The 57,305-nt window shown below is 73.1% G+C and carries 50 protein-coding genes (1 of these 50 running past the window's edge); 15 read left to right on the top strand and 35 right to left on the bottom strand.

Going from position 1 to position 57,305, the window contains the following annotated elements:
- Window positions 1-141 precede the first annotated feature (141 nt).
- Entirely contained in the window at window positions 142-804 is a 663-nt protein-coding gene (locus tag EV190_RS20985) for an HAD family hydrolase (protein WP_133743322.1), read from the bottom strand.
- Window positions 801-4,268 (bottom strand): methionine synthase, encoded by a 3,468-nt coding sequence (metH, locus tag EV190_RS20990; RefSeq protein ID WP_133743323.1) that lies wholly within the window; start codon window positions 4,266-4,268, stop codon window positions 801-803. Before metH ends, EV190_RS20985 begins: the two co-directional genes overlap by 4 nt.
- Before the next feature lie 352 nt (window positions 4,269-4,620).
- Here metH and EV190_RS20995 point away from each other — a divergent pair, with 352 nt between their 5' ends.
- A complete protein-coding gene (locus EV190_RS20995) occupies window positions 4,621-5,466 on the top strand; it encodes a PAC2 family protein (RefSeq protein WP_133743324.1) in 846 nt (281 codons plus the stop codon).
- A gap of 159 nt (window positions 5,467-5,625) precedes the next feature.
- On the opposite strand, the gene EV190_RS21000 is transcribed toward EV190_RS20995, so the two are convergent.
- From EV190_RS21000 to EV190_RS21030, 6 genes are all read right to left on the bottom strand, one after another.
- Window positions 5,626-6,048, bottom strand: coding sequence for an ABATE domain-containing protein (locus tag EV190_RS21000; protein ID WP_133743325.1), 423 nt, complete (start codon window positions 6,046-6,048; stop codon window positions 5,626-5,628).
- 219 nt (window positions 6,049-6,267) lie between these two features.
- Entirely contained in the window at window positions 6,268-8,976 is a 2,709-nt protein-coding gene (locus EV190_RS23800; RefSeq protein WP_208113277.1) for a hypothetical protein, read from the bottom strand.
- Window positions 8,973-10,775 (bottom strand): HSP90 family protein, encoded by a 1,803-nt coding sequence (locus tag EV190_RS21015; RefSeq protein WP_133743327.1) that lies wholly within the window; start codon window positions 10,773-10,775, stop codon window positions 8,973-8,975. The genes EV190_RS23800 and EV190_RS21015 overlap by 4 nt, the downstream gene beginning before the upstream one ends.
- Before the next feature lie 128 nt (window positions 10,776-10,903).
- Window positions 10,904-12,130, bottom strand: a complete 1,227-nt coding sequence (mshC, locus tag EV190_RS21020) for a cysteine--1-D-myo-inosityl 2-amino-2-deoxy-alpha-D-glucopyranoside ligase (RefSeq protein ID WP_133743328.1) — start codon at window positions 12,128-12,130, stop codon at window positions 10,904-10,906.
- Window positions 12,131-12,237: 107 nt separating this feature from the next.
- Complete coding sequence (locus EV190_RS21025; RefSeq protein WP_133743329.1) at window positions 12,238-12,417, bottom strand: hypothetical protein; 180 nt, start codon at window positions 12,415-12,417, stop codon at window positions 12,238-12,240.
- Window positions 12,418-12,514: 97 nt separating this feature from the next.
- Window positions 12,515-13,342, bottom strand: coding sequence for an NRDE family protein (locus EV190_RS21030; RefSeq protein WP_133743330.1), 828 nt, complete (start codon window positions 13,340-13,342; stop codon window positions 12,515-12,517).
- Window positions 13,343-13,561: 219 nt separating this feature from the next.
- Here EV190_RS21030 and EV190_RS21035 point away from each other — a divergent pair, with 219 nt between their 5' ends.
- Window positions 13,562-16,006, top strand: coding sequence for an HAD-IC family P-type ATPase (locus tag EV190_RS21035; RefSeq protein ID WP_133743331.1), 2,445 nt, complete (start codon window positions 13,562-13,564; stop codon window positions 16,004-16,006).
- A 504-nt stretch (window positions 16,007-16,510) separates the two neighbouring features.
- Here the strand turns inward: EV190_RS21035 and EV190_RS21040 are convergent.
- The 4 genes from EV190_RS21040 to EV190_RS21055 all read right to left on the bottom strand — a co-directional run bounded on the left by EV190_RS21040 (window position 16,511) and on the right by EV190_RS21055 (window position 19,643).
- Entirely contained in the window at window positions 16,511-17,257 is a 747-nt protein-coding gene (locus EV190_RS21040; protein WP_133743332.1) for an SCO1664 family protein, read from the bottom strand.
- A 25-nt stretch (window positions 17,258-17,282) separates the two neighbouring features.
- Window positions 17,283-17,864 (bottom strand): DUF3090 domain-containing protein, encoded by a 582-nt coding sequence (locus EV190_RS21045; protein ID WP_133743333.1) that lies wholly within the window; start codon window positions 17,862-17,864, stop codon window positions 17,283-17,285.
- A gap of 69 nt (window positions 17,865-17,933) precedes the next feature.
- Window positions 17,934-18,701 (bottom strand): MSMEG_4193 family putative phosphomutase, encoded by a 768-nt coding sequence (locus EV190_RS21050; protein ID WP_133743334.1) that lies wholly within the window; start codon window positions 18,699-18,701, stop codon window positions 17,934-17,936.
- 63 nt (window positions 18,702-18,764) lie between these two features.
- Window positions 18,765-19,643: an undecaprenyl-diphosphate phosphatase gene (locus EV190_RS21055; protein WP_133743335.1), complete on the bottom strand. Its 879-nt coding sequence runs from the start codon at window positions 19,641-19,643 to the stop codon at window positions 18,765-18,767.
- Window positions 19,644-19,909: 266 nt separating this feature from the next.
- On the opposite strand from EV190_RS21055, the gene EV190_RS21060 reads away from it, so the two are divergent.
- Entirely contained in the window at window positions 19,910-20,872 is a 963-nt protein-coding gene (locus tag EV190_RS21060; protein ID WP_133743336.1) for an aldo/keto reductase, read from the top strand.
- A 174-nt stretch (window positions 20,873-21,046) separates the two neighbouring features.
- Window positions 21,047-22,798 (top strand): AAA family ATPase, encoded by a 1,752-nt coding sequence (locus tag EV190_RS21065; RefSeq protein WP_133743337.1) that lies wholly within the window; start codon window positions 21,047-21,049, stop codon window positions 22,796-22,798.
- Between the two features lie 17 nt (window positions 22,799-22,815).
- Here the strand turns inward: EV190_RS21065 and EV190_RS21070 are convergent, their stop codons facing one another.
- From EV190_RS21070 to fabG, 3 genes are all read right to left on the bottom strand, one after another.
- Window positions 22,816-23,580, bottom strand: coding sequence for an SDR family NAD(P)-dependent oxidoreductase (locus EV190_RS21070; protein ID WP_133743338.1), 765 nt, complete (start codon window positions 23,578-23,580; stop codon window positions 22,816-22,818).
- Between the two features lie 67 nt (window positions 23,581-23,647).
- A complete protein-coding gene (fabI, locus tag EV190_RS21075; protein ID WP_133743339.1) occupies window positions 23,648-24,412 on the bottom strand; it encodes an enoyl-ACP reductase FabI in 765 nt (254 codons plus the stop codon).
- Between the two features lie 42 nt (window positions 24,413-24,454).
- Window positions 24,455-25,159, bottom strand: coding sequence for a 3-oxoacyl-[acyl-carrier-protein] reductase (fabG, locus tag EV190_RS21080; RefSeq protein ID WP_133743340.1), 705 nt, complete (start codon window positions 25,157-25,159; stop codon window positions 24,455-24,457).
- 158 nt (window positions 25,160-25,317) lie between these two features.
- Between fabG and EV190_RS21085 the strand changes: the two genes are divergently transcribed.
- A complete protein-coding gene (locus EV190_RS21085) occupies window positions 25,318-25,659 on the top strand; it encodes a hypothetical protein (protein WP_133743341.1) in 342 nt (113 codons plus the stop codon).
- 18 nt (window positions 25,660-25,677) lie between these two features.
- On the opposite strand, the gene EV190_RS21090 is transcribed toward EV190_RS21085, so the two are convergent.
- The 3 genes from EV190_RS21090 to EV190_RS21100 all read right to left on the bottom strand — a co-directional run bounded on the left by EV190_RS21090 (window position 25,678) and on the right by EV190_RS21100 (window position 28,841).
- Window positions 25,678-26,697, bottom strand: coding sequence for a phosphotransferase family protein (locus EV190_RS21090; RefSeq protein ID WP_133743342.1), 1,020 nt, complete (start codon window positions 26,695-26,697; stop codon window positions 25,678-25,680).
- 237 nt (window positions 26,698-26,934) lie between these two features.
- Window positions 26,935-27,582: a response regulator gene (locus tag EV190_RS21095; RefSeq protein WP_133743343.1), complete on the bottom strand. Its 648-nt coding sequence runs from the start codon at window positions 27,580-27,582 to the stop codon at window positions 26,935-26,937.
- On the bottom strand, window positions 27,579-28,841 hold the full coding sequence (locus EV190_RS21100) for a sensor histidine kinase (protein ID WP_133743344.1): 1,263 nt from the start codon (window positions 28,839-28,841) through the stop codon (window positions 27,579-27,581). Before EV190_RS21100 ends, EV190_RS21095 begins: the two co-directional genes overlap by 4 nt.
- A gap of 229 nt (window positions 28,842-29,070) precedes the next feature.
- Between EV190_RS21100 and EV190_RS21105 the strand changes: the two genes are divergently transcribed.
- From EV190_RS21105 to EV190_RS24220, 3 genes are all read left to right on the top strand, one after another.
- Window positions 29,071-29,838 (top strand): ABC transporter ATP-binding protein, encoded by a 768-nt coding sequence (locus EV190_RS21105; RefSeq protein ID WP_133743345.1) that lies wholly within the window; start codon window positions 29,071-29,073, stop codon window positions 29,836-29,838.
- Window positions 29,839-32,373, top strand: a complete 2,535-nt coding sequence (locus EV190_RS21110) for an ABC transporter permease (protein ID WP_133743346.1) — start codon at window positions 29,839-29,841, stop codon at window positions 32,371-32,373.
- A 177-nt stretch (window positions 32,374-32,550) separates the two neighbouring features.
- Window positions 32,551-33,954: an FAD/NAD(P)-binding protein gene (locus tag EV190_RS24220; RefSeq protein ID WP_133743347.1), complete on the top strand. Its 1,404-nt coding sequence runs from the start codon at window positions 32,551-32,553 to the stop codon at window positions 33,952-33,954.
- A 93-nt stretch (window positions 33,955-34,047) separates the two neighbouring features.
- Here EV190_RS24220 and EV190_RS21120 read toward each other — a convergent pair whose 3' ends face one another.
- The 4 genes from EV190_RS21120 to EV190_RS21130 form a co-directional block, all read right to left on the bottom strand.
- Window positions 34,048-34,821 carry a polyprenol monophosphomannose synthase gene (locus tag EV190_RS21120; protein WP_133743348.1) on the bottom strand — a complete coding sequence of 258 codons (774 nt, stop codon included), beginning with the start codon at window positions 34,819-34,821 and terminating at the stop codon, window positions 34,048-34,050.
- Between the two features lie 88 nt (window positions 34,822-34,909).
- Complete coding sequence (locus tag EV190_RS21125) at window positions 34,910-35,710, bottom strand: DeoR/GlpR family DNA-binding transcription regulator (RefSeq protein ID WP_133743349.1); 801 nt, start codon at window positions 35,708-35,710, stop codon at window positions 34,910-34,912.
- 61 nt (window positions 35,711-35,771) lie between these two features.
- Window positions 35,772-35,942, bottom strand: coding sequence for a hypothetical protein (locus EV190_RS23570; RefSeq protein WP_166655521.1), 171 nt, complete (start codon window positions 35,940-35,942; stop codon window positions 35,772-35,774).
- Window positions 35,943-36,165: 223 nt separating this feature from the next.
- Window positions 36,166-36,924 (bottom strand): DeoR/GlpR family DNA-binding transcription regulator, encoded by a 759-nt coding sequence (locus EV190_RS21130; RefSeq protein WP_133743350.1) that lies wholly within the window; start codon window positions 36,922-36,924, stop codon window positions 36,166-36,168.
- Window positions 36,925-37,054: 130 nt separating this feature from the next.
- On the opposite strand from EV190_RS21130, the gene EV190_RS21135 reads away from it, so the two are divergent.
- From EV190_RS21135 to EV190_RS21150, 4 genes are all read left to right on the top strand, one after another.
- Window positions 37,055-37,795, top strand: a complete 741-nt coding sequence (locus tag EV190_RS21135; RefSeq protein WP_133743351.1) for a 4'-phosphopantetheinyl transferase family protein — start codon at window positions 37,055-37,057, stop codon at window positions 37,793-37,795.
- Between the two features lie 258 nt (window positions 37,796-38,053).
- On the top strand, window positions 38,054-40,078 hold the full coding sequence (locus EV190_RS21140; RefSeq protein WP_133743352.1) for a prolyl oligopeptidase family serine peptidase: 2,025 nt from the start codon (window positions 38,054-38,056) through the stop codon (window positions 40,076-40,078).
- Between the two features lie 272 nt (window positions 40,079-40,350).
- The gene (locus tag EV190_RS21145; RefSeq protein ID WP_133743353.1) at window positions 40,351-41,541 is read left to right on the top strand and encodes a JmjC domain-containing protein; all 1,191 of its coding nucleotides are present in this window, start codon (window positions 40,351-40,353) and stop codon (window positions 41,539-41,541) included.
- A 139-nt stretch (window positions 41,542-41,680) separates the two neighbouring features.
- Window positions 41,681-42,547, top strand: a complete 867-nt coding sequence (locus tag EV190_RS21150; protein WP_133743354.1) for a (2Fe-2S)-binding protein — start codon at window positions 41,681-41,683, stop codon at window positions 42,545-42,547.
- 5 nt (window positions 42,548-42,552) lie between these two features.
- Here the strand turns inward: EV190_RS21150 and EV190_RS21155 are convergent, their stop codons facing one another.
- From EV190_RS21155 to EV190_RS21165, 3 genes are all read right to left on the bottom strand, one after another.
- Window positions 42,553-42,831, bottom strand: coding sequence for a hypothetical protein (locus EV190_RS21155; protein ID WP_133743355.1), 279 nt, complete (start codon window positions 42,829-42,831; stop codon window positions 42,553-42,555).
- Between the two features lie 176 nt (window positions 42,832-43,007).
- Window positions 43,008-43,409 (bottom strand): aspartate 1-decarboxylase, encoded by a 402-nt coding sequence (gene panD / locus EV190_RS21160; RefSeq protein WP_394345545.1) that lies wholly within the window; start codon window positions 43,407-43,409, stop codon window positions 43,008-43,010.
- Between the two features lie 193 nt (window positions 43,410-43,602).
- A complete protein-coding gene (locus EV190_RS21165) occupies window positions 43,603-44,781 on the bottom strand; it encodes an AI-2E family transporter (RefSeq protein ID WP_133743357.1) in 1,179 nt (392 codons plus the stop codon).
- A 201-nt stretch (window positions 44,782-44,982) separates the two neighbouring features.
- Here EV190_RS21165 and EV190_RS21170 point away from each other — a divergent pair, with 201 nt between their 5' ends.
- Window positions 44,983-45,387, top strand: coding sequence for an SSI family serine proteinase inhibitor (locus tag EV190_RS21170; RefSeq protein WP_166655522.1), 405 nt, complete (start codon window positions 44,983-44,985; stop codon window positions 45,385-45,387).
- Between the two features lie 28 nt (window positions 45,388-45,415).
- Here EV190_RS21170 and EV190_RS21175 read toward each other — a convergent pair whose 3' ends face one another.
- The 3 genes from EV190_RS21175 to EV190_RS21185 form a co-directional block, all read right to left on the bottom strand.
- A complete protein-coding gene (locus EV190_RS21175) occupies window positions 45,416-46,159 on the bottom strand; it encodes a TIGR03943 family putative permease subunit (protein WP_133743359.1) in 744 nt (247 codons plus the stop codon).
- Window positions 46,156-47,229 carry a permease gene (locus tag EV190_RS21180; RefSeq protein WP_133743360.1) on the bottom strand — a complete coding sequence of 358 codons (1,074 nt, stop codon included), beginning with the start codon at window positions 47,227-47,229 and terminating at the stop codon, window positions 46,156-46,158. Before EV190_RS21180 ends, EV190_RS21175 begins: the two co-directional genes overlap by 4 nt.
- A 111-nt stretch (window positions 47,230-47,340) precedes the next feature.
- Entirely contained in the window at window positions 47,341-48,354 is a 1,014-nt protein-coding gene (locus EV190_RS21185; protein WP_133743361.1) for an NADP-dependent oxidoreductase, read from the bottom strand.
- A 124-nt stretch (window positions 48,355-48,478) separates the two neighbouring features.
- On the opposite strand from EV190_RS21185, the gene EV190_RS21190 reads away from it, so the two are divergent.
- Window positions 48,479-48,766, top strand: a complete 288-nt coding sequence (locus EV190_RS21190; protein ID WP_133743362.1) for an HGxxPAAW family protein — start codon at window positions 48,479-48,481, stop codon at window positions 48,764-48,766.
- Window positions 48,767-48,812: 46 nt separating this feature from the next.
- On the opposite strand, the gene EV190_RS21195 is transcribed toward EV190_RS21190, so the two are convergent.
- The 6 genes from EV190_RS21195 to EV190_RS21220 all read right to left on the bottom strand — a co-directional run bounded on the left by EV190_RS21195 (window position 48,813) and on the right by EV190_RS21220 (window position 55,790).
- Window positions 48,813-50,405, bottom strand: coding sequence for a DEAD/DEAH box helicase (locus EV190_RS21195; protein ID WP_133743363.1), 1,593 nt, complete (start codon window positions 50,403-50,405; stop codon window positions 48,813-48,815).
- 444 nt (window positions 50,406-50,849) lie between these two features.
- Window positions 50,850-51,662, bottom strand: a complete 813-nt coding sequence (locus EV190_RS21200) for an enoyl-CoA hydratase/isomerase family protein (protein ID WP_133743368.1) — start codon at window positions 51,660-51,662, stop codon at window positions 50,850-50,852.
- A 95-nt stretch (window positions 51,663-51,757) separates the two neighbouring features.
- Window positions 51,758-51,976: a helix-turn-helix domain-containing protein gene (locus tag EV190_RS21205; protein WP_133743369.1), complete on the bottom strand. Its 219-nt coding sequence runs from the start codon at window positions 51,974-51,976 to the stop codon at window positions 51,758-51,760.
- Between the two features lie 152 nt (window positions 51,977-52,128).
- Window positions 52,129-53,727, bottom strand: coding sequence for an ABC-F family ATP-binding cassette domain-containing protein (locus tag EV190_RS21210; protein WP_133743364.1), 1,599 nt, complete (start codon window positions 53,725-53,727; stop codon window positions 52,129-52,131).
- Window positions 53,728-53,943: 216 nt separating this feature from the next.
- A complete protein-coding gene (locus tag EV190_RS21215; protein ID WP_243742712.1) occupies window positions 53,944-55,224 on the bottom strand; it encodes an AI-2E family transporter in 1,281 nt (426 codons plus the stop codon).
- A 158-nt stretch (window positions 55,225-55,382) separates the two neighbouring features.
- Window positions 55,383-55,790, bottom strand: coding sequence for a YccF domain-containing protein (locus EV190_RS21220; RefSeq protein WP_133743365.1), 408 nt, complete (start codon window positions 55,788-55,790; stop codon window positions 55,383-55,385).
- Window positions 55,791-56,470: 680 nt separating this feature from the next.
- Between EV190_RS21220 and EV190_RS21225 the strand changes: the two genes are divergently transcribed.
- A complete protein-coding gene (locus EV190_RS21225; RefSeq protein ID WP_267887221.1) occupies window positions 56,471-56,770 on the top strand; it encodes a WhiB family transcriptional regulator in 300 nt (99 codons plus the stop codon).
- Between the two features lie 161 nt (window positions 56,771-56,931).
- On the opposite strand, the gene EV190_RS21230 is transcribed toward EV190_RS21225, so the two are convergent.
- A protein-coding gene (locus tag EV190_RS21230) for a phosphoribosyltransferase family protein (RefSeq protein ID WP_133743366.1) crosses the window boundary here: on the bottom strand, window positions 56,932-57,305 show its 3' portion. The gene runs 919 nt beyond the window's last position; 374 of the gene's 1,293 nt are visible here — the last part of the coding sequence; the start codon falls outside the window, past its right edge; the stop codon is at window positions 56,932-56,934.

The raw sequence follows: 57,305 nt of genomic DNA on the forward strand, positions 1-57,305 counted from the left end.
ACCCGGTACGACAAGACCTCTCAGTCCTACAGAGCAGCCGTCACCCTCGCCTCACTCCTGATGTGGGCATGACGTTTGAAGACACGCCCTAGGGAGCCGCGGGCCGGGAGGGCCCGGGCCGCCGCGCGGCCGGCGGAGAACTCAGCGGGCCGGAACCGCGCGGCGCAGCCAGGCCGCGTCGATGTCCTCCAGGGAGCCGATCACGTGGCGGCGCTCGGCCTCGGGGATCGACGCCACGTGCGGCACCGCGATGACGACGCACCCCGCCGCCTGCGCCGAGGCGACCCCGGTGGGAGAGTCCTCCACGGCCGCGCAGCGGCCCGGGTCGACGCCCAGCATCCGCGCGGCCTTGAGGTAGGGCTCGGGGTGCGGCTTGTTGTACGCCACCTCGTCCCCGGCGACCGAGACGGTGAAGTAGTGCTCGCCGATCCCCGCCAGGGAGAGGGGGATCAGCGGCCGGTTGGTGGAGGTGACCAGGGCCATCGGGATGCCGGCCGCCTCCACCCCGGTGAGCAGTTCCTTGGCCCCCGGCCGCACCGGCGCGCCCTGCTCCAGGCGGCGGGCGATGGCCGCGTACAGCATCGCGATGACCTCGTCGACCGTGGCGCCGACACCCGTGCGCTCGATCATGTAGGCGGCCACCATCGGCGCGGCTCCGCCGAGGCAGCGCATCTGGTCGGCGGCGCTCCACACCCCGCCGAGCTCCGCCATGACCTCCGCTTCGCTTCCCGCCCACATCTGCTCTGTGTCGATCAGGGTGCCGTCCATGTCGAACAGCACGGCCTGCAGGTTCTCAGAGGTCATACGTTGAAGTATTTCGCCTCGGGGTGATGAACGACTATCGCGTCGGTGGCCTGTTCGGGAACAAGCTGGAACTCCTCGGACAACGTCACCCCGACACGCTCGGGTCTGAGCAGCCCCACGATCTTGGCCCTGTCCTCCAGGTCCGGGCAGGCGCCGTAGCCCAGGGAGAACCGCGCGCCCCGGTAGCCCAGCTTGAAGAACGCCTCGATCTCCGCGGGGTCCTCCCCGGCGTAGCCGAGCTCGGCGCGCACCCGGGTGTGCCAGTACTCCGCGAGTGCCTCGGTGAGCTGCACGCTCAGTCCGTGCAGCTCCAGGTAGTCGCGGTAGGCGTTCTTCTCGAACAGCTCCGCGGTGGCCCGGCTGATCGCCGACCCCACGGTGACCACCTGGAAGGCCACCGTGTCCAGCTCCCCCGACTCCTTGGGCCGGAAGTAGTCGGCCAGGCACAGGTGGTGGTCCCGGCGCTGGCGCGGGAACGTGAAGCGGGTGCGCTCGGAGCCGTCCTCCGCCAGCACCACGAGGTCGTCGCCCTCGCTGTAGCAGGGGTAGTAGCCGTACACGACGGCCGCCTCCAGCCACCCCTCGGTCTGGATGCGGTCCAGCCACATCCGCAGCCGGGGGCGGCCCTCGGTCTCGACCAGCTCCTCGTAGCTCGGCCCGTTGCCGCGTGCTCCCTTCAGGCCCCACTGGCCCATGAAGGTGGCGCGCTCGTCGAGGAAGGCGGTGTAGTCCGCCAGCGGGACGCCCTTGCTGATCCGGTCGCCCCAGAACGGCGGGACCGGGACCGGGTTCGTGGTGGACACGTCGCTGCGGGCGGGCATCTGCTCGGGTTCGGTGACGGTGAGCCTGGCACCGGTCTTGACCCGGCGCTGGCGCAGCGGCGGCAGTTCGGCGCCCTCGACTCCGCGCTTGACGGCCATGAAGGCGTCCATCAGGCGCAGCCCGTCGAAGGCGTCGCGGGCGTAGCGCACCTGGCCCTTGAAGATCCCCGCCAGGTCCTGCTCGACGTAGGAGCGGGTCAGGGCCGCCCCTCCCAGCAGGACCGGGTACTGCTCGGAGATGCCGCGCGTGTTCATCTCCTCGAGGTTCTCGCGCATGACGACCGTGGACTTGACCAGCAGGCCGGACATTCCGATGACGTCGGCGCGGTGCTCCTGGGCGGCGTCCAGGATGGCCTTCACCGGCTGCTTGATACCGATGTTGACCACGTCGTAGCCGTTGTTGGACAGGATGATGTCCACGAGGTTCTTGCCGATGTCGTGCACGTCGCCCTTGACCGTGGCCAGGACGATGCGGCCCTTGCCGTCGGCGTCGCTCTTCTCCATGTGCGGTTCGAGGTGGGCCACGGCGGTCTTCATCACCTCGGCCGACTTCAGCACGAACGGGAGCTGCATCTGACCGGAGCCGAACAGCTCGCCCACGACCTTCATCCCCGACAGCAGGGTGTCGTTGACGATGGCCAGCGCCGGGCGCTCGGTCAGCGCCTCGTCCAGGTCCGCCTCGATGCCCACCGTCTCGCCGTCGATGATGCGGCGCTCCAGGCGCTCCCACAGCGGCAGCGCGGCCAGCTCCTCGGCGCGCGACGCCTTGAGCGCCTGGGCGTCCACGCCCTCGAAGAGCTCCAGGAACCTCTGCAGCGGGTCGTAGCCGTCGGCGCGGCGGTCGTAGACCAGGTCCAGGGCGACCTCGCGCTGCTCCTCGGGGATCCGGTTCATCGGCAGGATCTTGGAGGCGTGCACGATCGCCGAGTCCAGCCCGGCTTCGACGCACTCGTTGAGGAACACCGAGTTCAGCACGATGCGCGCGGCCGGGTTGAGGCCGAAGGAGACGTTGGACAGCCCCAGGGTGGTCTGCACCTCGGGACGGCGCCGCTTCAGCTCGCGGATGGCCTCGATGGTCTCCAGCGCGTCGCGGCGGGACTCGTCCTGGCCGGTGGCGATGGTGAAGGTCAGGCAGTCGATGATGATGTCGGCCTCGCGCACACCGTAGTCGCCGGTGAGCTCGGTGATCAGCCGCTCGGCGACCTCCACCTTCTTCCGGGCGGTGCGCGCCTGCCCCTGCTCGTCGATGGTCAGCGCGATCAGGGCGGCGCCGTGCTCGACCGCGAGCGAGGCGACCCTGGCGAACCGGGACTCGGGGCCGTCGCCGTCCTCGTAGTTGACGGAGTTGAGCACCGCCCGCCCGCCGACCTTCTCGAGGCCCGCCCGCAGCACCTCGACCTCGGTGGAGTCCAGCACCAGCGGCAGGGTGGAGGCGGTGGCCAGGCGCCCGGCCAGCTCGTCCATGTCGCGCGCGCCGTCGCGGCCCACGTAGTCCACGCACAGGTCGAGCAGGTGCGCGCCGTCGCGGATCTGGTCGCGGGCGATCTCCACGCAGTCGTCGTAGCGCTCCTCGAGCATGGCCTCGCGGAACAGCTTGGAGCCGTTGGCGTTGGTGCGTTCGCCGATCGCCAGGTAGCTGGAGTCCTGGCGGAACGGCACGCTCTGGTACAGCGACGCGGCGGCGGCCTCCCGCAGCGGCCGGCGTTCGCCGATCGCGCGGCCGGCCACGCGCTCCACGACCTGGCGCAGGTGCTCGGGCGTGGTGCCGCAGCAGCCGCCGACCAGCGAGAGGCCGAACTCCCCGGTGAAGTTCTCGTGCGCGTCGGCGAGCTCGCCCGGGGTCAGCGGGTACACCGCGCCGTTGGCGCCCAGTTCGGGCAGGCCCGCGTTGGGCATGGCGGAGATGGGCACCCCGGCGTGCTGGGAGAGGTAGCGCAGGTGCTCGCTCATCTCGGCGGGGCCGGTGGCGCAGTTCAGGCCGATGACGTCGATGCCCAGCGGCTCCAGCGCGGTCAGCGCCGCACCGATCTCCGAGCCCAGCAGCATGGTGCCGGTGGTCTCGATGGTCACCTGGGCGATGATCGGCACGTCGAGGCCTGCCGCGCGGGCGGCCCGGCGCGAGCCGACCACGGCGGCCTTGACCTGGAGCAGGTCCTGGCAGGTCTCCACGATGACGGCGTCCGAGCCGCCCTCGATGAGGCCTCTGGCGGCCTGCTCGTAGTAGTCGCGCAGCAGGGCGTAGGGGGCGTGGCCCAGCGAGGGCAGCTTGGTGCCCGGCCCCAGCGAGCCCAGCACGTAGCGGGGGTGGTCGGCGGTGCCGTACTCGTCGGCGACCTCGCGGGCCAGGCGGGCTCCGGCCTCGGCCAGCTCGAAGGTGCGCTCGGGGATCCCGTACTCGGCCAGCGCCGCGTAGTTCGCGCCGAAGGTGTTGGTCTCCACGCAGTCCACGCCGACGTCGAAGTAGGCGGCGTGCGTGGCCCGTACCACGTCGGGCCGGGTGACGTTGAGGACCTCGTTACACCCCTCGTGCCCTTGGAAGTCGTCCAGTCCCAGGTCGTGGGACTGGAGCATGGTTCCCATCGCACCGTCGGCGACGATGACGCGGGAAGCGAGGGCGGCACGGAAGGAGAGTCGAGAGCTCATGAACCTTTTGCTTCGCTGTCGGCGGCGGCGCGGCCCCGCCCCTGGGCGGGTGGCGCGCTGAGAAGAAGGTCGTCGGGGTCGGCGTCGCCCGGATGGCACCGCCGGTGTGCTCTCGACGATATCGCACGGGGTCCTCTCGGCCTCGTGACGCCTTCCCCGCTGTGGAAGAACACGGCGGCGTCCGGTGTTGTCCCTGGAGCGGGCGACCGCCCGCGCTCCGCCGGAAGCGAACGCCGGTTCCCTTTTCTCCCCCTGCACCGACGGGCTCGTTGGACATAAGGTGGGAGCGACCGGTGGTGTCGAGGGTCGACGACGCCGACACCCGGACCCCGATGACTTAAGGAGGCGGCCTGTGCCTGAGCTCGACAGCGTTTCGGAGCTGGTCGAGCCCGTGATGGTGGCCGCGTTCGAGGGCTGGAACGACGCCGGTGAGGCGGCCAGCGCCGCGATCGAGCATCTGGCCGCTATCTGGGGCTCAACAGAGCTGGTGTCCCTGGATTCGGAGGACTACTACGACTTCCAGGTGACCCGCCCCCGGGTCAAGTCGGTGGAGGGCTCCAGCGAGGCCATCCGCTGGCCCGGCGTGAAGGTGTCGCTGGCCCGGCCCCCGGGCGGACGGGACGTCGTGCTGGTGCAGGGCTCGGAGCCCAGCATGCGGTGGCGCGGCTTCGCGGGCGACCTGCTGTCCGTGGCCCGGGAGCTGGGCGTGCGCCGCGTCGTGCTGCTGGGAGCGCTTCTGGCCGACGTTCCGCACACGCGTCCGGTCCCGGTCACCAGCGTGTTCTCGCATCCGGAGCTGGGCAGGGCCATGGCCCTGGAACCGACCACGTACGACGGCCCGACCGGGATCGTCGGCGTGCTGCACGAGGCGTTCTCCGCCGCGGGCGTGGAGACCTTCTCGCTGTGGGCGGCCGTTCCGCACTACGTCGCCCAGCCGCCCAGCCCCAAGGCCACGCTGGCCCTGGTGCGCCGCCTCGAGGACACCCTGGACCTGCCGGTCCGCCTGGGCGACCTGCCCGAGGACTCGCGCGCCTGGGAGCGCGGGGTCGACGAGCTCTCCGCGCAGGACTCCGACATCGCCGGGTACGTACGCAGCCTGGAGGAGGCCAAGGACGCCGCCGAGCTGCCCGAGGCCAGCGGCGAGGCCATCGCCCGCGAGTTCGAGCGCTATCTCAGACGGCGGGGCAGCGGCTCCTGACCGGCCCCGGTTCGAGGGGCCGGCCGGGAGGCCCTCCTCGGCCGAGGACCGCCGGAGAAGGCCGCGCGGCATCCGCGCGGCCCTGAACCGCGGTCGGTCGAGGAGGGAATTCCGGTCGGCCCGCCGTCTTCCGTCCGGGCGACGGCTCAGGGCCCGCGGTCAGACCGGCTCGATCTCACGCCACTCGCCGGTGGCCAGTACCGCGGCCCAGGCCCCGGCGACGCGGGCCATGCCCCGGCGGACCTCGTCGACCACGGCCGGGGCCAGTGGGGACAGCGCCGCCTCGCTGGGGGCCAGGCGCACGGTCACCCGAAGCCCGTCCAGGACCCGCTGGGCCCGCGCGACCGCCTCGGCGTCGGCGGACTCCCCCGCTGCCAGGCGCAGTTGGGCGCGCAGTCCGTCGCGCAGGGTGACGGCCTCGTCGAAGTCGGCCAGGGTGATGGGGATCGCGCCTTCGGTGACCAGGCGCTGCCCGCGCAGGAACCGGGCCAGGTCCGCCCGGTCGGCGAGGTCGTCCCCGGTGGTGACGAAGGCGTGGATGAGCGCCGCCGCAGCGCTCTTCTTGGTGTCGGGGGTTGTCATGTGACTATGACACCACGGAACGCCACCGGTCATTGACGTTTCCCGCGCCCGACCGCGGCCACCTGCGGCCCCTCACCCGAAATCCCCAAAAAAGGGGATGAGAAGGCGAGCGGGATCAGGCCGGCTGGACCGGCGGTCCGCTGCCGCGGCCGTTCCCGACGCGGGAACGGCCGCGGCAGCGGGCTCTTCTCCGGAGAGGCCCGGTGCCGGCCCGGTCCGTCAGCCGGCGCTCTCCCGGATCGCGGTGAGCAGCCTCTCGGCCTGCTGGGCGGCATCGTCGTCGCCCGCCGCGCGGAACAGGCCGATCGCGGCCTCCGCCTCGCTCTCGGCCTCGGCGGTCGGCGCGGTCCCCCACAGAACGCGTGCCCGGTCGAAGCGCATCGTGCCGCGCCTGAAGTGCGCCTGCTCCTCGGGGACGGACAGGCCGGGGTCGGCCACCGCCCGGTCCAGCCACTGCTCGGCCAGCCGCGAGGCGGCCAGGGCCGCCTCGGTCTCACCCGCCCACTTGAGCATCATGGCGCGGCGCTGGTGCTGGCCCGCCGCCTGGAACGGCTCGTCCAGCCCCTCCCAGATCGTCGCGGCGGCTCCGTGGCGCTCGGCGGACTCGGCGTCCCGGTCGAGCCGGTCGAGCAGCTGGGCGACCTCGTCGTGCAGGTGCGCGACGGTGGCGGCGTCGCGGTCGGGGTCCTGCATCGCGATGAGCTCGTCCCAGCGGGTGACGGCATCGGCGAGTTCCCCGAGACCGGTGAGGGACCGGGCCAGGACCTCGCGCAGCACCATCCTGTCGAGGGTGTCGAGGCCCGCCTCGTCCTCCATCGCCAGGGCCTCCTCGGCGACCTCGGCCGCCTCCAGGTAGCGCTCGCCGCCCTGGTAGGCGCGGGCCAGCGGGCGCCGCGCGTGCGCGGCCGCCCCCGTGTCGCCCAGCGCGGTGAGCAGCGCCACGGCCTCGGCCAGCGGCGCCACCGCCCGTTCGTGGTCCTGATCGTCGCAGAGCCAGTGGCCGTACATGAGCAGCGCGCCGGCGCGCATGCCGTCGGGGATTCCGGCGTCGTCCTGCGCCGCCGCCTCGGCCAGGGCGCCTCCGGCGGCCTCCCACTCCTCGGGGCCGAGCCCGCGCAGGAGGACGCCGTGCCGCATGGCCGTATCGGTGATCAGCAACGGGTTCCGGGCCTCGCGGGCGGCCTCCCGGGCCTGGACCAGAGCGGTGTCCTGGACCTCCGCCCCGGCCCCGGAGCGCTCGAGGGCGAACGCGCGCGTTCCCAGGAGCCAGGCGCGCGTCCCCTCGGCGAGCCCCTCCAGGAGCAGCGCCTCGTCCAGGAGCTCCAGCGCCCGCGCGGAGTCCCCGACCGCCAGGAGGGCCCGGGCGAACCTCAGCCGCGCCTCGGCCCGCTCCCGTTCCACGCCGTGCCGGTCCAGGAGGGCCACGGCCTCCTCCAGGAGTGGCAGCCCCGACGCGTCTCCGGTCGAGAGCAGGGCCGCGCCGACCCGGCTCAGCACCCTCTGGCGGTCGGTCTCCCGGCCCGCGGCCGCGTGGCGGTCGGCGGCGGCCCGCCAGTGCTCGACGGCGCCGGCGACATCGTCGTCGTCGCCGCGCATCCGCCCCTCGACCTCGCTCCGGCGGGCCAGCGCCTCGTCGGAGGCGTCCGCGACGCCGGCGAGCTCGTCGAAGCGGCGCCACGCCGCGCGGGCCCGCTCCCAGCGCTCCTCCCGCCACAGCCTCCACGCCTGCTCCGCCAATCGCTCCCGGTCCTCTTCGAGCGGCTCGGCCTCGGGTGCGACGGCCGCGGCCGCGGGCACGGCGGGGCGGGGCTCGTGGGCGGCCAGCGGCAGGGCGTCCACGACCGGTTCGACGGCCAACCGGTCGCGCAACCGGTCGCTCTGGGCGGTGGTGCCGTTGCGGGCGTCGAACCGGGCGGCGATCGCGCGGGCCTGGGCGCGCAGCGTGTCGCGCAGCTCGGTGACGCCGACCTCGGTATCGGGCCGGTCGCCGTGGCCGGGGCGACGCACCGAGACGTCGTCGTGTCCGGTGGCCGCCAGCCGGTCCAGCAGCAGCGCGGCCGACGCGGCGAACACCATGGCGGAGTCCGGCGAGGGGGCCGAGTCCAGGGCGCCCAGATGCCGTTCCAGGATCTGAAGCCCGCGCGCGTGGTTACCGGTCATGGCGCAGAAGTCCAGGTGGGTGGCGATGCTCTGGAGGTAGTGGACGTCCTCGCGGCGGTGCACGCGGTAGCTGCGGCGGTGCGCGTCGACGGCCGCGTCGTGGCGGCCGGTGCGCAGGAACGGGATGATCAGCGTGGTGAGGATCGACTGCGGCTGCTCCTTGCATCGCAGCCTCCCCGACAGGACCGGCTCGGCCAGGGCGACCGCGGCCTCGTTCCGCCCCCGCCAGGCCAGGTGGTCGGCCATTCTGGAGGGGACGCACCCCTCGCAGTCGGAGCTGTCGTCGCGCGGGGCGGTGCGCCACAGCTCGAACTGGGCGTCGGCCTCGGCCACGTCCCCCAGGTGCCTGGCGACCCGGCAGCGCAGCCCGTACACGGCGTGCAGGCTGTACCCGCCCTCGCGGTAGCGGCGTTCCATGTCGGCCAGGACCGCGCGGGTGCGCTCCAGGGGGATCTCGGGGAAGTCGGTCAGCGAGCTCACGACCCACTTGAACTGCCAGAGCAGCTGCCGGTTGGCGTCGGGGCCGTAGCGCGCCGGATCGGAGTCGAAGGCGCTCAGGCAGCGCGAGAAGGTGGTGAACGCCTTGGCCGGCTCGCCGCCGTACTCGTAGGCCCCGGTGAGACCCATGCGCAGCCAGAACAGGTCCTGGTCGTCTGCGCCGTCGCCGGCGGCCAGGTTCAGCGCCTTCTCCAGCGCCAGGGTCTTGGCCCGCCCGTAGGGCAGGCCGTCGGCGTCCGCGGCGAGGCCGCGCCAGTCGCGCTCGCTCACGCGCCCTCCTCGGGGTCGGTGGGGGTTGCCCAGTCCAGCAGACCGAGGAAGGACCGGTTGAGCGCAGCGGTGTCGGCCGGGCGCAGGGGGTGCCGGCCGTGGAGCAGGGCCTGGCCGTAGAGCGCCTGGACCGCGAGCTCCACCAGGTGGGGGTCTGTCAGGGTGGTGACGCGCCTGGTCAGCGGGTTGGTGTGGTTGAGGACCAGCCGGGGCCGGTCCGCGGCCAGCGCGGGTTCCAGAGCGCCCAGCACGTCGGCCCACAGCGGGTCCGCCTCGGCCCTGGACTCGGCGAGCTCCGCGTGGTGCTCGGCCGCCCGGCTGGTCAGGTACAGCGCGGGCAACGAGGCCGGGGCGTAGCGGCGCAGCACCACGGTGCAGCCGAGTCTGTCGAGGGCGCTCTCCGCCGCGCGCAGGAAGCCGCGCAGCCGCAGCTCGGTCTCCGAGTCGAGCACTCCGAAGCGGGTGGTGAGCTCGCCCGGGTCGAGGGGGCGCAGCGCGGCGGCGGAGTCCAGGTCGCCGAGGCGGGCGATGATGTCGGCGTCGTAGACGTAGCCGCCGTTGACCAGGCCCACCCCCTGGGCCGCCGAGACCGCCGAGAGGCGGCGGAACTCGTCGACGTCCCGGGTGTAGCGGGCCTCGGGGTGCCGGCGGCCGAACTCGGCCAGGGTCATCGCCCCGGAGCTGGTCTCGAACTCCAGCCACCGGTGCACCAGCTCCAGCATGGCGTCGTCGTGCACGGCCAGGGCCTTGACCCCGACGTTGTGCAGCCGCAGGAACTCGCGCAGGGCGGCGGGGTCGGTCTCGGCCAGGCCCACGAGCCAGTCGCGCAGCCGGTCGCCGAGGGTGTCGCGCACGTGGCCGAGGAGGTCGTCCTCGTACAGGGACTCCCGGCTGGCGGTGGGCCGGAGCTCGTCGGCGTCCACCACGCACCGGACGAAGAACGCCCAGTCGGGCAGGAGGTCGGCGACGTTGTCGGCGAGCAGCATGCGCTTGAGATAGACCCGGTGGGTGGCGCGCACCGTCGGGTTGGCGGGGGTGGGCAGCACGAACGCCACTCCGCGCAGGCCCGCCTCGGGCACGTCCAGGTCGATCACGTCCAGCGGGGTGAAGCCGAACAGCTCGCGGCAGTAGCCGTCCAGCGCGGCTCGGCGGCGCGCGGGGGTGGGGTGCGCCCCGGCCCACGGCGGCCCCTGGCCGGTGATCGGGGTGGGGCCGACGGTGAGGGTGACGGGCAGCAGCGAGCCGTAGTGCCGGGCGAGCTCCGTGACCGTGCGCGCGCCGAACCACTCCTCGGCGTCGGGGCGGGGCCGGAGCGTGACGGTGGTGCCGATCTCGTCGCGCTCGCGCCCGGCCCGCTCCACCCGGTAGCGGCCGTCCGCGTAGCCCACCCAGCGCACGCTGGGGCCGCCCTCCGCCGATCGGGTGAGCACCTCGATCTCGTCGGCCACGAGGAACCCCGAGAGCAGTCCGATGCCGAACTGGCCGAGGAACTCGTGCCGGGCGTAGCCCAGCTCGTCGCGCTTGCCCGAGCGTCCGATGGTCGCCAGCAGCTCGTGCACCTGCTCCTCGGTCAGACCGACGCCGCTGTCGTGCACCCGCAGCGTCCCGTCCCGCGTGTGCTCGGGGGCCTCCACGCGCACCTCCGCGGGCGCGGCGGGATCGCCCGCGCGGCGCGCGGTGACGGCGTCGACCCCGTTCTGCAGCAGTTCACGCAGATACACCCGCGGGCTGGAATACAGATGCCGGCTCAGCAGGTCGACCACACCCCGCAGGTCGACCTGGAACGCGCGTTCGGCCACGGTCCGTCCCTCCTCGCCGCGTCGGGTCCCGCGCCCAGTGCGTGGAATGCGGCAGGTGGCACGGTAACGCACTTCCACGACAATCCGGAGAAGTTCTCCACAGCCCCCGGGCCGGGGTCACGGACCGCTCAGAGTTCGACGCCCAGGAGGGTGTCGACGATGTCGCGCATGAGAGCCGGGGCGTCGGCGCGGCCCGTCCCCGCGGCCAGGGCGGCCTCGACCCACTCGTCCACGGCGGCCAACGCCGCGACGGAGTCCAGGTCGTCGGCGAGCGCGGCGCGCACCCGGGCCAGCAGCGGCACGGCGTCGGGGGCGGCTCCCAGCGCGGCGGCGGCCCGCCAGCGGGCCAGGCGCTCCCGGGCGGCGCGCAGCGAGTCGTCGGTCCACTCCCACGCGGTGCGGTAGTGGTGCTCCAGCAGGGCCAGCCGGATCTCCATCGGGTCCACGCCCTGGGCGCGCAGCCGGGAGACGAACACGAGGTTGCCGCGCGACTTGGACATCTTCTCGCCGTCCAGCCCCACCATGGCCACGTGCGCGTAGTTCTGCGCGTGGGGGTGGGTGCCGGTCGCGCACCGGGCCTCGGCCGCGCCCATCTCGTGGTGCGGGAAGACCAGGTCGTCGCCGCCGCCGTTGAGGTCGAAGCCCATTCCGAGCTCGCGCAGCGAGATGGCGCTGCACTCCACGTGCCAGCCGGGGCGCCCTCGTCCCAGCGGGGTGTCCCAGGCGGGCTCGCCGGGGCGTTCGGCGCGCCACAGCAGCCAGTCCAGCGGGTCCTTCTTGCCGGGGCGGCCGGGGTCGCCGCCGCGCTCGCCGAACAGCTCCAGCATGGCCGCCCGGTCCAGGTTGGACACCTCGCCGAACCGGGACGAGGCCGCGACCGAGAAGTAGACGTCGCCGTCCAGGTCGTAGGCGGCGCCCGCCTCGCGCAGGCGTCCGACGAACTCGGCGATGACGTCGATGGACTCCACGACGCCGACGAAGGCGCGGGGCGGCAGGATCCGCAGCGCCTCCATGTCCTCGCGGAACACCTGGATCTCGTGTTCGGCGAGGGCGCGCCAGTCCTGGCCGGTGGCCTCGGCCCGCTCGAGCAGCGGGTCGTCGACGTCAGTGGTGTTCTGCACGTAGTCCACGGCGTGGCCCGCGTCCCGCCACACCCGGTTGACCAGGTCGAAGGTGAGGTAGGTGAAGGCGTGGCCCAGGTGGGCGGCGTCGTAGGGGGTGATCCCGCAGACGTACATCCGCGCGGTGTCGCCCGGAGTCGTGGTCCGCAGGGAGCCGGTGACGGTGTCGTGGACGCTGAGCGGCCCGCCGTTGTCCGGCAGGGCGACGATTTCGGGCGCAGGCCAAGAACGCATGGTCCAGAGACTATCCGCCGATGTGGGCGTTATCGGCCCCCGGGGTCCTCTGACCGGGGAGAGGAATCCCCTACCACGGAACGGGAATCGGCTGGTGGCGCGCCGTGTCACACCGGATCGCGAGGCCGCGGCGGACGGGCGATGAGGCGCATGCTCACGACGACCGCCACCAGGCACAGCCCCGAAAGCAGCCGGTTGCCGTGTCCCCAGTGCCACAACACGGCCCCCAGCGCCACCACGTACAGCAGCCAGTAGGCGGCGCTCTCCCACGGATGCGGTTTGACCACGTCGAACTCGAACCCCTTTCGACCGTGGAAGACCGCTGCGGTCCTGTCTCAAAGAAACAGACGTGCACGGTCGGCCGGGGGTTTACCCGGGGCGGCCTCAGCGGACCATGCGCCAGGCGCCGGGGTCCCCCGGGGCGTCGGTGAAGGCGTAGCGCAGGGTGGGTCCGGCGACGGCCAGCAGGGTGACCGAACCGGTCGCCCAGACCCGGCCGTCTGCGAGCTCGATCCGGGCGGCCAGCGCCGACGGGTCGTCCCGGCCCGTCCCGGTGCCCGCGGTGCGCGATCCGCCCTCCCCCGCCGCGTCCAGCAGGTCCACCCATCCGCCCCAGATCCGGCCGGGCGCGTCGGCGCCGCGCAGCGTGGCCTCGTCGGGAACGGGCCGGGCGCGCTCGAACAGCGGGCGGTTCCGGACCGCCCGCGGGTCGCCCCGGTCCAGGCCGGTGTTGACGACGACGTTGACGCCCTCGTCCAGCCCGCGCTCGACCAGCGCCCCGCCGTCCCAGCTGAGCAGCACGGCCTCGGCCGCGTCCGCCACGACCAGGTGGAAGGGGTCGAAGGCGCGCAGTCCGGCCTCGTCCAGGCCGAGTCCTCCGGTGGCCGCGGCGCGCAGCGGGAGCTCTCCCCTGCTGCGGCGCGCCGTCCCCCTCGGCACCGTGGAGTCGAACACGGGGCGCCGCCCGGAGGCGGGCAGGGCGTCCAGGCGCCCATTGAGCACCGCCGCCACGCGGGGCCCGGACGCGCCGTCGGCCGCGGCCGCCAGCCAGGTCCCGCCCGCCAGCGCGTCGCGCCCGCCGACCAGCCCCGGCCACCGCGGCCAGTGCGCGGCGGGCGGGTCGAAGGGGCGGTCGGTCATCTCGTCGCGCAGTGCCGCGATGACCAGCGGCACGGGGGACGAGGGGTCGAACCCGACGATCGCGGTGCACATCCGTCTGCTCCTTCGACTCACCCGATGGTGGTGCCGGTACGATCGCGCGGTCTCCGCGGGGTCCCCTAAGGTGTGCTTCGGATCATTTCGGACGCGCGTCCCGAACGCGGCGCCCGCTCCCGAAAGCGTCCGAACCGCGCAGCGGGCCCCGGCCGCGCGCACCGGCCCCTCGATTGTCGCAGCGGGCCCTTTTCCGGCGTTCGACGGGATGGAGATCGGATGGTCCAGCAGGGTGGGCGGGCTCCGGCCGCCGTGGAGGAGGTCCAGGCCCCGGTCGGCCTGACGTCGGCGCAGGCCGCCGAGCGCCTGGCCCGCGGATTGGGCAACGACGTGCCGGTGCGGGCGAGCCGGACGGTCGGCCAGATCGTGCGGGCCAACGTGTTCACCCGGATCAACGCGATGGTGGCGGTGCTGTTCGCGGTCATCGCGGTCATCGGCCCCCTCCAGGACGGCCTGTTCGCGATGGTCATCGTGTTCAACGCGCTGATCGGCGTCGTTCAGGAGCTGCGCGCCAAGAAGACCCTGGACGAGCTGGCGATCGTGAACGCCGCCCGCCCCCGGGTCCTGCGCGACGGCGTGGTCGCGGAGTTGGCCGCCCAGGAGGTGGTGCTGGACGACGTGCTGGAGTTCGCGTCCGGCGAGCAGGCCGTGGTGGACGGCGTGGTGGTGTCCTCGGCGGGGCTCGAGGTGGACGAGTCGCTGCTGACCGGCGAGGCCGACCCCGTTCACAAGCGGCCCGGCGATGCGGTCATGTCGGGGAGTTTCGCGGTGGCCGGGACCGGGCGGTTCCGGGCGACCAGGGTCGGCCGCGACTCCTACGCCGTCCGCCTGGCCGAGGAGGCCGCGAAGTTCTCCCTGGTGCGCTCGGAGCTGCGCTCGGGGGTGGACAGGATCCTGAAGTTCATCACCTGGATGATGTTCCCCGTCGGCGCCCTGCTGATCTACAGCCAGCTGTTCCTCGACGCCCAGGTGACCGATTCGGTGTCCGCCGGCGGAACCGTCTCGGGGCCGCTGGCCGACGCGCTGCGCGGGACGGTGGCGGCGCTGGTCTCGATGATCCCCGAGGGACTGGTGCTCCTGATCAGCATCGCCTTCGCCGTGGGCGTGGTGCGCCTGGGTCGGCGGCGCTGCCTGGTCCAGGAGCTGCCCGCCATCGAGGGCCTGGCACGGGTGGACCTGGTCTGCACCGACAAGACCGGCACGCTCACCGAGGACGGCATGCGCGTGGCCGAGGTCCGCCTGCTGGGCGGCGCGGCCGAAGGCGAGCGCGCCGAGGCCGCGGACGCGCTGGCGGCCCTCGCGGCGGCGGACCCCCAACCCAACGCGAGCATGGCCGCCGTCGCCGGGAGCGGCGGCCCGGCCCCCGACTGGCCGGTGACCGCGGTGGCGCCGTTCTCCTCGGCGCGCGGGTGGAGCGGCGCGAGTTTCGACACCCCCCGCGGCGAGCGGCACTGGGTGCTGGGCGCGCCCGACGTCCTGGCCGAGCCGGGCGGCCCCGCGGCCGCCGAGGCCGAACGCGCGGGGGCCTCGGGCCTGCGGGTGCTGCTGCTGGGCCGGGTGGGGCTCCGCGTGGACGCCGAGGGCGCCGCGCGCGCGGTGGAGCCGGTGGCGCTGGTGGTCCTGGAGCAGCGCGTCCGCGAGGACGCGGCGGACACCCTGCGCTACTTCGAGCGCCAGGACGTCGCGGTCAAGGTGGTCTCCGGCGACAACGCCGCCTCGGTCGGGGCGGTCGCCCGCGGGCTCGGCCTGGAGCGGGCCGACGCGCCCGTGGACGCCCGCGAACTGCCTTCGGAGGCCGACCGGGCCGAGGCGTTCGCCGACGAGGTGGAGCGCGCCACCGTGTTCGGCCGGGTCTCCCCCGAGCGCAAGCGCGCCATGGTCCGGTCCCTGCGCGGGCGCGGGCACACCGTGGCGATGACCGGCGACGGCGTCAACGACGTGCTGGCCCTCAAGGACGCCGACATCGGCGTGGCGATGGGCTCGGGCAGCCCGGCCGCGCGCTCGGTCGCCCAGATCGTGCTCCTGGACAACCGGTTCGCGACCCTGCCGCACGTGGTGGCCGAGGGGCGCCGCGTCATCGGCAACATCGAACGGGTCGCCAACCTGTTCCTCACCAAGACCGTCTACTCGATGACCATGGCCAGCATCGTGAGCGTCATGGCGGTGGCGTACCCCTTCTTCCCCCGGCACGCCACCCTCGTCAACGCCGTCACCTTCGGCATCCCGTCGTTCTTCCTGGCGCTGGCCCCCAACAACGAGCGCGCCCGGCCCGGCTTCGTCCGGCGCACCCTGCGCCTGGCCGTGCCGGCCGGGCTGATCAGCGGGATCGCGGCCATGACCACCTACCTGCTGGTGCTGGACGGGGCGAGTACGCCCACCCTCGCCGACCGCACGGCCGTGGTGGTCACGCTGTGCGCCACCACGCTATGGGTGCTGCTGCTGGTGGCCAAACCGTACGTGTGGTGGAAGGTCGCCCTGGTCGGCGCCATGGTGGCGCTGCTGCTGACCGCCATGCTCACCCCCGTCGGCCAGGCGTTCTTCGCGCTGGACGTGAGCGAGCCGGCCGCGATCACGGCCGCCCTGGCGGTGGCCGGCGCCGCGGCCGCCCTCATCACGGCCGTGCGCATCGTGGACGACCGCTTCCTGGACCGCGGGAAGGACTAGGGAGTTGCCGGCGCGGGGGTGATTCGGCGTCGGGAATCCGCCGATCGGATCGTCGAGGTGCTCTCGTGTGCGACGCGGTGACGGGGCGGCGACGACGGGCGGGGGCCGGGGCCGCGCTCATGATGTCCGTTGCGTGGGGGTTCCGTTGACGGTCTTGGGCTTTCTGCCCGTTTCGGGGCCGGGAAGGGCGGAAAGCCCGTGATCATTCCGAGTGGGGGCGGAACCGGCCCTCGAATGTCCGGTGATCTTGCCGTTTCCCCCCGAAATCAAGGTTCTCGGGGGGAAACAGCAAGATCACCAACGGAAACCACGCGAAACGGACATCGTGGGCGCGGCCCCGACCCGCACCCGCCGTCGCTGCCTGCCGTCACCTCGCGATCCGCGTGGCATGAGGCCGAAAGGCCCCCGAAACACCGGCACGCCGAATCACCCCCGCGCCGGAGCTTCCCTGGGCAGCCCCCGGCGCGGTGGCCGCGTGGCGGACCGCCCGCGAAGCGGGCGGGGTCAGATCGGCGGCCACGGGACCGAGGGCCAGTCCGGCGAGGGGTACGGGTGCACCCCGTGCTCGCACAGGATCTCCACCCGGCGGCGGGTCGCGTAGCACTCGGGGCCGGTCAGGTGCCCGGCCAACGCGCGGGACAGCTCGCTGGCCGGATCGGCCAGCACGGCCCGGAGCCCGGTGAGGCGCTCCAGCGCCTCACCGGGCAGCTCCTGGCCGGCCCACTGCCACAGAACCGTGCGCAGCTTGTACTCCTCGGCGAAGGACACCCCGTGGTCGCAGCCGTAGAGGTGGCCGCCGGGAGCGGGGAGCAGGTGCCCGATCTTGCGGTCGGAGTTGTTGATGACCGCGTCGAACACCGACATCCGGCGCAGCCCCTCGTGGCGCGGGTCCCGGGCCAGTGCGATCAGGTCCACCGCGGGGTCGGGGTCGATCCACAGCTGCACCATGCCCGGCCCGAAGGGACCGTCGCGGTGCACCGTGGGCGGCACGACGGACCAGCCCAGCGCCTCGGACACCGCGTGCGCGGCGACCTCGCGTCCGGCCAGGGTCCCGTCGGGGAAGTCCCACAGCGGACGCTCCCCCGCGATCGGCTTGTACACGCAGGTGGCGGTCCGCTCGGACCCGGTGATCTCGCAGTACAGGGTCGCGTTGGAGGCGTCGGTGAGGCGCCCGACGACCGTGATCTCCCCTGAGCGCAGCAGCTCCAGGTCGTCGTCCGCGGTGCGGCGCCCGAGCGGCGACGCGGTCATGGGACCCCCGTTCCGTTGTCTCCGGCTACTCCAGCCCGACGGGCTTGTACCCATTCTGGCGCGGGCAGACGTGTCCGTCCGGGTCCAGGGGCGCGCCGCACAGAGGGCAGTTGGGGCGGCCGGCGGCCACCACGCGCAGGGCCCGGTCGGCGAAGGCGCGCGCGCCCGCCGGGGTCAGGTGCACCCGGAGCACGTCGTGCTCGGCCTCCTCCGCCTCGGCGAAGGCCTGGACCTGCTCCTCCGCGGAGGGTTCGGCTCCCGGTTCGACCTCGCGGATCTGCTGGGCCTCGATGACGACGCGGCGGGTGTCGGAGTCCCAGGCCAGAGCCATCGTGCCGACCCGGAAGTCCTCCTCGATCGGCTGTTGGAGGGGGGCGTCGTCGCCCTGCTCGCTCTCGTTCAGGTCCGGGTCGTCGCCGAAGCGCCGCCGCACCTCCTCCAGGAGTTCGCCGACCCGTTCGGCCAGCGCGGCCACCTGCGCCTTCTCCAGGGAGACGCTGGTGACCCGGCCGGCACCCGCCGCCTGCAGGAAGAAGGTCCGCTCCCCGGGGCGGCCGACGGTCCCGGCCACGAAGCGTTCTGGGGGGTCGTACTGGAACAGTGGCATCGGTAAGGACTCCGGAGCTGTTTCTCGGTGGCCGCGCCAGGCGGCGGCCAGGCGTCGGGATCTGTTCTATCAGCCTTCGCCCGCGCCACCGCCGACCACGGCGTCGGCCGAGGCCGCCACGGGGGGCGCCAGGCCCGCCGTCGAACCGCCCAGGTCGTTCACCCGCACCAGGAACGGTCGCAGCGGCGTGTAGCGCACGACGCTCAGCGAGCAGGGGTCGACCAGGATGCGCTGGAACTGGTCGAGGTGCGCGCCCAGGGCGTCGGCCAGGATCGTCTTGATGATGTCCCCGTGGCTGCACACCAGGTAGACGGGGGCGGCGTGCTCCGCGAGCAGCCGCGCGTTGTGGTCGCGCACCGCGGACACCGCCCGCTGGGCGCTCTCGGCCAGGCTCTCCCCGCCGGGGAAGCGCGCGGCGCTGGGGTGGTTCTGCACGGTCGGCCACAGGGGGTCGCGGGCGAGTTCGCCGAGGGTGCGGCCCGTCCATTCCCCGTAGTCGCACTCCTCGAAGCGGTCGTCCACGGTCAGGGGCGGCGGCGCCTGGGACGCCGAGGCTATGGCCCGGGCGGTCTCGACGCAGCGCTCCAACGGACTGGAGACGATGGCGTCCAGGCGCGTCCCGGCCAGGCGCGCGCCCAGCGCCGCGGCCTGTTCCCGGCCCCGCTCGTCCAGGTGGAAACCGGGCGCCCGGCCCGAGAGGGTGCTGCCGGTGGCGGAGGTGAGGCCGTGCCGCACCAGCAGCAGGGTCGCCGTGCCGCCGTGCGGGGAGCGGTCCTCCCCGGCTTCTCCGGGCCGGGGCGCGGGATCGGCGCGGTCGCCGTCGGGTGAGGTCTCCATGCCCGCACCCTAGTGCACACCCCGGCGGACCCGCCCGCCGGCGGGCGGACGGGTCCGGGGGCACTACTCCACTGTCCGGCTCACCGCCGCGGTCGTGGCCCCGCCCTCGGCCTCGGCACCGGCCTCGGGGTCGAGAACGTTGAAGCTGACCAGGAGGAGGATGAGGATGCCCAGGGCGATGCGGTAGTAGACGAACGGCATGAAGCTGTTGGTGGAGATGAAGCGCATGAACCAGGCGATGACGGCGTAGCCGACGGCGAAGGCGACCACGGTGCCCACGATGGTGGCCGCGACGCCCGCGTACTGGTCGCCGCCGATGTCCTTGAGCTTGTACACGCCGGAGCCGAACACCGCGGGCATGGCGAGCAGGAAGGCGTAGCGGGCGGCGGCCTCGCGCTTGAAGCCCATCAGCATCCCGCCGGTGACGGTGGCGCCGGAACGGGAGACCCCCGGGATCAGGGCGAGCATCTGGAAGAGGCCGTAGATGACGCCGCGCTGGACGTTGAGGTCGCTGAGCTCGCGGTGCTTGCGCGAGTAGCGGTCGACCACGCCCAGCAGGACGCCGAAGACGATGAGGGTCAGCGCGATGAGCCGGAGGTCCCGGAAGGGCTCGCTGATCTGCTCCTCGAACAGCAGTCCGGCGACGACGATCGGGATGCTGCCGAGGATGACGTACCAGCCCATCCGGGCGTCGATGTGTCCGCGCAGCTCCTTGTTCCCCAGGGAGCGGGTCCACGTCGAGAGGATGTTCCACACGTCCTTGCGGAAGTAGATCAGCACCGCGAGCTCGGTGCCGACCTGGCTGACCGCGGTGAACGCCGCTCCGGGGTCGGGCCAGCCGGAGAAGGCCGCGACGATGCGCAGGTGGCCGCTGGAGGAGATCGGCAGAAACTCGGTCAGTCCCTGGACAAGTCCAAGGATGATGGCCTCGATGATGGACACGGCGGATTCGACTCCTGGATGAAAGGCTCGAACGAGGGGTCACACGCGAGAACCGCGTGGAAAGAGGGGGAGACCCCGGAAGCCTACCCGGATATGCGCATGTTCCGGGAGCCCCTGCCCCGGCCGGGGAGGGTGTCGGCCGGACGCCCCGGGCCGTCGCCCCTCCCGCCGGGGAGCGTCCGACGGACCCGTGCGCGGGGCGTCCCGCGCCGCCGTACCGCACGTCGCGATGTGCCCCGACACCGCGAGGCGGTACTCTCCGCGCCATGGAACAGCGACAGGTGGGCGGGTCGGGCCTGTGGGTCTCCCGGATCGCCCTGGGCACGATGACCTGGGGTAAGGACGTCGAGGAGGAAGAGGCGGCCGATCTGCTCGCGGCGTTTGCGGACGCGGGCGGGACCCTTGTCGACACCGCCGATATCTACCAGGGCGGCCAGGGCGAGCGCATCCTGGGACGGCTGCTGCCGACCGTGGTGCGCCGTGACGATGTGATCATCGCCACCAAGGCCGGTCACTCGCTCGACCGGCACCGACGGTGCGACACCTCCCGGCGGCACCTGCTCACCGCGCTCGACGCCTCGTTGCGGCGGATGCAGACCGACCACGTCGACCTGTGGCAGCTGCACGTGCACGACCCCGACACCCCCGTCGAGGAGACCCTGGCCGCGGTGGACGCCGCCGTCACCGCCGGCAAGGTCCGCTACGCGGGGGTGGGCGAGCTCTCCGCGTGGCAGCTGGCCAAGTACGCCACCTGGCAGCACGCGGGCCGCCACACGGGCCGCACGCCGATCGTGTCCGCCGGGACGGAGTACTCGCTGCTGAACCGCCGGTGCGAACGCGACCTGCTGCCGGCCGCCGCGGACTGCGGGGCGAGCCTGATCGCGTGGTCCCCGCTGGGGCGGGGGGTGCTGACCGGGAAGTACCGCAACGGCGTGCCCAGCGACTCCCGGGGCGCGCTCTCGCACATGGCGCCCTACGTGGAGCCCTATTTCGACGACCGCAGCCGGCGGGTCGTGGAGTCGGTGTGCACGGCCGCCGAGGGCCTGGGGGTGTCACCGCTGGCGGTGGCGCTGAGCTGGGTCCGCGACCAGCCCCGGGTCGCCGCGGCGTCGGTCGGCCCGCGCACCGTCGCCCAGCTCTCCGAGATCCTGGCCGCGGAGAACGTGGCGCTGCCCCGCGAGATCCGCGAGGCCCTGAACGACGCCTCGGCCGCGAGAGCCGGTTCGTAGGGTCTTCTCGGTGATCTTGACCTTTTCGGGGTCTCAACCGCTTCCGAGACCCCGAAAAGGTCAAGATCACCGAGAAGAACGGACATCAGATCCCCGGCCGCTAAGCTCACGAGTCGGGGTGCGTCCTGCCGGGCCCCCGCCGTTGCCGACACCCCCAACCAGTGAGGTCCAGCCGTGGTCGATCCGTCATCGCCGTCCCCGCCCTCCGTACCGGGCGACGCCGTCGAGCGGACCCGGCACGTTCTGGCGCGGATGCGCGCGCCCGAGCGGCTCGCCGAACCGCTGGTCGGGGCCCTCGGACCGGGCGCGGCCGAGGAGCTCTCCGAGGACCCGTGGCGGCTGCTGGCACTGGGCTCGGTCACCCCGACCCAGGCCGACTTCTGCGCGCGGGCCCTGCTGGCCGGGGCCGCGCTCCCGACCGACCCCCGCCGGGTGCGCGCCCTGGTGGCGCACCTGCTGCAGCGCGCCGCGCGGGACGGGCACACCGCCATCGACCGGGACCGGATGGAGGGCGCGCTGTCCCGCCTGGGCGTGCGCTCGGCGGAGTCGGCGCTGGAGGCCGTGTCCGAGGACGGGCGGGTGCTGCTCTCCGAGGTCGTCCCGGACACCGATGACGACGAGTTCGGCGACGAGGCGCCCGAGATGCCCGACGCCGAGCTGTTCTTCGCCCTGGCCTCGCTCGGCGCCGCCGAGCAGCGCCTGGGCGAGGGACTGGCGCGGCTGGTCGGCGGCGAACCCGTCATGGACTCGGCGACCGCAGCCGAGACCGTGCAGGCCGCGGCCCTGGCGCTGGACCGCGAACTCGTGCCCGAGACCGCCTCCGCCCTGGTCACGGTGGCGCTGCGCGGGGTGAGCGTGCTGGTGCACGGCCCCGGCTCGGCCGGGACGATCGCCGAGGCGGTGCGCTACGCCGCCGCGATCGCCGAGGAGAGCCAGGTGGGCCTGGTGGTCGCGGCCCCCACCGCGTCGGGGGCCGCCGCTCTGAACCGGCGGCTGGACGGCGTCGTCCGCGTGCGCACGGTCGCGGAGCTGCTGGCCGGGTCCGAGGCGCCCGCCGCGGGCCTGGTGGTGGTCGTCGACGCGATGGCGCTGGACACCGAGACCGCCGCCGCCCTGGTCGACAGGTGCGGCACCGACACCCACCTGGCCCTGGTCGCCGACCCGGCGCAGCTTCCCTCCGCGGGCCCCGGCCAGGTGGTGGCCGACCTGATCACCTCCGGGGTCGCGGCCGTCGCGGTCCTGCCGGGCGACCCCGCCCCCGGCCCGCAGGTGCTGCTGGCCGCCGAGGTCGGCGACGGCGAGCTGGCCGACGACGTGCGCGCCCCGGGGCGCGAGGTCGTGCTGGTCCCGGCAGCCTCGGAGGGCGAGGCGGCGTACCGCGCTCTGCAGCTGGTCACCGACTCGATCCCGCGCACCTTCGACCTGACGTCCGACCAGGTGCAGGTCATCACCTCCGGCCGCGGCGGGGAGGCGGGCTCGACGGCCCTCAGCGCCGCCTGCAAGGCCCGCCTCAACCCGGGCCCCGGCGCGGTGCTCGGCCTGGACCCGGGCGACCGGGTGCTGCTGGCGGGCCGCGGGCCGGGGTACGGCCCCGGCGACACCGGCGTCCTGCGCGCGGTGGGCGAGAAGGGCCCCTCGGTGGAGCTGGCCGACGGCCGCACGGTGACCGTGGCCGATCCCTCCCACCTGCGTCCCGGCTGGGCCGTCCCCCTGGCTGCCGCCCTGGGCGGCGCCTGGCCCGCCGCGGTGCTCGTCTTCACCCCCGACGCCGCGCTCTCGCGCCCCGCCGTCTACACGGCGCTGACCCGGGGCGAGCGCCACGTCTCCATCGTCAACGCCGCGGGCCCCGCCCTCGCGGAGTCGGTGCGCGATGTCCCGGCGGTCCACCGGTACACGAGGCTGGTCCAGGTCCTGCGGGAGGGCTGACCCGGGGTCCGCGCCCGTCACACCCGGTCCACGAACCCGCCGTCCACCACCAGGTTCGCGCCCGTGACGTAGGCCGCGGCCGGGCTCGCGAGGAAGACCACGGCGCGGGCGACCTCCTCGGGGCGGCCCAGGCGGCCGTAGGGGATGCGGGCGCGGACGTCCTCGTAGAACCCGGGGTCGTTCTCGCGGCGCCGCGCCCAGCCGCCGCCCTCGAACTCGATGGGACCGGGCGAAACGGTGTTCACCCTGATGCCCTTGGCGGGCAGGGTCCGCCCCAGGGCCGCGGCGTGGTGGTTGAGGGCGGCCTTGACCGCGCCGTAGGCCTTGGGGCCGGACGGCGGCGCGGCGGCGTGCAGCGCCGACGTGGAGGAGATCAGCACGATCGAGCCGCCGCGCGCCGAGGCCGCCAGGTGCGGTTCGGCGTACTCGGCCAGGCGCACGAACGGCATGACGTCGGTGCCGAAACCGCGCTCCCACTGGTCCGGTGTCGCGGCACTGCCGCCCGAGACGTTGGAGACCAGCACGTCGACGCCGCCGAGTTCGGCGGCGGCGCGGTCGACGAAGGCCCGCAGGCTCCGCGCGTCGGCCACGTCCAGGGCCTGCTCGACGACTGCCGCGCCGGCGCTCCGCAGGGCGTCGGCGGCCTCCCTGAGGGGCTCGGGCGAGCGGGCGCAGACCGCCAGGTCCGCTCCCTCGGCCGCGAACGCCTCCGCGATCGCGCGGCCGATCCCGCGGCTCGCCCCGGTCACCACGACCCTGGCCCCCGCCAGTCCGAGATCCATCCGTCGGTCCCCTTTCGTTCGCACGACCGCGGCGGGCGCCCCTCGGGGCGCCCGCGCCACGGGAAGCCTATGCGCCGGTGGAGTGGAAGCCCCCGTCGACGTGCACGATCTCGCCGGTGGTGGCGGGGAACCAGTCCGACAGCAGGGCCACGACCGCGCGGGCGGCGGGCTCGGGGTCGGTGGTGTCCCAGCCGAGCGGGGCGCGCTCGGGCCAGTGCTTGGCCAGTCCGTCGAAGCCGGGGATGCTGCGCGCGGCGATGGTGCTCAGCGGGCCGGCGGAGACCAGGTTGACCCGGATCTTCTGGTCACCCAGGTAGCGGGCGAGGTAGCGGGCGGTGGAGGTCAGCGCGGACTTGGCCACGCCCATCCAGTCGTAGATGGGGTAGGAGACGCTGTTGTCGAAGTCCAGCGAGACCACCGAGCCGCCGTCCTTCATCAGCGGCAGCACCGCCGTGGTGAGGGCCTTGAGGGAGAAGGTGGACGTGTGCATGGCGGTGCCGACGTCCTCCCACTTGGTGTTGAGGAAGTTGCCGCCCAGGGCGTCCTGCGGGGTGAAGCCGATGGAGTGCACGACGCCGTCGAGGCCGTCCACGTGCTCGGCGACGCGCTCGGCGAGGCTGGCGAGGTGGCCTTCGTCGGTGACGTCGAGTTCGAGGACCGGCGGGGGTTCGGGCAGTCGTTTGGCGATGCGCTCGACGAGGCTGAGCCTGCCGTACCCGGTGAGCACCACGGTGGCGCCCTCCTCCTGGCACAGGCGCGCCACGTGGAAGGCGATGGAGGAGTCGGTGAGGACCCCGGTGACGAGGATGCGCTTGCCTTCGAGAATTCCCATGAGAGGTGTTTCGTCCTTACGAGGTGGCTGGTTGCGGGGTGGTCAGTGGCCCATGCCGAGGCCGCCGTCGACGGGGATGACCGCGCCGGTGATGTAGGCGGCGTCCTCGCCGGCCAGGAAGCGCACGGTCTTGGCGATCTCGGTGGTGCTGCCGTACCGGCCCAACGGCACGTTCTTCTTGATCTCCGCCTGGCGCGCCTCGGGCAGCTCCGCGGTCATGTCGGTCTCGATGAAACCGGGGGCGACCACGTTGACCGTGATGTTGCGCGAACCGAGTTCGCGGGCCAGGGAACGGGCGAACCCGACCAGCCCGGCCTTGGACGCCGCGTAGTTGACCTGGCCGCCCGAGCCGAGCAGGCCGACGACCGAGGAGATGAGGATGATGCGTCCGGTGCGCTTGCGCATCATGCCGCGCACCGCGCGTTTGGCCACCCGGAAGGAGCCGGTCAGGTTGGTGTCCAGGACGGAGGAGAAGTCCTCCTCGCTCATCAGCGCGAGCAGCTGGTCCTTGGCGATGCCGGCGTTGGCCACCAGGACCTCCACGGCCCCCTGCTCCTCCTCGACCTGTTTGAAGGCCGCGTCCACCTGGTCCGTGTCGGTGATGTCGCACCGCACCCCGAGCAGGCCCTCGGGGGGCTCACCGGACCGGTAGGTCACCGCGACGTCGTCGCCGGCCTCCTTGAGCTCCCTGGCGATGGCCAGACCGATCCCGCGGCTGCCGCCGGTGACCAGAACCGAGCGAGACATATGAACGGCACCTCCGAAATCGCTGCCCAGCAGCACAGACATGTGAAGAACGGACAGCAGGGTATCGAGCTACCGGCGGGTAGCCCCAACCGAGGCCGCGCGCCGGGGCCGAGAGGGGAGCCGGGAGCGGTCCGAAGACGCGGCTAGGCTGGCCGACCATGGACGACTCCGGCAGGCTGTGGCGGCTGTGCGAGGGCGACGAGACCGTCGCCGAGATCGAGATCACCGAGGCCGACTTCCCGTGGCTGCACGGAAGGCTCCGGGCGCGTCCGGGGCTGGAGCGGTGGCGGCCGGTGTTCGCCGAGGACCTGGCGCTGTCCCGGCACCTGGAGGAGCACGCCGACGCGGACCGGGTGGCCCGCTCGGACGAACTGTACGAGCGGCTCAACGCGGACCTGGCCCTGGTCGCGCCCGACGGGGCGGCCGTCGCGGAGTTCCTCCTGCACGTGGACGGCGACGAGGCGTGGTTCCGCTGGATCGACGCCGGGCCGGACGAGTGAGCGGACGGGCGGCGGCCCCTACTCCGAGAGGCGCCTGAGGCCGCCCTCGACCAGGACGGGGACGGCCCGGCCGATGCGCTCGAAGTTCGCTCCGACGGTCTTGCCCCGGATGAAGCGGTAGTGGATGCCCTCCAGGATCACGGCGAGCTTGAAGTAGGCGAAGCCCAGGTACCAGCCGAGGTCCGAGACGTCGCGACCGGAGCGTTCGGCGTAGCGGGCGACGATCTCGTCCGCGCCGGGGAAGCCGGGGGCGTCCTGGACGTCGCTGACACCGATGTCGGAGGGCAGCCCCCCACTCGTGTAGGCGAGGACGAGCGCCAGGTCGGTGATCGGGTCCCCGAGGGTGGACATCTCCCAGTCCAGCACCGCGGCGATCCGGTCCTCCTCGTCGACCAGCGCGTTGTCGAGCCGGTAGTCGCCGTGGACGACCGCGGCGGCCCCCGACTCCGGCAGGGACGCGGCCAACCGGTCGCGCAGCTCGTCGACGCCGGGCAGTTCGCGGCTGCGCGAGGCGGCCAGCTGCCTGCCCCAGCGGCGCACCTGGCGCTCCAGGAAGCCGTCGGGGCGCCCGAAGTCGGCCAGGCCGACCGAGGCGGGGTCCACCGCGTGCAGGTCGGCGAGGGTGTCCACCAGGCGCAGCACGAGGTCCCGGGTCCGCTCAGGGCCGAGCGCGCCGAGCTGCCCGGCGCTGCGGTAGGGCGTGCCCGGCACGAAGTCCATCACATAGAACCGCGCGCCGATGACCGACTCGTCCTCGCACAGGGCGACCACTCCCGGCACCGGGACGTCCGTTCCGGCCAGCGCGGAGACGACGCGGTGCTCGCGGGCCATGTCGTGCGCGGTGGGCAGCACGTGCCCCAGCGGCGGACGGCGCACCACCCAGCGCCCGGAGCCGTCGGTGACGGTGTAGGTGAGGTTGGAGCGGCCTCCTTCGATGAGTTCGCCGGTCAGCTCCCCGCCGACCAGGCCCGGCCGGGCCGCGTCCAGGTGTGCGCGCAGCCGTCGCAGGTCCAGGCCGGGCGGGTTCTGCACACTCATCGGGATCCTTCCGAAGTCAAACCGACCGCTCGGTATCCGCGCTCGGACGTGACGCAATATACCCCAGGGCCTTTTCCGGAAGGGGCGACGGGGGAGGAATTGCATACCGTCCGGTTGGTTCGGCGGTTCGCCGAACACGCGAACCGGACGAGACCCCGTAGTCCTGTCGATGACGTCAGGATCATCGACAGAGAACAGCGCGTGGTAGCGGCCCCGGCCGGGTCCCCGGGCCGCGCGTCAGGCCCACCCGGCGTCGTGCGCGAGGATCGCGGCCTGCACCCGGTTGCTCAGACCGAGCTTGGACAGAATTCGGCTGACGTGCGCTTTCACGGTCGCCTCGCGCATCCCCAGGGTCCGTCCCGCCTCCGCGTTGGACATGCCCCGGGCCACCGCCGAGAGCACCGCGCGCTCGCGCTCGCTCAGGACGCCCAGCCGCCCGGCGGCCTCGGCCGCGCCGTTCGCGGCCGAGGCCGTGAAGCGCTCCAGCATCCGCTTGGTCACGCTGGGCGCCAGCATCGCGTTGCCCTCGTGGATGGTGCGCACCGCGGCGATCAGGTCGCGCGGCGGGGTGTCCTTGAGCAGGAAGCCCACGGCGCCGGCCCGCAGCGCCCGGTGCACGTACTCGTCCAGGTCGAAGGTGGTGAGCAGGATGATCTTGGGCGGGTCGGGCAGCGCGGCCAGCGCCGCGGCCGCGGTCAGGCCGTCGGTCCCGGGCATCCGGATGTCCAGCAGGATGACGTCGGGCTCCAGCTCCCCGGCCAGCCGCAGCGCGTCGGCCCCGTCACCGCCCTCCCCGACGACCCGCAGGTCCGGCGCGGAGTCCAGGATCATCCGCAGTCCCGAGCGCACCAGCTGCTCGTCGTCCACCAAGACGATCGAAATCACGCGCTCTCCCCGTCCCCGTCCGCGTTCCGGAGGGCGCCGACCCGCTGCGCCGGCCCCACCGGCACGATAGCGCGGACCTGCCACGCCCCGTCCGCCAGCGGCCCCGCTGTGAGCGTCCCGCCGACCAGGGTGAGGCGCTCCCGGAGCCCGGCCAGGCCGTACCCGCTGCTGGGCGCCTGCTCGTCCGCCACCCGCTCGGGCGGCGGGACGCTGACCACCACCGCCTCCAGCTCCCGCGCGCCGTAGTCCACGCGGACCTCGACGTCGGCGCCGGGCGCGTGCTTGGCCGCGTTCGTCAGCGACTCCTGCACCACCCGGTAGGCGGTGCGCTCGACCTGCGCGGGCAGCGGGCGCGGCGAACCGGTGGTGCGCCAGTCGACCGCCATCCCGGCGGCCCTGGAGTCGTTGACGAGCTTGGCCAGGTCGCTCAGCACCGGCTGGGGCGCCGTGGGCGCCGCGTCGCCGGGGGCGTCGCGCAGCACGCCGAGGATCTCGCGCAGCTCGGCCAGGGCCTCCCTGCCGGTGGTGCGGATCAGCCCCGCGGTCTCCACGGTGCGCTCGTCCTCGGCCGAGACCTCCAGGCCGCCCGCGTGCAGCACCATGAGACTGACCCGGTGCGCCACGACGTCGTGCATCTCCCGGGCGATCCGGGTGCGCTCGGCGGCGATGGCGCTCTCGGCCTTGAGGTTCTGCTCGCGCTCCAGCCGCTCGGCCCGCTCGCGCAGGTTCTCCACGAGCTGGCGCCGCGTGCCGACCCACAACCCCAGCACCATCGGGAGCACGATCGTGAACGTGAGGCTGAAGACCACCGCCGCGAGGTAGTCCCCCGTGTAGGTGACCACCAGCACCCCGGAGTAGGCGCCCGACCAGCTCACCAGCCGCCTCCGGTCGGGAGACCAGACCGCGTGGCTGTAGAGCGCGAAGGCTGCCGGGGCCGGGTTGCCGAACAGCAGCAGCATCGCCAGGGCCGCGGCCATCAGCCAGACCGGACGGCGGCGGCGCACCAGGACGCTCAACGCGACCAGCCCGGGCATGTTCAGCCCCACCTGCACGACCAGGAACAGTCCGATGACGGCGGAATCGTCGATCAGGCCCATCCCCAGGCCCGCGAGGCCGACCCCACCGGAGACCCCGGTCAACGCCCCCAGGACGACGAAGGGGTAGGAGCCCACCGCGCAGAACACGTCGGCCAGCCGGTGGCGGTGCTCCCGGCCCCACCGCCACGCCTCGTCCGCGCGCTCCGTCCACCGTCGTCCCATGTGCCGGAGTCTACGAGCGCTTCACCGGGCCGGCCCTCCCCCGGCAGCGGAACCCCGCACCGACGAAAGTCGGTGCCGCCGGGCAGCCGGTACCACCGGAAGGCCGCCCCCGGACCGCCTTCCCCCGGCCTTTGGGCAAGGGACGAATCCCCTGTTCGGCCGAGGTCCTGAGGGGTTCCCCGGGCCTAGCGTGGTGACCGCCCACCGATCACCGAAGGAGTTCACGACCGTGCACCAGACCTCCGCATCCGTCCGGACGGACCCCCCGCAGGAGCCGCCCGCTGTCGTCGTCCGCGCGCTGACCAAGGTCTACTCGTCAGGGGGGTCATCGGTGCGGGCGCTGGACGGGGTGGACGTGGAGTTCGCGCGGGGGGCGTTCACCGCGATCATGGGGCCGTCGGGGTCGGGCAAGTCCACGCTGATGCACTGCATGGCGGGGCTGGACACCGCCACCTCCGGCTCGGTCCGCCTGGGCCGCACCGACCTGACCACCCTGACCGACAAGCAGCTCACCCTGCTGCGCCGCGACCGGATCGGCTTCGTCTTCCAGTCCTTCAACCTGCTGCCCATGCTCACCGCCGAGCAGAACATCCTGCTGCCCGCCCAGATCGCGCGGCGCCGCGTGGACCCCGAACGCCTCGCCCACGTCGTCGGCGTCGTGGGCCTGGACGACCGCCTCGACCACCTGCCCTCCCGACTGTCGGGCGGCCAGCAGCAGCGCGTGGCCGTCGCCCGCGCCCTGCTGGGCTCCCCGGAGGTCGTCTACGCCGACGAGCCCACCGGCAACCTCGACTCGCGCACCGGCGCGGAGATCCTCGCCTTCCTGCGCGACTCCGCCCGAACCATGGAGCAGACCGTCGTCATGGTCACCCACGACCCCGTGGCCGCCTCCTACGCCGACCGCGTCGTGTTCCTGCGCGACGGCCGACTCGTCGACGACCTCGCCGCCCCCACCGCCCAGACCGTGCTGGACCGGCTCGTGGGACTGGAGGCCTAGATGCTGCGCACCACACTCGCCGGGCTGCGCGCCCACATGGGCCGCCTGGCCACCACCGTTCTGGCCATCGTCCTGGGCGTGGCCTTCACCACCGGCACCCTCGTCTTCACCGACACCCTCGAACGGAGTTTCGCCACTCAGGTGATGGGGTCGATGGAGCGGGTGGACGTGATCGCGTTCCCCCCGGAGCCCGACGCCGGGACCGATCCCGAGGCCGGGCCCCCGTCGTTCGGCACCGCCGCGCTGGAGGAGGTCCGCGGCCTGTCCGAGGTGACCGCGGCGACCGGCGTCGTCTTCGGGACCGCGCCGTTGCTGGATTCCGACGGCCGCACGCTGGGCGCGTTCCCGACCGCCGGGACGTCCGTCGGCGGTGACGTCGCCCGCTACGAGGCGGCCGAGGGCCGCCTGCCCGAGGGCGACGACGAGGTGGCGCTGTCCACGCTCAGCGCCGAGCAGGGCGGGTTCACGGTGGGCGACACCGTCTCCGTCCTGGACCCGGGGGGCGAGCCGCACGACTTCACCGTCACCGGCCTGATCGAGTTCGGGCTCGAACAGAGCGTCAGCTACCGGGGCGCCGTCGCCTTCGCGTTCGGGACCGCCGAGCGGATGGTCGAGGGGGACGGGTTCGCCGAGATCCACGTGCGCGCCGCCGAGGGAGTCCCCGTCGAACGCGCCGTGACCGCGGTGGCCGGGGTCCTGGACGAGGCCGCCGACGTGCGGAGCGGTCAGGAGCACGGCGAGAGCCTGGCCTCGGCCGCGGGCGCCGACGCGGCGATCATGGGCACCGCGCTGCTGCTGTTCGCGGCGGTCTCGGTGTTCGTCTCCGCGCTCGTCATCCACAACACCTTCGCCATCCTCGTCGCCCAGCGCCAGCGCGAGATGGCGCTGCTGCGGTGCGTGGGCGCCCTGCGCGGGCAGGTCTTTCGGGGGATGCTCCTGGAGGCGCTGGTCGTGGGGCTGGCCGCCTCCGCCCTCGGTACCGCTGTGGGCGTCGGCCTGGGACTCGGTGGTTTCGCGTTGGGGTCGGAGTACGTGGTGAGCGGGACGGACACTCCGATCGAGCCGGTCGTCGAGGCCGTCCCGGTCCTCGCCGGGCTGCTGGTCGGCACCCTGGTCACACTGGTGTCGGCGCTGGTCCCTGCGCTGCGCGCCACGCGGGTGGCTCCGCTGGACGCGCTGCGCTCCAGCGCGGTGGCCGACGGCCTGGAGAAGGGTGTCGGCCGGGCGCGCGTCGCCGTCGGGGCGGCGCTCTTCCTCGCCTCGGGCGCGGTCCTGGCTCTCACGCTGTCGACGGAGGCCGGAACGACGGGCATGGCCCTGGTCGTGGCCTCGGCCATGGTGTGCTTCGTCGGCGTGCTGGCCGTCAGCCCGCTGCTGGTGCGCGGCACGGTCCGGGTCCTGGGCTGGCCCCTGCGCCGCTTGGGGGCCGTCGGCTCGCTGGCCGTGGACAACACGCTGCGCAGCCCCAAGCGGGCGGCGACCGCGATGATCGCGTTGACCGTCGGGGCGACGCTCATCACCGGCTACTCGGTGATCAGCTCCTCCATGCGCGTCACCATGGACGCCCAGCTGGCCGAGCAGTTCCCGGTCGACTACTCCATCAGCCCGCAGCTGAGTCCCGACGGGGAGGAGGCGCCCATCCCCGACTCGGTGGCCGCCGAGCTGGAGTCGTCCCCTCTCATCTCCTCGGTCTTCACCTCGCGCTCCGCCTCGGACGAGAACCAGGTGTTCGTCGAGACCTACCCCGGCGCGGAACTGGGAACCGACATCGGGAACGGGGAGGTCGAGGGCGACATCGGCGACGTCGGCGCGGGCTCGGCCGCGGTGGGCGCGGGGACCGCCACCGAGCTGGGCGTCGGCCTGGGCGACCGGGTGGAACTGGAGAGCGCGGAGGGACGGGTGTCCCTCACGGTCGTCGCGATCGTGCCCGGTTCCGGTGGACTGTCCGGGGTGACCACGTCCGTCACCGACTTCGAGTCGCTGTTCCCCGAGGTCGGGGCCGGGTATCTCTACGTCAGGGCTCAGGACGGCACCGACCTGAAGGAGCTCACCGAGGTGGTCGACGACGCGGTCGCCGACCACCCCACCCTCCAGGTCGCCAGCGCCGCCGAGATCAGGTCGGAGTTCGACCGGGTGCTGGAAACCATGTTCCTCGTCATCTCGGGGATGCTGGGCCTGGCGATCCTGATCGCGGTGTTCGGGATCTCCAACACGATGGCGCTGTCGGTGCTGGAGCGCCGCCGCGAGTCCGCGCTGCTGCGCGCGCTGGGCCTGTCCAAGGCGCGGCTGCGGCGGATGCTCGGCGCCGAGGCGGTCCTGGTCTCCCTGGTCGGCGCGATCCTGGGGGTCGCGCTGGGGACGCTGTTCGGCTGGGCGGCGGGGCGGAGCGCCTTCGACGGGATGCTCTTCGCCCTGCCCGCCGTCGAGATCGCCGGCTTCCTCGCGGCGGCGGTCGTGGCGGGGCTGCTGGCCGCGCTCATGCCCGCCCGCAGGGCCGCGCGCACTTCGATCACGGGTGCTCTGGCCAGCGAGTGACCCGGCACGAACGGCGGTCCGCCCCTTCCGGGAAGGCAGGGGCGGTCCGCCGTTCCACGCGTTCCCCGTTTCCCCCGGCCCTCCCAGCGGATAGATTTCGGGGTATCGCGGCGGCAGGAGGCGACCCGCCCGACCCAGGCCACCCAAAACTCTAATTCCGACCGATAGAGTAGGTTTATGGTTCGCGAGCTGATGGAGCCCGATCCGCGGCCGGTCATCGCGTTCGCGGGCGGCGGAGCCAGCGCGGCGCTCGCCGCCGTGGCCCTGCTGCGCGCCACCACCTGGCTGCGGCTGCCCTACCGGATCGTCCTGGTCGACGAGCACGGTCGGCACGCGCGCGGCGCCGCCTACTCCACCACCGACGACGCCCACCTGCTCAACGCGCCCGTCAAGACCATGTCGGCGCTCCCCGACCAGCCCGGCCACCTGGCCGGATGGCTCCGGCGGAACGGCCACCCGGCCGGGCCAGAGACCTTCCCGACGCGCCGGGTCTACGGCGACTACCTGGCCCGCACCCTCGACGAGACCGCGCGCTGGGCGCACCCGTACGCCTCCCTCGAGACCCGCACCGCCCGCGTGGAGTCGGCCCGGCCAACGGCCGAGGCGGTCGAGCTGCGCCTGTCCGGCGGCGGACGGCTCGACGCGGCCGCGCTGGTGGTGGCCACCGGCAACAGCACCGAGGGGAGCGTCCTCGGCCGCGCCGCGCCACCCGGCACCGTCACCGACCCGTGGCACCCCCGGGAGGGGGTCGCCGCGCTGGCCGGATGCGAACGGGTGCTGGCCGTGGGCACCGGACTGACCATGGTGGACTCCGCGCTCACCCTCACCGGGGCGAACCCGCGCGCCGTGGTGCACGCCGCCTCCCGCACCGGCCTGCTGCCGCACGCGCACCGGCCGCCCCTGGCCACCCCGCCGGGCCTGGTGGACCTGGCCTCCGGACAGAACGGTCCGCTGCCGCTGCGCGGCCTCGTGCGCCGTCTGCGCGCGGCCGTGGACGCCTACCCGGGCGACTGGCGGCACGTGGTCGACTCCCTGCGCCCGCACACCCAGACGCTGTGGCAGGGCCTGTCCCCCGACGAGCAGCGCTGCTTCCTGGAGCGCCTGTCCCGCCGCTGGGAGAACGCCCGGCACCGGATGGCCCCGGAGACCGCGACCCGGGTCACGCTGCTGCGCGCCACCGGGCGGCTGCGGACGCACGGCGGCGGCGTGCGCGGTGTCGTGCCCGCCGGATCGGCTCTGCGCGCCACACTGGGCGACGGCTCCGTGGTGGAGGTCGACGCCGTACTCGACTGCACCGGGTCCGCCCCGGGCCGCGCGCCCCTCGTGGCGCGGCTGCTCGCCGACGGCCTGGCCCGCCCCGACCACCTGGGCCTCGGCGTGCACACCTGCCCGCGCGGCGCCCTGGTCACCCCGTCAGGCCGGGTGAGCCGCCGCCTGTTCGCCCTCGGCCCGCCGCGGCGCGGCCAGCTCTACGAGACGACCGCCATTCCCGAGATCCGCGACCAGGCCGAGCAGCTGGCCCAGCGCATCGCCGACACGGTGCTCCGCGACCGCCGCGACGCGCCGACCGCGGTGGTCTAGCGTCCCGCGTGCTTTCCCCGCTGATCTTGACCTTTCCGGGGTCTCAACCGCCTCCGGGACCCCGGAAAGGTCAAGATCGGCGAGGGAGAAGACTCACCGCTCGTACCGGGCGTCCCTTTCGTGGCGGCGCAGCTGGAAGGGGCGCAGGGCCGACTCGATCTGGACGGACAGGTCCATCTTGCTGGCCCCCTCGACGCGGTCCTCGAAGTGGATGGGGATCTCCACCATCTTCTGGCCGCGACGGTAGGCGCGGAAGTGCATCTCGACCTGGAAGCTGTAGCCGGTGCTGTGGACGCTCGCCAGGTCCAGCGCCTCCAGGGCCTCGCGCCGCCACACCTTGAACCCCGCCGTGACGTCCCGGACCGGCATCGCCAGGATCGTCTTGACGTAGGCGTTGGCCCACCCGCTCAGCAGGCGGCGGCGCAGCCCCCACTCGGTGGACAGGCTTCCGCCGGGCACGTAGCGGCTGCCGATGACCACGCCCGCTCCGGTGGACAGCAGCGTGCCCAGCAACTGGGGCAGGTAGGCCGGGGGGTGCGAGAGGTCGGCGTCCATCTGGGCGACGAAGTCGGCTCCGTCCTCGAGCGCCCGCGTCATCCCCGCCACGTAGGCCCGGCCCAGGCCGTCCTTGACCGTGCGGTGCAGCACCGTGATCCTGCCGTCGTACTCGGCCGCGAGCTTGTCCGCGACGTCCCCCGTGCCGTCGGGGGAGTTGTCGTCCACGACCACCAGGGCCAGCCCCGGGAGCTCCAGCGCCATGACCCGCTCCACGAGGACGGGCAGGTTCTCGGCCTCGTTGTAGGTGGGCACGACAACGCTCAACCGGGAGCGGGACCACGGCTCTGGCAGGGTGACCGGGGTGGGCATGGCAGCGGCCTCCATCGTCGGATTCCGGTAGCGTACTCGCTCCCCGCCGCCCCTGCTCCCCTTCTCCGTTTCCGGCCCGGGAACCCGCCTACTCGCCCCGGTCCACGTCCGGCACCGCCACGTACACGGTGGTTCCCATGTCCTCCAGGGTCATCAGCACCTCGGGGTCCGCGTGGCTGTCGGTGACCAGGTGCGCGATGTGCTCGGGGGCGACCGTCTGCACCATCGTGTCGGCGCCGACCCTGCTGTGGTCGGCCAGCACGATCACCTCCTCCGCGCACGCGGCCAGCGCCCGGTCCACCCCCGCCACCGCCGCGTTGGGGGTGCTCAGCCCCCGCTCGGCGGTGACCCCCTGGCCCGAGACGAAGGCCCTGCGCACCCGCAGCCCCTCCAGGGACTGCTCGGCGGCGCCGCCGACGAGGGCGAGAACCGAACCGCGCAGCGTCCCGCCGGTCATCACCACCTCGACACCCGGCGCGGCCGCCAGCGTCTGGGCGACCCTCAGGGAGTTCGTCACGACGGTGAGGCCGCGGCGGCCGGTGAGTTCGGCGGCCAGCGCCTCGACCGCCTCGCCCGGTCCCAGCACGATCGCGTCGTCGTCGGACACCAGGGGAGCCGCCTTGCGCGCGATGGCGGACAGCTCGGGGGCGGTGCCGCCGGCCCGCCGTCCCTTCCCTGCGAGCGGGTGCCCGGGCAGGGCGGCGCCGCCCCGGCGGCGGTCGATGAGCCCTTCGGCCTCCAGGGTCCGCACGTCCCTGCGCACGGTGACCTCGGAGACGCGCACCTGGTCGGCGATGTCGCGCAGCGCCATGGCCCCGTTGGCGCGCACCAGTTCCAGGATGCGCTCACGGCGCCTGGCCGCGAACACCGGCTTGTCCTCCCCCGCCATCGCCCCTCCGCCCGTACCGCCCCCGTCTCGGCGGCGTCTGGACGATCATAGGGGTGCGCCGTCAGCCGAAACGGACACCGTGCTCGTGGAAGGCCTCCTCGATGGCCTCGTCGTCGACGTGGTCCTCGGTGTTCTCCGTGTCCTGCCCCAGCACGAGCACCAGGATGAACAGGGTGACGAGGACGGCGAACACGGCAAGCGCGGTGATACCGAACAGGATCAGCATCGACATGCCCGACCTCCCTCTCGTGATCTCAGCAGACGGATTCCCGCTTTATCTGCTTTTCACACGCGTGGAGTGCCAGGTCATATGAAGGTGGCGCGGCGGACAGGCCCCCGCGCCCGGGAGGTCAGGCGTCCGAGCCGACGGGTTCGCGCCGCCGCGTTGCGGCGGGGCGCAGGACCGGAGCGACGAGGACCGCCAGGACCGCGGGCCCCGGCCGGGGCCCGCCCGGTCAGACCCGGTGGACCGTCACCCCGGCGGCCCGGATCCCGGCGACGTCGTCGTCCGGCGCGTCGGTGTCGGTGACCAGGATGTCGATCTCGCTGACGGGGCCGACGTGCCCCATGGCCACCTGGCCGAGTTTGGTGGAGTCGACCGCCAGCACCACCCGCTGGGCCGATCGCATGGCGGCTCGTTTGATCGCGACGTCACCCAGGTCGTAGGCGGTGACGCCGTCGGCCGCGGACAGCCCGCAGCAGCCCAGGACCGCGGTGTCGAAGCGGACCGCGCCCAGGGACGCCTCGGCCAGCGGGCCGATCAGGGACAGCTCCCCCGGGCGCACCTCTCCCCCGGCCATGAGGAGTTTGGCCGTGCGGCCCTCGCTGAGCGCCGCGGCCCCCCGCAGGGACAGCGGCATCACGGTGACGTGCCGCCCGGCGAGTTCCCGGGCCGCCTCCAGGACAGTGGTCCCGCTGTCCAGCAGGACCGCCTGGCCGTCGCCCACGAGTCCGCCGACCGCCTCCCCGATGCGCTTCTTGGCGTCGACGGCCTGACGCTCCCGGATGGCGTACGGCGGCTCCTGGCCACGCGGCAGGAGGCTGACCGCGCCGCCACGCACGCGCCGCAGCACCCCCTGCCCGGACAGGTGGCCCAGATCGCGCCGGATGGTCATCTCCGAGTGCCCGGTGAGCTCGGCCAGCTCGACCACGCCCACCTCGCCTTCGGAGCGAAGACGGGCCACGATGACGTCCATCCGTTCGGCGCTGTCCATGACCCGATTCAAACACATCCAGTGTTCGTCAGGCGCTCGATAATGGCCGAAGCCTGTGTGAACTATCAGCAATTCTGAGTGAATCGGGGGCACATTCCCCTTGTCCGCCGGTGTGGGACAGAATGGGGCCGTGCCTCCTGCTACCCCCGCCGTACCGGCCTGCGACGTCTGGTGGGCCGACCCCGCCCTGGCCTCCCCCGCCCTTCTCGGACTGCTGGACGAGGACGAGCGAGCGCGGCACGCGCGCTTCCGGCTCGCCGCGGACCGGGACCGCTACGCGGTCGCGCACTCCCTGGCCCGGCTGGTGTGCGCGCGCGCGGCCGGGTGCGCGCCCCGCGACGTCGCGTTCACCCTGCACTGCGACCACTGCGACCGGCCCGAACCGCACGGCAAGCCGCGCCCCGCCGGCCCCGCCGCGGGGTGGGAGATCTCCATAACCCACTCGGGGTCCCGGGTGGGCGTGGCCGTGGCGCGCGGCCTCCCCGTGGGCCTGGACGTGGAGCGGGTCGCGGAGTCCCGCGACCTGGAGGGGCTGGCCTCCTACGCGCTCACCGGGATCGAGCGCGCGGCCCTGGAGTCCCGGCCCGAAGCCGAGCGCACCGGCGGCTTCTTCACCTACTGGGCGCGCAAGGAGTCCCTGCTCAAGGCCACCGGCGCGGGACTGTCCGGCGGCCTGACCCCGATCACGGTCAGCGGCCCGCACGAGAGCGCGGCCGTGCTGTCCTGGGATCCCCCCGGCGCGCCGGACGAGGTCTGGATCACCGACCTGGACGCGGGCCCGGACTACCGGGCGGCGCTGTCGGTCCTGGCCGGGGGGCCGGTGCCCGTGACCGAACACGACGCCGCCGACCTGTTGAAGAGCTGTCGCTGAGGTCCGCGCCTCTCCGGTGCCGGGGGCCGCGCGGGCTTCGCGGGGCCCCCTCGGGTGGCGCGCCGCCCGGATCACCGCCGCGCGCACGCCCGGACCGTCCGGGAGGACCGCCGCGGGCTCGGTCCGGGGCCACCGGGAAACCGGGAGATCACGGCGACCGGCCCGGCCCAAACGTCCTCCCGGCGACACATTCCTGTCGTGGCGGGGTAAGCCGTTCGTGCCTTGACCCGCGCTCCGCCGCGTTGATGTATTTCAAGCGTGCCAAGCGACCCGTCACTTCTCGTCCACCCCGGCACGGTCCCCGATCCGTACCGCTGGTTGGAGCGGGACGACTCAGCCGAGACCATTCGCTGGCTCGCCGAACGGGACACCGAGTTCCGGACCGCGGCCCTGGCCTGGCGGTTGCGCGACGCGCTGGCCGCGGACATCCGGTCCCTCGTCTCGACGGTCCTGTGGTCCATGCCGGTCCGGCGCGCGGGCCTGGTGTTCGCCACCCGCCGCGGCGACGGCGACGAGCACCCCCGGCTGGTGGTGGTCGAGGACGGCCGCGAACGCGTACTGTTCGACCCCCTGACGCACGACCCCGGCGGAACCACCACCCTGGACGCCTGGGAGCCGAGCCCCGACGGCCTGCTGGTGGCGGTGCAGACCTCCAGTGGCGGGACCGAGCGCGGGGCGCTGCGGGTGCTGTCCACCACGACCGGCCTGCCCGTCGAACGCGCCGTCGAGGGCGTCCGCTACACCCACGTGGCCTGGCTCCCCGCCGCCCTGGGCGCCGCCTTCTACTTCGTGCGCCGCGACGACGGCGACGGACGCCGGGGCGTGTGGCTGCACCGGGTCGGCCTCCCCGCGGTCCCCGACGCGCTCGTGCACCCCTGCGCCACCGGACGCACCGTCCCCGGGGTGCGGCTGCGGCGCGGCCGGTGGCTGCTGGTGAGCGAGAGCCACGGCACCGGGCACCGGAACGACCTGTGGATCGCGGACCTGGCGGGCGCCTCCCCCGAGGCTCCCGAGCTGCGTCCGGTGCACGTGGGCCGAGACATCGAGTCCGAGGCCGACCTCGGCCCGGACGGCCTGCTGTACCTGCGCACCACGCACGGCGCTCCGCTGCGCCGGGTGTGCGCGGTGGACCCGGCCGCGCCCGCGCCCGAGCGGTGGCACGAGGTGGTATCCGAGGACCCCGAGGCCACCCTCGACGGCTTCGCGGTGTCCGGCGCGCCGAACGCCGTGGAGATCCTGACCGCCCGCACCCGCCTGGGCGTCAGCGAACTCCACTCGCACACCCCGGCCCGGCCGAGGGCCCCTCGCGCGGTCCCGCTCCCGGGCGAGGGCATGGTCACCCGGCTGGAGACCGACGAGGACGACCGGATCCGGTTCTGCTACGCGGACGTGGCAACCCAGCTGGTCGTCTTCGAGCACCGCCCGGGCGGTGCGCCCGAGCGCTGGCCCGACCCGTCGGGGCCCGCTCCCGAGCCCGTCCGGGTCGAGCGCCGTACGCTGTGGTCCACCTCCTTCGACGGCACCCCCGTCCCCGTCACGCTCTTCGCACTGCCCGGGTCGGCCCCGGGGCCGACCATCCTGCACGCGTACGGGGGGTTCGGGCGGCCCCGCCAGTTCGGCTTCTCCGCGACGGTGCTGGCCTGGCTGCGCGCGGGCGGGCGGTACGCGGTGGCACACGTGCGCGGCGGCGGGGACCGCGGCCGCGCCTGGCACCTGGCCGGCGCGGGGCGGAACAAGGTGCGCGCGGTCCGGGACCTGGTCGCCGCCGCCGACACCCTGGTCGCCGACGGCGAGTGCGCGCGCGGGCAGCTGTGCCTCTCCGGCGGTTCGACCGGCGGTCTGCTGGTGCTGGCGGCGGTGGCCCGCCGCCCCGACCTGTGCGCCGCGGTGATCGCCTCGGCCCCGCTCGCCGACATGGTCAGGTTCGAGCGGCTCGGGCTGGGGGCGATGTGGACGCGCGAGTTCGGCACGGCCGCCGAACCCGACGACCTCACCGCGCTGCTGGACTACTCGCCCTACCACCGGGTGCTGCGCGGGGACCCCGGCCCCTACCCGGCGGTGCTGCTCACCGGTTTCGGCGGCGACACCCGGACCGACGCCGCGCACCCCCGCAAGATGTGCGCGGCGCTGTTGGAGCGGGCCGCCGGTCCGCTCCCGGTCCTGCTGCGCTACGAGCACGGTGTCGGGCACGGGCCCAGGTCCGTCACCCGCGCCATCGAGCTCGCGGCCGACGCCCACGCGTTCGCGGCCGCGCAGACGGGGCTGACACCGGTCCGCCTGTAGGCGGCGGACCCGGCCCCGAACGAGAAAGGAAGAGGTGGGGACACATGGACCCGAACCAGTTCGAGGTCGAGGTCGAGGAGCTGCCCGAGGTCACGTCGCGGGACGTCACCGCGGGCGGCGACAGCGACGGCAGTGACGGCAGCTCCGACTTCATCTGACCCGGCCGGGCCGCCGGAGGCCGGGCCACCGGCGGCCCCGCTCCCCTTCTCCCCGCAGGCCTCCGCACTCCAGTGCTCCGCGCACCCGACCGACCGACCGGAGAGGACCCAACCGTGACCGACCGCCTGTTCACCAGGACGCTGCGCGACGCCGTGGGCGAGGACCTGCTGACCACCCGACTGTCCCAGGAGTTCGTCTTCGCGGACCTGGGCGCCGAGACCGTGGAGCCGCTGCTGACCTTCGACGCGCTCAGCGACATCCTGAGCACCCACCAGCTGGAGCCGCCCCGGCTGCGGCTGCACCGCGCGGGCAGGCCCGTCCCGGTCGCCGACTACACCGATCCCGGCGAGGCGTCCGGGGCGGCGCGCCGCCTGGTCCGCCCCGAGGCGCTGTACCGGCAGCTGCGCGAGGGCGCCAGCCTGGTGCTGGACGGCGTCGACCGGCTGCACCCGCCGGTGCGCGCCGCCACCGACGACCTGATGCGCCTGGTGCGGGAGCGCGCGCAGGTGAACCTATATCTGATCTGGGGCGACTCACACGGTTTCGACACCCACTGGGACGACCACGACACCTTCGTCGTGCAGCTGGCCGGGACCAAGAAGTGGCAGGTGCATGGCCAGGGCACTCGGCCCTACCCGATGAAGGCGGACACCGACCACACGCACCGCGCCCCCGACACGACCGTGTGGGAGGGGGTCCTCCGGCCCGGCCAGGTCCTGCACGTGCCGCGCGGCTGGTGGCACACCGTCACCGGGAACGGCGACGTCAGCATGCACCTGACCTTCGGGTTCACGCGGGCCACCGGCATCGACTGGGCGCACTCCCTGCTGGGGCGCCTGCAGGACGTGGAGTTCGCGCGAACGGACCTGCCCCGGTTCGCCTCGGCCGAGGAGCGGCGCAAGCACCGGCACGAGCTCGTCCGGCACCTGGTGGACCTGGCCGAGCAGCACGGCCTGGACTCCTTCCTGGCCGAGCGCGACGAACGGTTCCCGCGCCGCCAGTCCTTCGCCCTTCCGTGGGCGGTGGACGGTTCCGCGCCCGGACCGGACACGACCGTTGAGTTCACCCCGATCCTGCCCCCGGCCCTGGTCCGCGACGGGACGAAGATCGCACTCGCGGTCTCCGGTCGCCGGTACACCTTTCCCTGCGCGGCCGAGCCCCTGCTGGCCGCGCTCTCCGAGGCGCGTGTGCTGACCGTGGCCGAGCTCGCCGAACGGGCCGGGACCGACCAGGACACCGCGGCGGCCCTGGTGCGCGTCCTGGTTCGGCACCAGTTGGCACTGTTGCGCCGACCCTCGACCTAACGCCTCTGACCTGCGATTTTCATGGCTTCGACGGGATTGCCAATCGATGTTAATTTAGGCTAGCCTCATTTGCATCAGGGGTAGCGCATCGAGACGCGAGAACGCGTCGGCCTTCGTCCGCAGGGGGAGCGATCCAGTCATGGCACACCAGCGTCACCCGCTCGCCACGGTGGTCGACGCCTGTACGCCGTTGAGGTTCGCCCCACTGCCGCAGATCCGGACTCCCGAGGTGCTTCGGCTGGACGGCCGGACCGACACCGAGCACTGGTACCGCGCCGACCTGCTCGCCGCGAACGGTGTCCTGGGGCCGGTCTACGACGGTTTCGTCGCGGGCCACGGCCCCGGGCACCGGCTGCCCGCCGCCACGCACCTGCTGCGCGCGCTGCTGCGCGAACCGATCTTCATGGTGGCCGCGGGCGTCTACCTGACCGGCCGCGCGCCCCTGCCGGCGGCGGACGGGCTGTGGTTCCCCGCCCGCGCCGACCGCGGCTTCGGCACCCCCATGGTGACGAGCCCCCGGGTCGCCGTGCTGCCCGGCGACGTGTTCGCCGACCACCCGGACGCCGTCGTCGCGGCCGACCCCGACGACCTGGACCGGATGGCGGCCGAGGCGATGCTGGACGCCTTCGCGCCCCTCATCGGAGCCGTGCACGCGCACACCCGGCTGGGACTGCGCACCCTGTGGGGCTGGGTGCTGGACACCATGCACTTCCACATGCTGAACCCGGCCCGCTTCCTGGGCCGCGACGTCTCGGCGGCGTGGGAGCGCGCGGACCGGCTGGCCGAGGCCCTGGTGTCGGCCGGCGCGGTGACCCGGGCACGGCCCCGGTTGTTCCCGTTCAGCGAGGACCATCCGCGTGGCACCTGGGCGGTGCGCGGCACCTGCTGCTTCGATTACAAAGGCGACCCCGAGCACGGCTATTGCACCACCTGCCCGCTCAAGTGCGACTCCCAGCGGCGCGGCGAGCTCCAGGAGTGGCTGCGCAACCCCGCTCTGGCCCCCTGAGCCCTCTACGAGCCCCCGCGGCCGTACCGCCACTTCAGGAACCCGCCCGCCCGCTCCACCCTGCGCATCTCGGCGTACAGTTCGGCCGGGTCCGCCGCCGAGACCGCGGCCTCCCCGCCCTCGGGCAGCGGCCAGCAGGCGAAGGCCCAGTACCGGCGGGTGTAGGAGCCCCACAGTACGATCCAGGCCCCCTGCTTCTGCCATTGGATGTGCGCGGCGACGTCGCGGCGGTCGGGGTCGTGGTGCTCCCCCTCCGCCCGCTGGGTCCCTGCGCCCTTTCTCACGACGCCAGCCTCACACGCCGGGCGGCCGCCCCGGAAGCCTGTCCACGGCACCGCGAAGGGCCGGATGCGGTCACACCGCGAGCTTGCGGTCTCCCCGCCGATCTTGACCTTTCCGGGGTCTTGAAGGCGGTCGAGGCCCCCGAAACGTCAAGATCAGCGGGGGAAGACGCGGGACACTAGCGCGTCACCGCTCCGGAGAGCTGGTCGGAGCCGGGAACCGGCTCGGCCGGGTCCCCGCCCAGGGCGACGATCCGGTTGTTCCCGTCCACGTGCACGACCTTGGTCCGGTGCTCGGCGCGCTCGGCCTCGGTGAGCTGGGCGTAGGAGATGATGATGACCAGGTCCCCCGGGGAGACCAGGCGGGCCGCGGCCCCGTTGATCCCGATGACCCCGCTGCCGCGCTCACCGGTGATGACGTAGGTGACGAGGCGGTTCCCGTTGTCGATGTCCACCACGTGCACCTGTTCGCCGTCGACCAGGTCCGCCGCCTCCATGAGGTCGGCGTCGACGGTGATCGATCCGACGTAGTGCAGGTCGGCCTGGGTGACCGTGGCCCGGTGGATCTTGCCGTTGAGCATGGTGCGCTGCACGGTGGTGCTCCTCGATGGTGGATGGAATCCGGCGGATCCATGATCGGCGCTCCAGGTCACCGTTCGTACGGCCGGGGTGCCCTTTGGCGGATGACGTCGCCCACACCCGCGCCGATCAGGACGCCTTCGTCCAACGCGTACGGCGCCCCGCCGATTCCCGGCCCCGGGCCGCCGGGCGGCCTCAGCGCTCCTCCAGCCGGGGGAAGACGACCCTCTTGAGCACCAGGGTGACGGCGGCCGCGGCGGGGATCGCGATCAGCGCGCCGACCAGGCCCATCAGGGCGCCGCCGAGCAGCGCCGCGGTGATGGTGACCGTGGGCGCGACGTCCACCGAGCGCTGCATCACGCGGGGGGCGATCACGTAGCTCTCGATCTGCTGGTAGACGAAGAAGAAGACGAGCGTGGCGACGCCCAGCCCGAGGTCGCCCACCCCCACCACGACCGAGGCCGCCAGCGCGCCGATCGTGGTCCCGATCAGCGGGATGAGCGCGGTGACGGCGACGATCAACGCCAGGGTGAGCGCGTAGTCGGACCCGGTCAGGCTCAGGAAGACGAACGCCACGACGCCTCCGAGCAGGGCGACCAGCAGCTGCCCGGCGATGTAGCCACCGATCCGCTCCAGGATCTCGTCGCCGAGTTCGCGCACCCCGGCGCGCCGGGACCTGGGCACCAGCCGGTAGGAGACCTCGGTGATGCCCGGCAGCGAGGACATGAAGAACAGCGTCAGGACGAGCACCGTGAACGTCGCGGCCACCGAGTTGACGACGATCTGGCCCACCCCGACCAGCCCGCCGAAGACCTGTCGGCCGAAGTCGGGGTCGACCACCGCGTCCTCGAGCCGCCGCAGGATCTCGAAGCGCTCGTCCAGGTCCGCGACGGCCTCGTTGCCCTGGAGTCCGCGCAGGTAGCCGGGGAAGTCGGCGGCGATGTCGGCGACCTGCTGGGTCAGCGGAGGGACGATCGCCCAGACGAACCCGGCGACGAACACCACCAGTCCGGCGCACACCGCCGCGATCGCGGCCCAGCGCGGCAGGAAGCGGCGGCCCAGGAACTCGATGACGGGGTTGAGCCCCACCGCCAGGAACAGCGCGACGAGGATGTAGACCAGGATCGAGCGGGCCTGGACCAGGGCCTGGGCGAGCATCCACGCGGTGAGCACGCCCAGCGCGCCGGTGAAGCCGATCGTGAAGAAGTTCGGCCCCGGCCGCCCCGGCGCTGCCGCGGCGGCGGGCGGCACCGGTTCCGCGGGGCTGGGAGGCTCCTCCGCTGCGGGGGGCTCCTCCCCGGTCGGCCGTGGCCCCTCCTGCGGCTCCCGAACCCGCTGCGGCCGCCGAACCCCGTCGTCCTCGTCCGCTGTCATGCCCGTCCCCTCGGATTCCCCTGCCACCGGGCTCACAACCTAGCCGAGCGCGCCGAGCGCGGACAGGGCCGGTCCACGGCTCCGGCTGCCCCGCAGCCTCCCCGAACCGGACGGCGAACGCCTCACCACATGCGGTTTACTACTGAGAGTTATTGTCTAATAACTCAGTGTTTGATTCGTCTCGTCAAGAGGAGTACCACCGTGCGCTCGACCCTGCTCTCCCTGGCCACCGTCGCCGCCACCGGCGCCGGGCTCCTGTCCGCCGCCCCCGCCTACGCCGAGGCCGGCGAGTCGGCCCTGATCCTGACCAGGACCGGGGCCTCCCTCTCCGCGGACGCCCCCGCGGAACGGCGGCACGTCGTACTGGCCTGCGACCCCGAGCCCGCCGGCAGCCACCCCGACGCCGCCGGCGCCTGCGCGACGCTGGAGAGAGCGGGGGCCGACTTCACCGCCATCCCGCGGGGTCAGAGCGCGTGCACCATGGAGTACGCGCCCGTGACGGTCACCGCGCGGGGCTACTGGCACGGCAGCGAGGTGCGGTACAGCCGGGAGTTCTCGAACCCGTGCCTCGCCAGGCGCGACACCGCCGAGGTGTTCGCGTTCTGACGGGCCGTGCGGGGCACCCTCCCGAGGACTACTCGTAGGGGTCGGGAGGGTTCTCCACCGAGGTGATCTCCTCGATCTCGAAGCGGTGGTCCCGGATCTCCTGGATGTCGCCCTCGGGCGCCAACCACCGCCCCTGGACCGTCCACCAGGAGTCCTTGGGAGGCTCGGGCTCGTTCTCGATCAGGACCCGGTTCACGATGGCGTCCGCGGCGCAGCACGACATCTGCAACCGGGCCAGGTACCACCCCTCCCCCTCGGGGTTGGGCACCGCGAACCCGGTGAGCCGGACGTCCCATTCGGCCATCTTCCGGTCCTGGTCGGTCCAGGCCCGCATCACGAACTCCTGCATCCTCATCTCCACCGGCTCCCCGTCGGGAACCCCGGCGCCGAGGTCGTCCAGCGGGGCGGCGTCGTCCGCCAGGGCCGCCGGGTCGGCCGTGGACGCGGTGTAGGCGCCCAGCGCCGGGGGCGCGATCACGAACACCGCCACCACCGGCAGGAGCATCAACCACGACACACCGGGGCCGCGGGCGTGATCGTGGCCATGGCCATGGTCATGGCCGGCGGGCTCCTCGTCCGCGTCGCCGCGCGCGGCGCGCAGGTCCACCACCACCGTGGCCACGCCCAGGACCACCAGCACCACCCCCGCCGCGATCAGGAACGGCCGGAACCCGGCCTGCACGTAGTTCAGGTACAGCTGCGAGGTCACCGTGACACTCAGCGCCGCGGCGCCGAGCAGAACCATGACCATGCCCTGAGCGATGCGGTTCACAGCAGCCATCCTCCGACCAGGAACGAGAACACCAGGGTCAACGCCAGTGTGAGCGGGACGAAGCGGCGTACGAAGGCCCACCCGAAGGTGCCCGTCTGCAGGGCGATCAGCTTCAGGTCCACCATCGGCCCCACCACCAGGAAGGCGAGCTTGGCGGTGGGCGAGAACTCGGTGAAGCTCACCGCGACGAACGCGTCGGCCTCCGAGCAGATCGACAGCAGAATCGCCAACAGCGCCATGACCAGCACCGACACCACCGGAAGGTCCGCGACCGCCGCGACCCAGGCGCGCGGCACCAGCACGTTGAGGGTGGCCGCGGCCAGCCCGCCCACGACCAGGAAACCACCCGCGTGCATCAGGTCGTGCTGCATGGACTCGCGGAAGACCCGCCACCGGGAGGCGTCGGGGTCATGGGAGGTACGCGGCGGTCGCAGCCAGTCGGTCTTCCCGAAGCGCGCCCACAGCCAGCCCACCACGACCGCCGCGCCCAGGGACGCGACGAAGCGCGCCAGCACCATCTCGGGCTGGTTCGGGAAGGCGACCGCCGTCGCCACCAGCACCACCGGGTTGATCGCCGGAGCGGCCAGCAGGAAGGTGAGCGCTGCCGCCGGGGCGACGCCGCGCCTGATCAACCCGCTGGCCACCGGGACCGACGCGCACTCGCAACCCGGCAGGACCGCTCCCGACAACCCCGCGACCGGGACCGCCAGAGCCGCCCTGCGCGGGATGGCCCGCTGCCAGAACTCCGCGGGGACGAACGCCGTCAGCGCCGCCGACAACGCCACGCCGAACACCAGGAACGGGATCGCCTGGAGGCTGATGGCGGTGAAGATCGTCGCCCACGCCAGGAAGGCGTCGCCGGTGAGGCGGCCCGAGAGCCAGGCGTTGCCGGCGGCCAGACCCAGGGTGATCAGGGCGAACAACCAGATCGTGGCGGTTCTGCGCGGCCCCGCCCGGCGTCCCCAGTCCGAGGGTGGAAGCTGCTGGTCGTCGCGGTCGTCCCACCCGTGCGACAGCGAGTCGCCCAGGGAGGGAGCCGGGACCGCGGCCTGTGAGGGTCGTTCCGGCACGCCGGACACCTCGCTCGTCGGTCGTGAGGGCTGAAGGGTTCGTCGAATGCTAACCGACCACGGCCCCCGAACCGGCGCGCCGCACACGGCGGCGCCCCGGCCGCGCGGACGTCAGTCCGACACCCTGACCACCATCTTGCCGATGTTGCCGCCGCTCAGCATCGAGATGAACGCCTCGGGCGCGTTCTCCAGCCCGTCGACGACCGTCTCGCGAAGTGTGATCCGGCCCTCCGCGACCGCGGGGGCGACATCGCGGTAGAAGTCCCCCATCCGCTCGGGGTCGTCCCCCACGATGAACCCGCGCAGGGTGAGCCGCTTGGTGACGATCTGGAACAGGTTGCGCGGCGCCTTGGGCGCCTCGGTCGCGTTGTATCCGGAGATCGAACCGCACAGCGCGAAGCGGGCGAAGTCGTTGGCGCACTCGATCGCCGCCTCCAGGTGGTCGCCGCCCACGTTGTCGAAGTAGACGTCGATCCCGTCCGGAGCGGCCTCCGCGAGCTGCTCGCGCACCGGAGCCGCCTTGTAGTCGAATGCCGCGTCGAAGCCGAGGTCGTCGATCAGGTGGGCGACCTTCTCCGGGGATCCCGCGCTGCCGATGACCCGCTTGGCCCCGTACATCCGGGCGAGCTGGCCGGCCATGCCGCCCACCGCCCCGGCCGCGCCCGAGACGAACACGGTGTCGCCCTCGCGCAGCCCGGCCTTGTCGACCAGGCCGATGTAGGCGGTCTGGCCCGGCATCCCCAGCGCTCCCAGGTAGATGCCGGCCGGGACGTCCCCCCGGATGTTGACGGGACGCGCCGAACCGGCGGGCAGGAGGGCGTGCGACCGCCACCCCCTGCCGTGCAGCACGGTCGTCCCCACCGGGAAGGCGGGGTCGCCGCTGGCCTCCACCACGCCCACGGACCCGCCGTCCATGGGGGCGTTCAGCTCGTAGGGGTCGGTGTAGGTGCGTCGGCCCGCCATCTTGCCGCGCATGTACGGGTCGACGGAGATGACGAGGTTGCGGACCAGCAGCTCGCCCTGACCGGGGTCGGGCAGCTCGCGTTCGACCAAGGCGAAGTCGCCGGGGACCGGGGGGCCCTCGGGGCGGGCGACGAGGTGGATCTCGCGCGCGGTGGTGGACATGGCTCTCCTTCGGTCCGATGCGTTCCCCCCACGGACTTCCCCCGCCCGTCATGCTCACACACCGGCCCGGGGCGTGTTTGGCCTCCCCGGCCCAGGGCAGGTCCCCAGATCAGGAGGTGCACCGATGAAACCGAAGGACTTTCTTCCCGTGGACGCGCCGGAGGCCGGGGCGAAGGGCGCGGCGCGGTCACACCTCGGGCGGCCGTCCTCGTGGATCATGGTGGCCGTGATGGTCGTCGGGTTCGCGGTGGCCGGCGTGGGTATCACGCTCGGGCCGTCGTGGATCGTGGTGATCGCGGGTCTCGTGCTCTTCGTCGTCGGCGGGGTCGCCGCCTACGCGCTGGGCATCATGAAGGACACCGGGGTCGCCGAGATCGAGGAGAAGCCGCGACGGCGGCCGCGCTCCTCGTAGGAGGACGCGCGACCGCCGTCGCGGAGGGGATGCCGGGCTTCGCGGGTCAGCCGCGCTGAGCGCCCTGGCGGCGCTCGCCGCCCCGGTAGGACGAGGGCTTGCGGGGTCCGCCGCCGCGACGGTCCTCACCGCGCCACGCCGGACGGTCGTCCCGGTCCCCGAAGGAACGACGCTCACCCTGCGGACGGTCACCGAAATCCCGGCGCGGACGGTCATCCCGGTCCCCGAAGGAACGACGCTCACCCTGCGGACGGTCACCGAAATCCCGGCGCGGACGGTCGTCCCGGTCGCCGAAGGAACGACGCTCACCCTGCGGACGGTCGTCCCGGTCACCGTAGGAGCGCCGTCCGCCGCGGTAACCGCCGCCACCGCTGCCGCCGAAGCCACCGGGGCGGCGACCGCGCGGCCCGCCGCGGCCACGGCCGCGGCGCTCGGGCTCCGGGGGCTCGATCCACGGCTCCCACGAGGGCTCGCGGGCTCCGGTGACCTCGCTGAGCAGCTCGTCCCCGGGGTTGACCAGGTGCTGCTTGGCGTCCACGCCCGCGTCGATGAGCAGGCGGCGGGCCTGACGGCGCTGGTTGGGGGCGACGATGGAGACCACGCGGCCGGACTCGCCCGCGCGGGCGGTGCGGCCGCCCCGGTGCAGGTAGTCCTTGTGGCCGGTGGGCAGGTCCACGTTCAGCACCAGGTCGATGCCGTCGACGTGGATGCCGCGGGCGGCGACGTCGGTGGCGACCAGGGTCTGGATGCGGCCCTCCCGGAACTTGGCGAGGGTCCTGGTGCGCACGCTCTGGGTCTTGCCGCCGTGCAGCGACGCCGCGGGGACGCCGGCGTTGACCAGCTGCTCGCTGATGCTGTCGGCGCGGTGCTTGCTGCGCACGAACAGGATCGTGCGGCCCTCCCGGGCGGCGATCTCGGTGACGATGCGGTTCTTGTCCCGGGGGAGCACCTTGAGCAGGTGGTGCTCCATCGTCGCCACCTGGGAGACGGGCGGGTCCACCGAGTGGGTCCGCGGGTCGGTCATGTAGCGGCGGACCAGCTTGTCGACGTCGCCGTCCAGGGTCGCCGAGAACAGGAGGGTCTGACCCTTGGGGCGGACCTGGTCGAGCAGTTCGCTGACCTGCGGCATGAAGCCCATGTCGCACATCTGGTCGGCCTCGTCCAGCACCGACAGCTCGACGTCGCGGAGGTCGCAGGCGCCCTGCTCGATCAGGTCGCTGAGCCGCCCGGGAGTGGCCACCAGGATCTCGATCCCGCGGCGCAGCTCGCTGATCTGGCGGGTGTAGGAACTGCCGCCGACGACGTCGCCGACGCGCACGCCCAGCACGTGGGCGTAGGGCAGCAGGGCGTCGCGCACCTGGTGCGCGAGTTCGCGGGTGGGCACGAGCACCAGGCCGCGGGGGCGGCGGGAGTCGGCGCGCGCCTCGGCGGCGCGGAGCAGCATCGGCAGGCCGAAGGCCAGGGTCTTACCGGATCCGGTGCGACCGCAGCCGAGCACGTCGCGGCCCGCGATGGCGTCGGGGATCGTCGCTGCCTGGATCGGGAACGGAGTGGTCACACCGTTCTGCGCCAGCTTCTCGACGATCGCCTGGGGCAGGCCGAGTTCGTCGAATCGCGGGCATGCGGCATTGTCCGTCAAGTGACGTAAACCTTCCTCATCATTCGGCTGCGTTTCGAGGAAGGCTCCGAGGCCACAGGTATGGGAACCGCGAAGAAATCACACAAACGCGCCGGATAAACGCAACACGGGGGGCATGGACTTCCCCCGTCGCCAGACGGCCCGGCGCGCCGGATGCGCGCACCACGAATTGACCGCCTCGGACAACATACTAGACGACACCCGGGAACCGGTAAGCAGCCCCGTTTATTTCCGGACCGCCGTTTTCCGGGCACCCGCACTCTTCACGGTGTTCAGGGGCGACGGCGGGCGCCGGTCGAGGCCGCGCCCACGACGTCCGTTGCGTGAGGGTTTCGTTGACGGTCGTGGGCTTTCTGCCCGTTTCGAGGCCTTAAAGGGCGGAAAGCCCATGATCATTCCAGGTGAGGGCGGGACCGGTCCTCGAACCCCCACGCCGAGGACTCCCTAGCGTCCCCGGGCCATGTCGGCCATGCGGGCGATCTGCGCGGCGCGCTCGGCGCGGGCCTGGGTCTCCAGGTCGTTGTACCGGGCCGACATCAACAGCCCCTTGGTGGCCCGGGCCGCGGCCGCGGGAGTGGCCAGCAGCGCCGCCACCAGGTCGTCCACGGCCCTGTCGAGCTCGGGCTCGGCGACCACCAGCTCGGCCAGGCGCAGTTCGCGGGCCTCCGCCGCGCCGACCGTGCGAGCGGTCAGGCACAGCTCGACGGCCCGGTTGAGGCCCACCAGCTCCACCAGGGGCTTGGTCCCGGTAAGGTCGGGGACCAGGCCCAGGGCCGGTTCCTTCATGCACAGCCGGGCGTCCTCGGCCAGGACCCGGATGTCACAGGCCAGCGCCAGCTGGAAGCCCGCGCCGATCGCGTGCCCGCGCACCGCGGCGACGGAGACGATGTCGGGGCGCCGCAGCCACAGGAACCCCTCCTGGTACTCGGCGATCCCCTCGTCCAGCCCCTCGGTGTCCTCCGGGTCCTCGGCGATCCGCGCGAACAGCGAGTCCTCTCCCGGAACACCGCCCGCCGGGTCGAACATGGCCAGGTCGATACCGGACGAAAAGGTCTGACCTTCGCCCTCGACCACGACGATACGGACACCCTCGGGCAGGGTGTGGCCGATACGGGCCAACGTGGTCCACGTCCTGCCGGTCATGGCGTTGCGCCGGTGCGGTCGGGAGAGCGTGATCCGCGCGACCGCGCCGTCGATTCCCAGCCCCAGCCCCGCCGCCGCCAACTCGTCCGCCGTGGGGATCGTCGACTCCGCCATCGCACGCCTTTCGCGCATCCGGCCCCTCTTCAGGGACCGGCCCGGTTATTACCGCCGGGTAACACAGTAGTCCGTGCGCGCGCGGCGTCCCACTCTCACCCCTGGTTCGGGTTGCGGCGGGTGGCTCCGCCCCTGCCGCGCAGGTTCACCCCCGCCTCGGTGAGCAGCCGGTGCACGAAGCCGTAGGACCGTCCCGTCGCCGCGGCCAGGGAACGGATGCTCTCACCGCCGTCATAGCGTTCCTTCAGGTCTGAGGCCAACTCCGATCGCTCACTTCCCGTCACCCGGGTTCCCTTTCTCAGCGTCTCGGCCACGAGTACCTCCTGGTTGGTCTCGGCGCGGTAGGCGATATTCCTGCCCATGATCAGTCATGGCAGCGCCACTGGCTACCCACCAGGACCCGAAAACCACCCGTGTCGTACGGCCGGCCCGGTTTCGGACGCAGTGAAACCATGTCCGAAATGGGTCAGGCCAGAGCGATGAGGTCGGTGAACTCGGTGTTCCAGACGTCCTCGACGCCGTCGGGGAGCAGGATCACGCGCTCGGGCTGGAGCGCCTCGACCGCGCCCTCGTCGTGCGTGACCAGGATGATCGCGCCCTTGTAGTTGCGCAGCGCGTTGAGGATCTCCTCGCGGCTGGCCGGGTCGAGGTTGTTGGTCGGCTCGTCCAGGAGCAGCACGTTGGCGCTGGAGACCACGAGCGCGGCCAGCGCGAGGCGGGTCTTCTCGCCGCCGGAGAGCACGCCCGCGGGCTTGTCCACGTCGTCGCCGGTGAACAGGAACGACCCCAGGGTGCGGCGCGCCTCCACCTCGGGCAGGTCGGGGGCCGCGCTCATCATGTTCTGCAGCACCGTCCGCTCGGTGTCCAGGGTCTCGTGCTCCTGCGCGTAGTAGCCCAGCCGCAGTCCGTGCCCGTCGACGACCCGACCGGTGTCGGGCGCCTCCACCCCCGCCAGGATGCGCAGCAGCGTGGTCTTGCCCGCGCCGTTCAACCCCAGGATGACCACCCGGCTGCCCCGGTCCACGGCCAGGTCGACTCCCGTGAAGATCTCCAGCGAGCCGTAGGACTTCGAGAGCCCCTCCGCCGACAGCGGGGTGCGCCCGCTGGGCGCGGGGTCGGGGAAGCGGAGCTTGGCGACCTTGTCGGCGACCCGCTGGCCCTGGACCGAGTCCAGGATCTTCTCGGCCCGGTTGATCATCTGCTGGGCGGCACGGGCCTTGGTGGCCTTGGACCGGAACCTGTCGGCCTGCTTCTGCAGGGCCGAGGCCTGCTTCTCGGCGTTGGCCTGCTCGCGCCTGCGCCGCCGCTCGTCGGCCTCGCGCTGGGTCTGGTAGGCCCGCCACCCCATGTTGTAGATGTCGATGACGCTGCGGTTGGCGTCCAGGTAGAAGACCTTGTTGACGACGTGCTCGACCAGTTCGACGTCGTGGCTGATCACGATCAGACCGCCCTGGTGCGACCGGAGGAAGTCGCGCAGCCAGATGATGGAGTCGCCGTCGAGGTGGTTGGTCGGCTCGTCCAGCAGCAGGGTGTCCGCGCCGCTGAACAGGATCCGGGCCAGTTCCACGCGGCGGCGCTGACCGCCGGACAGGGTCTGCAGCGGCTGGGAGAGGACCCGCTGGTCCAGCCCCAGGCTGGAGGCGATCGAGGCGGCCTCGGCCTCGGCGGCGTACCCGCCGAGCACGTGCAGGCGCTCCTCCATCCGCGCGTACGCGCGCACCCCCTGGTCCCGGATCTTGGGGACCTCGCTGGTCATCTTCTCCTCGGCGGCGCGCATCTTGCGCATGACCTCGTCGAGGCCGCGCGCGGACAGGACGCGGTCGCGCGCCAGGACCTCCAGGTCACCGGTCCGCGGGTCCTGCGGCAGGTAGCCGATGCTGCCCGAGGAGGTGACCTTTCCTCCCGAGGGGATCCCCTCACCGGCCAGCACCTTGGTCATCGTGGTCTTCCCGGCGCCGTTGCGCCCGACCAGACCGACCCGGTCACCGGGGCCCACGCGGAAGGAGGTGGGTTCCAACAGCAGGCGCGCGCCCACACGGAGTTCGAGGTCAGAGGCGATGAGCATGAGTGAATAACGACTTTCTCGCTACGGCGTGCGGGGTCAGTGGGAGGTGTGGGCCGAGGCGCGGCGGCTCCGCCGTTGAGGGGCGGGCAGCACCGCTTGCAGGCCGGGCGGGGGACACGGAGTCAGTCCGGAGCGCGCACCCGCCCCACCCTAACCGCTCCGGACACGCCGCGGGGCCGACGGGCCCACTACGGTCCGACGACCCCGCGTCCGCGATTATTCCCCGCCGCTCCTGCCCCCGTTGCTCCTTCCCCCGTTTCCCCGGTCCGGTTCGGCGGCGCTCCCCGCGGGGCGGTCCGCGCCGTTGCCCCTGCTGCTGGCGGGCGCGGTGGGGAGCGCGGCCGGCGCGCCGGGATCGGTCTTCGGCACGGCCTCGGCGGAGGGCGTGCCCGCCACCGCCTCGGTGTCGGCGACCAGGACGGGGCGGTTGCGCAGGAGCGCGGCCAGCACCGCGGCGACGGGCGTGGCCAGGAAGGCCCCGGCGATGCCGCCGACGATGGAGCCCACCGAGATCGCCAGCAGGACGACGGCCGAGGGCAGCTCCAGCGCCTTGCCGTACACGCGGGGCGCGAGCACGTGGCTCTCCAGCTGCTGCACCGCGAGTGTGCCGCCCAGGATGATCAGCGCGACGACCCACCCTTCGGCCACCAGGCCCACGAGCACCGAGATCAACCCGGTCATGAAGGCGCCGATGACGGGCAGGAACGCGCCGATGAAGGTCAGGATGATCAGCGGCATGGCCAGCGAGAGGTCGAGGGTGATCACCAGGACGAGGCCGATGCCGACCGCGTCGATGAGCCCGACCAGCGCGACGCCGCGCACGTAGCGGCCCATCACGCCGTAGCTGACGTCCCCGGCCATCTGGAAGGCGTGCCGGGTGCGCTGCGGGAGCAGTCCGCGCACCCACTTCGTCAGCTCGTCGCCCGAGTGCACGAAGTACACGGTCAGCACGATCACCAAGATGACGCCGATCAGCACCTCGCCGACCGCCACCGCGCCCGCCCAGGCGCCGCTGATCAACTGGCTGCTGTTGCTCTGGAGCTCGGCCTGGGCAGTGGTCACCCAGTCGCTGATGATCCGGTCATCCAGACCGAAGGAGGCCGCGATGCCCTCAAGCGTGGCGATGGCCTCGTTCACGCTGGTGACGATGCTGTTGAACCCGGAGACCGCCGGCATCACGATGAGGGTGACGACTCCGCCGAAGATGACGAACGCGCTGAGCACGATGAGGGCGGTGGACAGCCCCCTGCCCATTCCGCGCCTGCGCAGCCACAGGGTGGGCGGCATGAGCAGCGCGGTCATGAAGACCGCGAGGATGATGGGGATGACCACCACCCGGATGTAGATCGCCCCCCACAGGATCAGCGCGACCACCACACCGATGACGAGCAGCCGCCAGGCGGCGTCGCTCACCGTGCGCAGCAGGTTCGTCTCCTCCTCGACGGGTGGCGGGGCCTCCTCGACCACCACCCGGACCTCCCGCTCCGGCAGCCGCACATTCCCGATCGCCCCGAACGACCAGCCTCTCGGCCATTTCCAGCGCAACCCCTGCACCCCTTTGTCCTCACTTGTCGACGGCCTCGTGTCCACCGCTCCCACTGGACCGGTCCGTACCCGCACCGGAGTGCTTCTCCCGTCGGGTTCGCACCCCCGGGTCAGATCCCCCAGCCGGTCCGGCGCGAGTCGGACGGAACGATCTCGTTGCCGAACGGCGCGAGGGCGACCGGGATCATCTTGACCGAGGCCCACGCCATCGGGATGCCGACGATGGTGACGGCCAGCCCGGCCGCGGTGACGATGTGGCCGATCGCCAGCCACCACCCGGCCACGATGATCCAGATGACGTTGCCGACGGTGCTGGCGGTCCCGGCCCCGGGCCGGCGCACGAGGTCGCGCCCGAACGGCCAGAGCGCGTAGTTGGCCATGCGGAACGAGGCGACGCCGAAGGGGATCGTCACGATCAGGACGCAGCACAGGACACCCGCGAACGCGTACCCCACCGCCAGCCAGAACCCGGCGACGACCAGCCAGATGATGTTGAGGACGAAACGCAGCAGCGCCACGGGGGCCACACCTTCTTCTCTCGGGGGTCTCGGTTATCGACCGCGGCCGGCCGCGGCGCCCTCGGCGGCGCCTCCGTTCCCGCGGTCCCACTGGCTACGACGACGCGGCGCCCCCGCCGGTTCCGGATCGGACCCCGCACTTGTCCCCTAGGGGACGCGGAAGGGCCGGCCGGATGGTCCGCCCCGCCCCGGGAGGCGCGGCCCGGAGGCCGCGACGCCGGGTGCGGGCCGGGAGGACGGGAACGCGGAGTGTGACGGGCGTATCAAAAAGGTTTTCTGGCCAAGGACCGAAAATCCTCATACGATGGCCTCTACCCGGCCTCACGGCCTGGATCGCCTGCTTCCACCGGAAATCAGGACGGTCTCTGGAACGTTCAGCGTCCGGACCGGATTTCGATAACGGTTGAGCGAGTAATTTCCCCACCCCCGTACACAATCGGGAGTGGGGATGGCATGATTACGTACCGGCTCGCAGGGAGGGCGTCCTCATCGCCTCCGCGGCCTGTCGCGTGAGCGCCCGCCGGTTTCGGCGGATCTGCGCCGGCGTGGTCTCAGTCACACGGGAACACCTAAGCAGGGCACAGCGTTATCGCTGTGCTGGGTGACTCACGCAGCTTTACCCAGTTTGGCCATCAGCTTCCACACAGCTTACAGCGATTTCATGTAGAGGTGGTTCAACCATGTCTCAGGTACGTCGGCAGGCCGCGCTGCGCCCCCGCCCGAGCTGGGGGTGGCAGGATGCCGCCGCGTGCCGGGGCGAGGACCTTGTGCTCTTCTTCGGCCCGGATGGCGAACGCCAGCCGGAGCGGGAGATCCGCGAGCGCAAGGCCAAGGAGATCTGCGCTCACTGCCCTGTCCGCACTGAATGTCTCGACTACGCGATCTCGCGTCCCGAGAAGTACGGCACCTGGGGCGGACTCAACGAAGACGAGCGCGCGTCCGAGCGCCGACGCCGAATGCGCCGCGCCAACGCAGCCTGATCCTGCCGCCCGCCCCGGCGGGGAGCACCTCCCCCGTGATCCAACCGGCCGCCTCCTGTGGCGGCGGTCGATCACCCGGCCCTGACGGCCGTTCTCCGTGGCGCCCCGACGCACCAAGCGTCGAGGGCGCCACGGTGTTGTTCGGCGGTCGTCCACCCCGGTCAGATGTGTCGGTCGAACCATTCGGTGGCGCGCACTCCCACGCGGCGCCACTCGTCGGGGTGGTGCAGGAGCTGCTCGGCTCCGGCCGTCACGTCCAGTTCGCCCCGGCCCCCCAGTCGGGCCAGCGACCACTCGGCGAGCTCGCGCACGAAGGAGTCGGCGCCCTGCACGAGCACCAGCGTGGGCGCGCGCACGCGGCCCAGCGCCTCGCCGTCCAGGTCGATCCGGCCGCCGTGGGCGACCACCGCCGCCACGTCGGCGGGCAGCCGCGCCGCAGCGGCCAGCGCTGCGGGCGCCCCCGCCCCCGAGCCGAAGAGACCGACCGGGCTGTCGGCCACCGCCACCGCCCTGCGCAGCCAGCGCACCGCGGCCT

It is taken from the genome of Actinorugispora endophytica, assembly GCF_004363075.1.
GTDB lineage: Bacteria > Actinomycetota > Actinomycetes > Streptosporangiales > Streptosporangiaceae > Actinorugispora > Actinorugispora endophytica.

Excerpts from the sequence above, each read along its gene's own strand:
- EV190_RS24220 (WP_133743347.1), top strand. The coding sequence starts at position 32,551 with ATGGTTCGCGAGCTGATGGAGCCCGATCCGCGGCCGGTCATCGCGTTC.
- EV190_RS21060 (WP_133743336.1), top strand. The coding sequence starts at position 19,910 with ATGGAACAGCGACAGGTGGGCGGGTCGGGCCTGTGGGTCTCCCGGATC.
- EV190_RS23570 (WP_166655521.1), bottom strand. The coding sequence starts at position 35,942 with ATGTCGATGCTGATCCTGTTCGGTATCACCGCGCTTGCCGTGTTCGCC.
- EV190_RS21030 (WP_133743330.1), bottom strand. The coding sequence starts at position 13,342 with ATGTGCACCGCGATCGTCGGGTTCGACCCCTCGTCCCCCGTGCCGCTG.
- EV190_RS21110 (WP_133743346.1), top strand. The coding sequence starts at position 29,839 with ATGCTGCGCACCACACTCGCCGGGCTGCGCGCCCACATGGGCCGCCTG.
- panD (WP_394345545.1), bottom strand. The coding sequence starts at position 43,409 with ATGCTCAACGGCAAGATCCACCGGGCCACGGTCACCCAGGCCGACCTG.
- EV190_RS21200 (WP_133743368.1), bottom strand. The coding sequence starts at position 51,662 with ATGGCGGAGTCGACGATCCCCACGGCGGACGAGTTGGCGGCGGCGGGG.
- EV190_RS21050 (WP_133743334.1), bottom strand. The coding sequence starts at position 18,701 with ATGGAGACCTCACCCGACGGCGACCGCGCCGATCCCGCGCCCCGGCCC.
- fabG (WP_133743340.1), bottom strand. The coding sequence starts at position 25,159 with ATGTCTCGCTCGGTTCTGGTCACCGGCGGCAGCCGCGGGATCGGTCTG.
- EV190_RS21040 (WP_133743332.1), bottom strand. The coding sequence starts at position 17,257 with ATGACCGCGTCGCCGCTCGGGCGCCGCACCGCGGACGACGACCTGGAG.
- EV190_RS21165 (WP_133743357.1), bottom strand. The coding sequence starts at position 44,781 with ATGACAGCGGACGAGGACGACGGGGTTCGGCGGCCGCAGCGGGTTCGG.
- EV190_RS21185 (WP_133743361.1), bottom strand. The coding sequence starts at position 48,354 with ATGTCCACCACCGCGCGCGAGATCCACCTCGTCGCCCGCCCCGAGGGC.
- mshC (WP_133743328.1), bottom strand. The coding sequence starts at position 12,130 with ATGCGTTCTTGGCCTGCGCCCGAAATCGTCGCCCTGCCGGACAACGGC.
- EV190_RS21120 (WP_133743348.1), bottom strand. The coding sequence starts at position 34,821 with ATGCCCACCCCGGTCACCCTGCCAGAGCCGTGGTCCCGCTCCCGGTTG.
- EV190_RS21125 (WP_133743349.1), bottom strand. The coding sequence starts at position 35,710 with ATGGCGGGGGAGGACAAGCCGGTGTTCGCGGCCAGGCGCCGTGAGCGC.
- fabI (WP_133743339.1), bottom strand. The coding sequence starts at position 24,412 with ATGGGAATTCTCGAAGGCAAGCGCATCCTCGTCACCGGGGTCCTCACC.
- EV190_RS21150 (WP_133743354.1), top strand. The coding sequence starts at position 41,681 with ATGGCACACCAGCGTCACCCGCTCGCCACGGTGGTCGACGCCTGTACG.
- metH (WP_133743323.1), bottom strand. The coding sequence starts at position 4,268 with ATGAGCTCTCGACTCTCCTTCCGTGCCGCCCTCGCTTCCCGCGTCATC.
- EV190_RS21000 (WP_133743325.1), bottom strand. The coding sequence starts at position 6,048 with ATGACAACCCCCGACACCAAGAAGAGCGCTGCGGCGGCGCTCATCCAC.
- EV190_RS21035 (WP_133743331.1), top strand. The coding sequence starts at position 13,562 with ATGGTCCAGCAGGGTGGGCGGGCTCCGGCCGCCGTGGAGGAGGTCCAG.
- EV190_RS21130 (WP_133743350.1), bottom strand. The coding sequence starts at position 36,924 with ATGGACAGCGCCGAACGGATGGACGTCATCGTGGCCCGTCTTCGCTCC.
- EV190_RS21070 (WP_133743338.1), bottom strand. The coding sequence starts at position 23,580 with ATGGATCTCGGACTGGCGGGGGCCAGGGTCGTGGTGACCGGGGCGAGC.
- EV190_RS21085 (WP_133743341.1), top strand. The coding sequence starts at position 25,318 with ATGGACGACTCCGGCAGGCTGTGGCGGCTGTGCGAGGGCGACGAGACC.
- EV190_RS21090 (WP_133743342.1), bottom strand. The coding sequence starts at position 26,697 with ATGAGTGTGCAGAACCCGCCCGGCCTGGACCTGCGACGGCTGCGCGCA.
- EV190_RS21190 (WP_133743362.1), top strand. The coding sequence starts at position 48,479 with ATGAAACCGAAGGACTTTCTTCCCGTGGACGCGCCGGAGGCCGGGGCG.
- EV190_RS21045 (WP_133743333.1), bottom strand. The coding sequence starts at position 17,864 with ATGCCACTGTTCCAGTACGACCCCCCAGAACGCTTCGTGGCCGGGACC.
- EV190_RS21100 (WP_133743344.1), bottom strand. The coding sequence starts at position 28,841 with ATGGGACGACGGTGGACGGAGCGCGCGGACGAGGCGTGGCGGTGGGGC.
- EV190_RS20985 (WP_133743322.1), bottom strand. The coding sequence starts at position 804 with ATGACCTCTGAGAACCTGCAGGCCGTGCTGTTCGACATGGACGGCACC.
- EV190_RS21210 (WP_133743364.1), bottom strand. The coding sequence starts at position 53,727 with ATGCTCATCGCCTCTGACCTCGAACTCCGTGTGGGCGCGCGCCTGCTG.
- EV190_RS21225 (WP_267887221.1), top strand. The coding sequence starts at position 56,471 with ATGTCTCAGGTACGTCGGCAGGCCGCGCTGCGCCCCCGCCCGAGCTGG.